The 54,695-nt window shown below is 61.3% G+C and carries 41 protein-coding genes and 1 tRNA gene; 28 read left to right on the top strand and 14 right to left on the bottom strand.

The annotated features are described in order from the left end of the window. Positions 1-248: 248 nt before the first annotated feature. On the bottom strand, positions 249-434 hold the full coding sequence (locus tag AAAX31_RS07065) for a 4Fe-4S binding protein (protein WP_006235216.1): 186 nt from the start codon (positions 432-434) through the stop codon (positions 249-251). A 595-nt stretch (positions 435-1,029) separates the two neighbouring features. On the opposite strand from AAAX31_RS07065, the gene dnaK reads away from it, so the two are divergent. From dnaK to AAAX31_RS07040, 5 genes are all read left to right on the top strand, one after another. Continuing rightward, on the top strand, positions 1,030-2,922 hold the full coding sequence (dnaK, locus tag AAAX31_RS07060) for a molecular chaperone DnaK (RefSeq protein ID WP_006235214.1): 1,893 nt from the start codon (positions 1,030-1,032) through the stop codon (positions 2,920-2,922). 2 nt (positions 2,923-2,924) lie between these two features. Continuing rightward, positions 2,925-3,767 carry a nucleotide exchange factor GrpE gene (locus AAAX31_RS07055; RefSeq protein WP_349076664.1) on the top strand — a complete coding sequence of 281 codons (843 nt, stop codon included), beginning with the start codon at positions 2,925-2,927 and terminating at the stop codon, positions 3,765-3,767. Positions 3,768-3,874: 107 nt separating this feature from the next. Further along, positions 3,875-4,840: a DnaJ C-terminal domain-containing protein gene (locus tag AAAX31_RS07050; protein WP_349076662.1), complete on the top strand. Its 966-nt coding sequence runs from the start codon at positions 3,875-3,877 to the stop codon at positions 4,838-4,840. Positions 4,841-4,912: 72 nt separating this feature from the next. Then, positions 4,913-5,329 (top strand): helix-turn-helix transcriptional regulator, encoded by a 417-nt coding sequence (locus tag AAAX31_RS07045; protein WP_089573643.1) that lies wholly within the window; start codon positions 4,913-4,915, stop codon positions 5,327-5,329. Positions 5,330-5,616: 287 nt separating this feature from the next. Then, the gene (locus tag AAAX31_RS07040) at positions 5,617-7,917 is read left to right on the top strand and encodes a hydratase (protein ID WP_349076660.1); all 2,301 of its coding nucleotides are present in this window, start codon (positions 5,617-5,619) and stop codon (positions 7,915-7,917) included. Between the two features lie 273 nt (positions 7,918-8,190). On the opposite strand, the gene AAAX31_RS07035 is transcribed toward AAAX31_RS07040, so the two are convergent. After that, entirely contained in the window at positions 8,191-8,859 is a 669-nt protein-coding gene (locus AAAX31_RS07035; RefSeq protein ID WP_117583635.1) for a hypothetical protein, read from the bottom strand. Positions 8,860-9,093: 234 nt separating this feature from the next. On the opposite strand from AAAX31_RS07035, the gene AAAX31_RS07030 reads away from it, so the two are divergent. Continuing rightward, on the top strand, positions 9,094-9,765 hold the full coding sequence (locus tag AAAX31_RS07030) for a hypothetical protein (protein WP_147329350.1): 672 nt from the start codon (positions 9,094-9,096) through the stop codon (positions 9,763-9,765). Between the two features lie 446 nt (positions 9,766-10,211). Continuing rightward, positions 10,212-12,836, top strand: coding sequence for an ATP-dependent chaperone ClpB (gene clpB / locus AAAX31_RS07025; RefSeq protein WP_349076658.1), 2,625 nt, complete (start codon positions 10,212-10,214; stop codon positions 12,834-12,836). A gap of 74 nt (positions 12,837-12,910) precedes the next feature. Here the strand turns inward: clpB and AAAX31_RS07020 are convergent, their stop codons facing one another. Beyond that, a complete protein-coding gene (locus AAAX31_RS07020; RefSeq protein ID WP_158558612.1) occupies positions 12,911-13,699 on the bottom strand; it encodes a DeoR/GlpR family DNA-binding transcription regulator in 789 nt (262 codons plus the stop codon). Between the two features lie 249 nt (positions 13,700-13,948). Between AAAX31_RS07020 and AAAX31_RS07015 the strand changes: the two genes are divergently transcribed. From AAAX31_RS07015 to AAAX31_RS06985, 7 genes are all read left to right on the top strand, one after another. Then, positions 13,949-14,836 (top strand): class II fructose-bisphosphate aldolase, encoded by an 888-nt coding sequence (locus tag AAAX31_RS07015; protein ID WP_117839964.1) that lies wholly within the window; start codon positions 13,949-13,951, stop codon positions 14,834-14,836. A gap of 10 nt (positions 14,837-14,846) precedes the next feature. Then, on the top strand, positions 14,847-15,269 hold the full coding sequence (locus AAAX31_RS07010; RefSeq protein WP_349076655.1) for a hypothetical protein: 423 nt from the start codon (positions 14,847-14,849) through the stop codon (positions 15,267-15,269). Between the two features lie 47 nt (positions 15,270-15,316). Then, on the top strand, positions 15,317-15,814 hold the full coding sequence (locus AAAX31_RS07005; protein WP_117839966.1) for a PTS sugar transporter subunit IIB: 498 nt from the start codon (positions 15,317-15,319) through the stop codon (positions 15,812-15,814). Positions 15,815-15,826: 12 nt separating this feature from the next. After that, positions 15,827-16,654, top strand: coding sequence for a PTS sugar transporter subunit IIC (locus tag AAAX31_RS07000; protein WP_118345060.1), 828 nt, complete (start codon positions 15,827-15,829; stop codon positions 16,652-16,654). Next, entirely contained in the window at positions 16,651-17,511 is an 861-nt protein-coding gene (locus AAAX31_RS06995) for a PTS system mannose/fructose/sorbose family transporter subunit IID (RefSeq protein ID WP_117839968.1), read from the top strand. Before AAAX31_RS07000 ends, AAAX31_RS06995 begins: the two co-directional genes overlap by 4 nt. A 232-nt stretch (positions 17,512-17,743) precedes the next feature. After that, the gene (locus AAAX31_RS06990; protein WP_164473271.1) at positions 17,744-17,911 is read left to right on the top strand and encodes a hypothetical protein; all 168 of its coding nucleotides are present in this window, start codon (positions 17,744-17,746) and stop codon (positions 17,909-17,911) included. A 207-nt stretch (positions 17,912-18,118) separates the two neighbouring features. Next, on the top strand, positions 18,119-19,471 hold the full coding sequence (locus AAAX31_RS06985) for an ATP-binding protein (RefSeq protein ID WP_117655936.1): 1,353 nt from the start codon (positions 18,119-18,121) through the stop codon (positions 19,469-19,471). 73 nt (positions 19,472-19,544) lie between these two features. On the opposite strand, the gene AAAX31_RS06980 is transcribed toward AAAX31_RS06985, so the two are convergent. The 3 genes from AAAX31_RS06980 to AAAX31_RS06970 form a co-directional block, all read right to left on the bottom strand. Then, complete coding sequence (locus tag AAAX31_RS06980) at positions 19,545-21,041, bottom strand: hypothetical protein (RefSeq protein WP_349076654.1); 1,497 nt, start codon at positions 21,039-21,041, stop codon at positions 19,545-19,547. A gap of 233 nt (positions 21,042-21,274) precedes the next feature. After that, complete coding sequence (locus AAAX31_RS06975) at positions 21,275-22,282, bottom strand: DUF5692 family protein (RefSeq protein ID WP_117770274.1); 1,008 nt, start codon at positions 22,280-22,282, stop codon at positions 21,275-21,277. 63 nt (positions 22,283-22,345) lie between these two features. After that, on the bottom strand, positions 22,346-23,008 hold the full coding sequence (locus AAAX31_RS06970) for a TetR/AcrR family transcriptional regulator (protein ID WP_117770275.1): 663 nt from the start codon (positions 23,006-23,008) through the stop codon (positions 22,346-22,348). A 189-nt stretch (positions 23,009-23,197) separates the two neighbouring features. Between AAAX31_RS06970 and AAAX31_RS06965 the strand changes: the two genes are divergently transcribed. From AAAX31_RS06965 to AAAX31_RS06935, 7 genes are all read left to right on the top strand, one after another. Next, positions 23,198-25,975 carry an FAD-dependent oxidoreductase gene (locus tag AAAX31_RS06965; RefSeq protein WP_349076652.1) on the top strand — a complete coding sequence of 926 codons (2,778 nt, stop codon included), beginning with the start codon at positions 23,198-23,200 and terminating at the stop codon, positions 25,973-25,975. 190 nt (positions 25,976-26,165) lie between these two features. Beyond that, entirely contained in the window at positions 26,166-26,594 is a 429-nt protein-coding gene (locus AAAX31_RS06960; protein WP_117583629.1) for a hydrogenase maturation nickel metallochaperone HypA, read from the top strand. Between the two features lie 374 nt (positions 26,595-26,968). Continuing rightward, positions 26,969-27,958, top strand: a complete 990-nt coding sequence (locus tag AAAX31_RS06955) for a PTS sugar transporter subunit IIB (protein WP_089573275.1) — start codon at positions 26,969-26,971, stop codon at positions 27,956-27,958. Positions 27,959-27,976: 18 nt separating this feature from the next. Then, on the top strand, positions 27,977-28,795 hold the full coding sequence (locus AAAX31_RS06950; protein WP_117564943.1) for a PTS mannose/fructose/sorbose transporter subunit IIC: 819 nt from the start codon (positions 27,977-27,979) through the stop codon (positions 28,793-28,795). 16 nt (positions 28,796-28,811) lie between these two features. Further along, complete coding sequence (locus tag AAAX31_RS06945; RefSeq protein ID WP_117564942.1) at positions 28,812-29,732, top strand: PTS system mannose/fructose/sorbose family transporter subunit IID; 921 nt, start codon at positions 28,812-28,814, stop codon at positions 29,730-29,732. A gap of 120 nt (positions 29,733-29,852) precedes the next feature. Then, positions 29,853-30,251, top strand: coding sequence for a DUF956 family protein (locus AAAX31_RS06940; protein ID WP_117564941.1), 399 nt, complete (start codon positions 29,853-29,855; stop codon positions 30,249-30,251). Positions 30,252-30,555: 304 nt separating this feature from the next. Then, positions 30,556-30,631 (top strand) — tRNA-Arg (locus tag AAAX31_RS06935). Between the two features lie 411 nt (positions 30,632-31,042). Here AAAX31_RS06935 and pknB read toward each other — a convergent pair. The 7 genes from pknB to AAAX31_RS06900 all read right to left on the bottom strand — a co-directional run bounded on the left by pknB (position 31,043) and on the right by AAAX31_RS06900 (position 42,209). Next, positions 31,043-33,004, bottom strand: a complete 1,962-nt coding sequence (gene pknB / locus AAAX31_RS06930; RefSeq protein ID WP_349076651.1) for a Stk1 family PASTA domain-containing Ser/Thr kinase — start codon at positions 33,002-33,004, stop codon at positions 31,043-31,045. 132 nt (positions 33,005-33,136) lie between these two features. Then, the gene (locus tag AAAX31_RS06925; protein ID WP_349076648.1) at positions 33,137-36,007 is read right to left on the bottom strand and encodes an FtsW/RodA/SpoVE family cell cycle protein; all 2,871 of its coding nucleotides are present in this window, start codon (positions 36,005-36,007) and stop codon (positions 33,137-33,139) included. A 16-nt stretch (positions 36,008-36,023) separates the two neighbouring features. Continuing rightward, a complete protein-coding gene (locus AAAX31_RS06920; RefSeq protein ID WP_349076646.1) occupies positions 36,024-37,823 on the bottom strand; it encodes a Stp1/IreP family PP2C-type Ser/Thr phosphatase in 1,800 nt (599 codons plus the stop codon). Further along, positions 37,820-38,236 carry an FHA domain-containing protein gene (locus AAAX31_RS06915; protein WP_006235180.1) on the bottom strand — a complete coding sequence of 139 codons (417 nt, stop codon included), beginning with the start codon at positions 38,234-38,236 and terminating at the stop codon, positions 37,820-37,822. The genes AAAX31_RS06920 and AAAX31_RS06915 overlap by 4 nt, the downstream gene beginning before the upstream one ends. A gap of 6 nt (positions 38,237-38,242) precedes the next feature. Beyond that, positions 38,243-39,256: an FhaA domain-containing protein gene (locus AAAX31_RS06910; protein ID WP_035136732.1), complete on the bottom strand. Its 1,014-nt coding sequence runs from the start codon at positions 39,254-39,256 to the stop codon at positions 38,243-38,245. Further along, positions 39,253-41,106 (bottom strand): serine/threonine-protein kinase, encoded by a 1,854-nt coding sequence (locus tag AAAX31_RS06905; RefSeq protein ID WP_349076643.1) that lies wholly within the window; start codon positions 41,104-41,106, stop codon positions 39,253-39,255. The genes AAAX31_RS06910 and AAAX31_RS06905 overlap by 4 nt, the downstream gene beginning before the upstream one ends. A 386-nt stretch (positions 41,107-41,492) precedes the next feature. Then, positions 41,493-42,209 (bottom strand): hypothetical protein, encoded by a 717-nt coding sequence (locus AAAX31_RS06900; RefSeq protein ID WP_118934731.1) that lies wholly within the window; start codon positions 42,207-42,209, stop codon positions 41,493-41,495. A 116-nt stretch (positions 42,210-42,325) separates the two neighbouring features. Between AAAX31_RS06900 and dnaX the strand changes: the two genes are divergently transcribed. Continuing rightward, positions 42,326-44,806, top strand: coding sequence for a DNA polymerase III subunit gamma/tau (dnaX, locus tag AAAX31_RS06895; RefSeq protein WP_158551940.1), 2,481 nt, complete (start codon positions 42,326-42,328; stop codon positions 44,804-44,806). A 21-nt stretch (positions 44,807-44,827) separates the two neighbouring features. On the opposite strand, the gene AAAX31_RS06890 is transcribed toward dnaX, so the two are convergent. Further along, positions 44,828-45,301: a hypothetical protein gene (locus AAAX31_RS06890; protein WP_349076641.1), complete on the bottom strand. Its 474-nt coding sequence runs from the start codon at positions 45,299-45,301 to the stop codon at positions 44,828-44,830. Positions 45,302-45,640: 339 nt separating this feature from the next. Between AAAX31_RS06890 and AAAX31_RS06885 the strand changes: the two genes are divergently transcribed. From AAAX31_RS06885 to nifJ, 6 genes are all read left to right on the top strand, one after another. Next, positions 45,641-45,961, top strand: a complete 321-nt coding sequence (locus AAAX31_RS06885) for a YbaB/EbfC family nucleoid-associated protein (protein WP_006235174.1) — start codon at positions 45,641-45,643, stop codon at positions 45,959-45,961. A 13-nt stretch (positions 45,962-45,974) separates the two neighbouring features. Continuing rightward, positions 45,975-46,571 carry a recombination mediator RecR gene (recR, locus tag AAAX31_RS06880; protein ID WP_089573257.1) on the top strand — a complete coding sequence of 199 codons (597 nt, stop codon included), beginning with the start codon at positions 45,975-45,977 and terminating at the stop codon, positions 46,569-46,571. A gap of 245 nt (positions 46,572-46,816) precedes the next feature. Continuing rightward, entirely contained in the window at positions 46,817-47,722 is a 906-nt protein-coding gene (locus AAAX31_RS06875; RefSeq protein ID WP_349076640.1) for a hypothetical protein, read from the top strand. Continuing rightward, positions 47,719-49,563 (top strand): hypothetical protein, encoded by a 1,845-nt coding sequence (locus AAAX31_RS06870; RefSeq protein WP_117770641.1) that lies wholly within the window; start codon positions 47,719-47,721, stop codon positions 49,561-49,563. The genes AAAX31_RS06875 and AAAX31_RS06870 overlap by 4 nt, the downstream gene beginning before the upstream one ends. A gap of 3 nt (positions 49,564-49,566) precedes the next feature. After that, positions 49,567-50,505 carry an FHA domain-containing protein gene (locus tag AAAX31_RS06865; protein ID WP_117770642.1) on the top strand — a complete coding sequence of 313 codons (939 nt, stop codon included), beginning with the start codon at positions 49,567-49,569 and terminating at the stop codon, positions 50,503-50,505. Between the two features lie 451 nt (positions 50,506-50,956). Continuing rightward, positions 50,957-54,496 (top strand): pyruvate:ferredoxin (flavodoxin) oxidoreductase, encoded by a 3,540-nt coding sequence (gene nifJ / locus AAAX31_RS06860; RefSeq protein WP_117776362.1) that lies wholly within the window; start codon positions 50,957-50,959, stop codon positions 54,494-54,496. The last annotated feature ends 199 nt before the right edge of the window (positions 54,497-54,695 follow it).

Genomic DNA, 54,695 nt, shown 5'->3' with positions numbered 1-54,695 from the left:
CTCCCAACCTCGTTGCGGCGCGGCTGCGCCTCTGGCACTTCAACAACATTGTCGCAGCCCCGACCCGCGGTCACGAGCGGGGGCTCCTGTCGTTTCCGTGCCCCTGGATTGGGTCATAGTGTCTGACGTGGGCTCAACCTGCGACGGTGCCAAATTAGTTATCCGCACAAAAAGGAGGCCTCCGCGGCGATGCGGAGGCCTCCTTTTTTGTGCACGGTGTACTTTTGAGTGTGCAAGTGGGGGAGTTGTTACTCCTCGACGATCTCGGTGATCGCGCCAGCGGGGCAAGCGTCCTGGCAAGCGCCACAGGCGACGCAGGAGTCCTCGTCAGCGACGGTAGCGACGTCCTGGAGCTCCAGAACGCCAGCGGGGCAGGAGTCGACGCAAACGCCACAAGCGATGCACTCGTCGGCATCAATTACGGGATGAGCCATGGTAGTTTCCTCTCTGTTGACCGACGCTACAGGCGATGCGCGCCGGTTTGATTCGGGCAAAAACATACCACGGGAGCGACCGTTTGCAATACCCTCTGACCGGCATCTTCATACCGTTCGCCGAGTATGCCAAGGTTTACTAAAAAATGCGCAGGTGGGGCCGTTGAGCTGCGCAAATGTTAGCTAAAGGTGACTTGAAATATCGAGCTATTGAGCGCGCCTGCGGAAAGGGCATCCCGTTATTTGGCCGAAAACCGGGTCGTAGTTTCCGGTTGGGCCCGCTAGCGGAAACTGCGACCCGGTATCAGCTCTCAAAACGGGACGAGCTTTCCGCAAGGCAGCCCCAGGCACCCTCGGACCCAAGCCTCAGCCATCTCTACATAGATCTCGATAGATTTGCCGAGAACTCAATCAGCGCATCTACCTGCACATTTAAGAACCTAAACTCTCAGCAATAAGAAATCTTATATGAATTGACTTAGATTTTGTATATTCCGGCCCATAAGGGGATACACTACATCCTGAAAGACAAGCCGAAACACCGCTCGGCAGACCGCCGAGTCGGTGCAAACGCACAAGAGAGAGGGAATTTCTAATGGGCAAGATTCTTGGTATCGACCTTGGTACTACCAACTCCGCTATGGCCGTCCTCGAGGGCGGTTCTCCGACCATCATCGTGAACGCCGAGGGCGACCGCACCACCCCGTCTGTCGTGGGCTTCCGTGCCGACGGCGACCGCGTCGTGGGCAAGGCCGCTAAGAACCAGGCTGTCACCAACCCCAAGAACACCGTGTTCTCCATCAAGCGCTTCATGGGCCGCAAGTATTCCGAGTGCACCTCCGAGATCAAGACCGTGCCGTATGAGGTCAAGGAGGGCCAGGGTGGCCGTGCCGTCGTCGACATCGAGGGCAAGGATTACACCGCCGAGCAGGTGAGCGCCATGACGCTCGCCAAGATGAAGGCCGACGCCGAGAAGTATCTGGGCGAGACCGTCACCGACGCCGTCATCACCGTCCCGGCCTACTTCAACGACGCCCAGCGTCAGGCCACCAAGGACGCCGGTAAGATCGCCGGCCTCAACGTCAAGCGTATCGTCAACGAGCCGACCGCTGCTGCTCTGGCCTATGGCCTGGACAAGCAGGGCACCGACCAGCGCATCCTGGTCTTTGACCTGGGCGGCGGTACCTTCGACGTCTCCATCCTCGACCTCGCCGACGGCGTGTTTGAGGTTCTGTCCACCTCGGGCGACAACCACCTGGGCGGCGACGACTGGGATCAGCGCGTCATCGATTGGATGGCCGATAAGTTCCAGCAGGAGAACGGTGTCGACCTGCGTCAGGACCCCATGGCCCTGCAGCGTCTGAAGGAGGCCGCCGAGAACGCCAAGAAGGAGCTCTCCGCCGCCCAGCAGACCACCATCAACCTGCCGTTCATTACCATGAACCAGTCCGGCCCGCTGCACCTCAACTACACGCTGACCCGCGCCGAGTTCGAGAAGATCACCCGCGACCTGCTCGAGCGCTGCAAGCAGCCTGTCACCAACGCCCTGCGCGACGCCAAGCTTAAGCTCTCCGATCTGACCGAGGTCATCCTCGTCGGCGGCTCCACCCGTATGCCCGCCGTCCAGGAGCTCGTCAAGACTATGACCGGCAAGCAGCCCAACATGTCCGTGAACCCCGACGAGGTCGTTGCCGACGGCGCCGCCGTCCAGGGCGGCGTGCTCACCGGCGACGTCGAGGGCATCCTGCTGCTCGACGTTACCCCGCTGTCGCTGGGTGTCGAGACCATGGGCGGCATCATGACCAAGATGATCGACCGCAACACCACGATCCCGACCTCCAAGACCGAGGTCTACTCCACCGCTGCCGACAACCAGACCAGCGTCGAGATCAACGTGCTCCAGGGCGAGCGTGAGCTTGCCCGCGACAACAAGTCGCTCGGTAAGTTCCAGCTGACCGGTATCCCGGCTGCCCGCCGCGGCGTGCCGCAGATCGAGGTCACCTTCGACATCGACGCCAACGGTATCGTCAAGGTCTCCGCTAAGGACAAGGGCACCGGCAAGGAGCAGCAGATCACCATTTCCGGTTCCACCGCGCTTTCCGACGACGAAGTCGATCGTATGGTCAAGGACGCCGAGGCTCATGCCGAGGAGGACAAGAAGCAGAAGGAAGAGGTCGAGGTCCGCAACCAGACCGACAGCCTGTGCTACTCCACCGAGCAGACCCTCAACGAGCTGGGCGACAAGGTTTCCGCTGACGTGAAGTCCAAGGCCGAGGCCGCTATCGCCGACGCCAAGAAGGCGCTCGAGGGCTCTGACGTCGAGGCCATCAAGGCCGCCGGCGAGTCCCTGCAGTCCGTGGCCTACGAGCTGGCCCAGGTTGTCTACGCCGACGCTCAGCAGCAGACCGACGGTGCCGCCGGTGCCCAGCCTGCCGACGATGACGTTGTCGACGCCGACTACGAGGTCGTGGACGACGAGGACAAGTAATCATGTCCGCCCGTAAAGCTCGCACGGAGGCGGCCGCCACTGGCGCCGCCCCCGTTGACTCTGAGGAGAAGGACGTGAAGATTCCCGTAGAGGCCGTCGACGATACCGAGGCCAACGAGGCCCCGGCCGCCGAGGCTGCCGAGAACCAGGTAGAGGATTCCAACAAGGAGGCGACGATGACCGAGGACGAGATGGTGGAAGCCGCTATCCGCGCCGGTGAGGAAGCCGCCGACAACGACTTTAAGCTCAAGTTCGAGCAGGCCCAAAAGGAGCTTACCGACGTGCGCAGCGAGCTCGATGCTGCGGCAGAGGCTCAGAAGGCCGCCGAGGACAAGGCAAAGGACGCCACCGAGCGCACTGCCCGTCTACAGGCCGACTGGGAGAACTTCCGTCGCCGCACCGCCAACGAGCGCATCGCTGAGCGCGAGCGCGCGACCGAGAAGCTTGTCACCGCGCTGCTGCCGGTGATTGACGATATCGAGCGCGCGATCGACCATGCCCGTAGCCAGGAGCTTTCCGACGATTTTAAGCAGTTCGTCGATGGCGTCGACGCGGTGCATGCCAAGCTGCTCGATGTGTTTGCGCACGAGGGCGTTGAGCCCATCGACCCCAAGGGCGAGGCGTTCGATCCGCTCGAGCACCAGGCTGTGGGTCGCGTCGAGGACGCATCGCAGTACGACGAGACCGTCAACGACGTGTACCAGAAGGGCTACCGCATGGCGGATCGCATTCTGCGTTCCGCGATGGTGACGGTGACCTACGGTGGCGAGAAGCGCCCCGCACCGGAGCCCGAAGCGGCGCCCGAGGATGCTGCGGCCGATACGGCTGAGAGCACCGAGGAGTAATTGAGAAGGGCCCCGGGGCAACACCCGGGGCCCTTTCTGACCTAGTGCCATATGAAAGCATGAGCCGCCGTCCGCTGGACGGCGGATGAAACAGGAGAGGAGCTACGATGGCTGCAGGCAAAACCTTCTATGACATCCTGGGCGTATCCAAGAGCGCCTCCGACAAAGAGATCAAGAGCGCGTTTCGCAAGCTCGCGCAAAAATATCACCCCGATGCCGGCGGCGACGAGGCCAAGTTCAAGGAGATTAGCGAGGCTTACGAGACGCTTTCGGACGAGAAGAAGCGCAAAGAGTACGACCAGATGCTCATGTTCGGCGGCATGCCGGGCGCGGGCGGCGCGTATGGCGGCGGCTACGGTGCCGGCGCGGGCGCCAGCGGCTGGGGCGATATCTTCGACAGCATCTTTAGCGGCAACGGCGCTTGGGGCAGCGATTGGGGCTCGGGCTTTGCCGGGGCTGCGGGTAATGCCGGTGCCGGTGCGGGTCGCAGCCGTGCTCGCAAGGGCGGCGACCTGTCGCTGACTGTCGACGTGACGGCCGAGGACGCGTTTCGCGGCGTGACGCACAAGGTCACCTATCGCATTCCCTCGACGGGCGAGCAGCAAACCATTACGGTCTCGGTTCCCGCAGGTGCGGTCGACGGCGGCAAACTACGCTACAAGTGTCGCGGCGAGTATGGAGTTGCCGGCGGCGAGCGCGGCGACCTGGTCGTGACCACGCACGTGGAGGAGCACCCGCTGTTTAAGCGTAAAGGTGCCGACGTGACCATGGAGGTACCGGTCTCGGTCTATGAGGCGGCGCTCGGCTGCACGGTGGACGTGCCGACGCCCGGCGGTGCGACGGTTCGTCTGAAGGTGCCCGCGGGTACCCAGACGGGCAAGAAGTTCCGCTTTAAGGAGATGGGCGCGCCCGACGTTAAGCACCGTGGCCGTACGGGCGCGCTGCTCGTCGAGATCAAGGTGCAGGTTCCCACGAACCTGTCTGATGACGAGCGCGATGCCATGACCAAGCTGCGCGAGGCCGACACGCGCGACTATCGCGAGAAGGTCAATCGTTACAAGGCGACGTACTAGGGCGGTCGCGGCGCACGACCACGCCCGCGGGCTTATGATGGACGATAACGAGACGGAAAGGGGTCAGGTAGCATGGCCGAGGACAATAGGAACAAACCGCTGTACATGATCAGCGTGGCGGCCGAGCTGACCGGCATGCACCCGCAGACTCTGCGCGTCTACGAGTCCAAGGGCTTGGTGAACCCCCAGCGCTCGGGCGGCAACACGCGTCTGTATTCGCGTGCCGATATCGAGCGCCTGGAGCTCATCAACCAGCTGACTGACGAGGGCATCAACCTTGCCGGCGTGGTGCGCATCCTCGATATGAAGGAGCGTGCCGAGGAGCGCGAGCGCGAGAACGAAAAGCTCCGCGCCCGCGTGCGCCAGCTCGAGGACGAGCTGCACGAGTATAAGATGCAGAAGAAGATCACCGCCCTGGCCCCGCGCGACGGCTCGGTCAACCCCGAGCAAGTCATGCGCAAGCTGCTAGGTACGGGTAGCGACCTATAGCTCCGCTGACGCTGCCGGGCACTCATTGGGGACAGACTTAAATGAGTGCCCGCAGAATGAGAGTGGATAATCTCCCGTTTTTGGCCTGTTTGCAGGCTCAAAGTGGGAGATTATCCACTCTCGTCATTTCGGCGTCTAAGTCTGCCCCCGGCACCCAACTCGTTCTTTGCTTTACTGAGATAAAGTGAACGTGCAGATTCGTAACCCGCTGGCAACTGTTCTATGGCACGATATTGAACGAATGTATGCTATGCGCCCAAATCGTTTTGGGCAGAGTGGGAGACAGTATGGTCAAGCTGTACGAGGACGGCATCTACCTGCGCGGCGGCAGCGAGGTTGTGCCTGCGGCCGAGGCTGCCGAGCGCGGTATTACGCAGACGCCCGAGGATGCCAAGCGCGGCACCATCGCGTATTCGATCCTTCAGGCACACAATACGTCCGGCGACCCCGAGGCGCTCAAGATTCGCTTCGACGCCATGGCGAGCCATGACATCACCTTTGTCGGCATCATCCAGACGGCGCGCGCCTCGGGCATGGAGCAGTTCCCGCTGCCCTACGTGCTCACCAACTGCCACAACTCGCTGTGCGCCGTGGGCGGCACCATCAACGAGGACGACCACGTCTTTGGCCTTTCCGCAGCCAAGAAGTACGGCGGCATCTTCGTTCCGCCGCACATCGCCGTCATCCACTCCTTTATGCGCGAGAACTTCGCCGGTTGCGGCAAGATGATCCTGGGTTCCGACTCGCACACCCGCTATGGTGCCCTGGGTACCATAGCCGTGGGCGAGGGCGGCGGCGAGTTGGCAAAGCAGCTGCTGCGCGACACCTACGATGTCGCCTATCCCGGCGTCGTGGCCATCTACCTCACGGGCGCCCCGCGCCCCGGCGTCGGCCCGCACGACGTGGCGCTCGCCATCATTCGCGCCGTCTTTGCCAAGGGCTACGTCAAGAACAATGTCATGGAGTTTGTGGGCCCGGGCATCGCGAGCATGACGACCGACTACCGCAACGGCGTTGACGTCATGACCACCGAGACCACCTGCCTGTCGAGCATCTGGGCCACCGACGAGGACACGCACGCGTTTTTGACCATGCACAGCCGCGGCGACGACTATCGCGAGCTCAAGCCCGCCGATGTCGCCTACTACGACGGTTGCGTCGAGGTCGACCTGTCGAGCATCAAGCCCATGATCGCACTGCCGTTCCATCCTTCCAACGGCTTTGAGATCGACGAGCTCAACGAGAACCTCGAGGACATCCTGCACGAGGTGGAGCTCGAGGCCGCCAAGATCGGCGAGGGCAAGACGCACTTTAGCCTGCTCGACAAGATCGTCGACGGCAAGCTGCACGTGCAGCAGGGCGTTATCGCCGGCTGCTCGGGCGGCAACTATGACTCCGTGGTCCAGGCTGCCCGCGTGCTCAAGGGCGCCAATACCGGCTGCGGCGAGTTCTCGCTGTCGGTCTATCCCACGAGCCAGCCCGTGGCGCTCGAACTTACACGCCGCGGCTACATCTACGACCTCATGGAGGCCGGCGCAATCGTGCGCACGGCATTCTGCGGCCCGTGCTTCGGCGCCGGCGACACGCCCGCCAACAACGGCCTTTCGATCCGTCACACCACGCGCAACTTCCCCAACCGCGAGGGTTCCAAGCCGGGTAATGGCCAGCTGAGCGCCGTGGCCCTGATGGACGCCCGCTCCATTGCGGCAACGGCTGCCAACGGCGGCGTCCTGACGCCGGCGACCGACCTGCCCGAGGACACTTGGGACGAGGCCTGCGAGTACACCTTTGACGACGCGCCGTACAAGAAGCGCGTGTACTGGGGCTTTGGCAAGGCGGAGCCTGCCGACGAGCTGGTCGAAGGCCCCAACATCAAGCCGTGGCCCGCGATGGAGCCGCTCGGCGACGACATCCTGCTCAAGGTTTGCTCCAAGATCATGGACCCGGTCACCACGACCGACGAGCTCATTCCCTCGGGCGAGACGAGCTCCTTCCGCTCCAACCCGCTGGGCCTGGCTGAGTTTACGCTGAGCCGCCGCGACCCGGCCTACGTGGGTCGCTCCAAGGAGGTCGACGCTGTGGAGAAGCGTCGCGTTGCCGGTGAGTCCGCGGGCGACCTGGCGGCGCTCGATGCCGAGCTTGCTGGCGTGTTCAAGGCACTGGCCGGCGCGGGTGTTACGGCCGATGCCAAGGCGACCGAGTTTGGCTCCATGATCTATGCCAAAAAGCCCGGCGACGGTTCTGCCCGCGAGCAGGCCGCGAGCTGCCAGCGCGTCATTGGTGGCCTGGCCAACATCGTCCACGAGTACGCCACCAAGCGCTATCGCTCCAACGTGATGAACTGGGGCATGGTGCCCTTCCAGATGGAGGCGGAGCCCAACTTTGAGGTGGGCGATTACGTCTTTGTGCCGGGTATCCGTGCCGCGCTCGATGGCGACCTGAAGAACATCACCGCCTACGTGGTGCGCGCCGATGGTGCGGTCGAGCAGATTGAGCTCTACATTGCCGATATGACGGCAGAGGAGCGTGCCATCGTCAAGGCCGGCTGCCTCATCAACTACAACAAGTTCAAGGCCGCTGCCGAGTAACGCACTTAATTGTCCGCCCGGGGCTTACCCTTTCCCGCTCGCTCACGCGCTTCGCGAGGGTCGCGCTCGGGAAAGGGTAAGCCCCGGGCTACATTTCTGCGTTCTCGTTGGGTCTTGGGGGACGCTAATAAATAGACTTACTTGATGCCGCCCCTTTTTATTGGGGCGGCTTCTTTTTGTCGAAAACCACCACAAAGGGGGCAGGCACCTTTGTGGTGGTGGGGACGAGCTCGATGCTGTTGTGATCGTTGAGCGGCATGTTAATGGGCGGCTCTACAGAATTTCATCTGGGCTGGCGGGTTTGGTTGTTTTGGGGATGCCGAGTTTGGATGACGCGAAATCGTCAACATTGTCCTTAATTCCGTCTTTGGTGTAGACAGTGACCATATAGGTGCTGTGTCCGAATTCGCCCTTGTCGCGTGTTGCCCAGGCATCCCAGTAGGCGGCCCCGTTTCGCCCTTTGATTTTTCCGACACGGCGGAGTTCTGTTCGCTTTAATTTCTGGTTGCTATAGATGGTTCGACCGGCCTCCTCGGTGAGCCCGCACTGTCCAAGCATCTTGTCGAGGACTTGGTTCATGTGGCGCTCATCGGTGTTTGGTGCGTAGTCGTAGGCGAGGGTGATGAAGTCGAGTGGCTGGTCGTCGATTAGATAGTTTAGCGTCTGAGGTCCAAGGCAGAAATAGGGGGAGCATCCGTCGATCTGACCGAGCAGTGGCAACTTTGACTGCCAACTTCCGGTGGGAATTCCATCTTCGTAAAACACGCCGCGACAGATAAAGGAGAGCGAGGTGGCACGCGAGCCGGCGTCGACCATTCCGCATAAATCGAAGGGCGAGGTGATACCAAGGGAAAAGGGCGTGATGACGATAAGGAAGAGCATCACGATGGGTATGGCGAGAATGGCGATGACGTTGCGACCGGTGGAATGAGGCGGCTTCATATGCGCTCCTCGAGACAAAGATCTGTTGAGGATAGGCAGAAATGGATATGTTCAGAGAGCAATTCAAGTTTAATCTCATTGCGCGAGATGGTCGACCGTTAGCGTCGAAAACCACCACAAAGGTGCCTGTCCCCTTTGTGGTGGTGAGGAGCGCGCGGCTTCTTTTGGTAATAGTGTTAGCTGGCGGTATCATTAGTGCAGGTGGCGAAGGTTTGCATTGTGGGGTGTTTTGCCGTGAGCCGTTCTGCCCGTATTGGATTGATTGTCTTGGCGCTTGCGATCGCTGTGGTTGGCGCGGGCGCTGTCGGTATGGCATTTCTACCTGCTGCGGTGACGGAGCCGGTGGTCAAGCCTGTGACTCAATCTGTCGAACTTCTGACCGGCGACGACAAGCCCGAGACCATTACCGTTGATTTTGATGAGCAGCCGGCTGTGCTGGGTATTAGCAATTATCCGCGTATTCAGCTTGGGGCCATGCGCTATACCACGGATACAAGCCTGATCGATAGGGCGTCCGAGCTACTCAAGGGCAAAACATTTAAGCGTTGGTACGGATATGCGTCCTATCGGGCAAAAGCGAACGACATGGTTGGCGGATGCCACTCTTCCATCGAGCTGGACACTGCAAACGGCGCAAAGTTATGTGATGTCTCGTACGATCCGGGCTACGAGGGCAATGAGGGGCCGGGCATCTACATCATGGACGGCGATGTCGCCTATGTCATGGAGGGCGACCAGACCGAGCTCAACGATTTTATGGGTCAGTGTATCCAAGATGCCTATAAACAGACCTGCTTGCCTGACCCGCAGACTGCACGCGATAGTGGGTCTGCCCGTACATGGCTGTTCGAGGATGAGATGCCCTGGACCGTCGAATCGGGAAGTACGGGTTCGGCGAAGGAGTAGAGACCGCGACCACCACAAAGGTGCCTGTCCTCTTTGTGGTGGTTTTCGGTCTGTCTCGATCTGTAACATCTTGGCCGCTAAAAGTGGGCCCGGTGTTACAGATTTAGATTTTTGATCCGGGTGTTTTCTGTTCGTCTCGATTTGTAACAGATAGAGCTCTATTTGCTGACTAGATGTTACAGATTTAGATAAACGGGTGCGCTGGTCATTTCATCTCGATCTGTAACATCTAGAGCCATAAACAGCCGCTAGATGTTACAGATTGAGATAGTAAGGGGACGAGGCCGTAGCGGGTGAGCGCACCTGCTCCCTATCTTTCAATCACTCAGAAAATCTTATATATAGAGACTTAGATTTATGTATAAGATCGCGCAAAGCTGGCAACAATACTTCTCGAACAACGTGAAGCCGCCCCGTAGGGCGGCCGCCCCAAGAGAGGTGATTCCATGAGAATCGATAAGCTAGCAATGACGTCGCGCGAGGCGCTGCAGACCGCCATGAGCACGGCTGCCGACGCGCAGGCCGGCGCGGTGGAGCCGATTCACTTGCTGTCCGCCCTGCTCGGTGCCGGCGAGCGCAATATCTCCGTGATCATCGAGCGCATCGGTGCCGACCCGGCCCAGCTTGCACGCTCCACACAAGATGCCATCGACCATGCGCCCAAGGTGTCGGGCGAGGGTCAGCAGATGGGCCTGTCCAACGAGCTCGTCCGCGTCATCGAAAAGGCCGAGAAGAAGGCCACCAAGATGGGCGACAGCTTTGTGGTGACCGAGCATCTGCTGATGGCACTTGCCGAGGACAAGGGTGAGGCGGGTCGCGTGCTGCGCGACGCCGGCGTCACCAAGGAGCGCATCGAGCAAGTCTACGAGGAACTGCGCGGCGATGACCGCGTGACGTCTGCCGAGGACAAGACGCAGTTTGAGGCGCTGGAGCAGTACGGCCGCAATATCTGCGACCTTGCCCGTGCCGGCAAGCTCGACCCGGTCATCGGCCGTACCGACGAGATTCGCCGTACTATTCAGGTCCTGTCCCGTCGTACCAAGAACAACCCCGTGCTCATCGGCGAGCCGGGCGTCGGTAAAACTGCTATCGTCGAGGGCATCGCCCAGCGTATCGTGGCCGGCGACGTGCCGAGCACCCTGCGCGACCGCGACCTTATCGAGCTCGACATGAGCGCGCTGGTCGCCGGCGCCAAGTATCGCGGCGAGTTCGAGGACCGCTTGAAGGCCGTGCTCAAGGAAGTGCAAAAATCGGAAGGTAAGGTCATCCTGTTCATCGATGAGCTCCACACCATCGTGGGCGCGGGTGCCACCGAGGGCTCCATGGACGCCGGCAACATCCTCAAGCCTGCGCTCGCCCGTGGCGACCTGCATGCGATCGGCGCGACCACGCTCGACGAGTACCGTAAGTACATCGAGAAGGACGCGGCGCTCGCCCGTCGTTTCCAGACCGTTATGGTGAGCGAGCCTACCGTCGAGGACACCATCTCGATCCTGCGTGGCCTCAAGGAGAAGTACGAGATCTTCCACGGCGTGCACATCACCGATAGCGCACTCGTGGCCGCCGCCGATCTCTCCGATCGTTACATCGCCGATCGCTTCCTGCCCGACAAGGCCATCGACCTGGTCGATGAGGCGGCAAGCCGCCTGCGCATGGAGCTCGACAGCATGCCGGTCGAGATCGATGCCACCACGCGTCAGCTCACCCAGCTGCAGATCGAGGAGCAGGCGCTCATGAAGGAGACCGACGACGCCTCCAAGGAGCGTCTGGAGGCCCTGCGCCAAGAGATTGCCGAGGTCCAAGAAAAGCTCAACGTGCAAAAGGCCGGCTGGCTCAACCAAAAGAACGCCATCGACCACGTGCAGGAGCTCAAGGGACAGCTCGACGAGGCCAAGAGCGAAGAGGAACGTGCGACGCGCAACGGCGACCTGGGCCGTGCGTCCGAGCTGCGCTACTCCGTGATTCCGGGCCTGCAGCAGCAGATTCAGGATTCCGAGGCTGCGCTCGAGGCGCAAAAGCAGCAGGACGGCGAGGGCCTCAACGAGCAGGTGACCTCCGATGAGATCGCTGAGGTCGTGAGCGCTTGGACTGGCGTGCCCGTCTCCAAGATGATGCAGGGCGAGCTCGACAAGCTGAAGGGTCTGGAGGGCGAGCTGCACAAGCGCGTTATCGGCCAGGACGAGGCCGTGTCTGCCGTCGCCGCGGCCGTGCGCCGCAGCCGCGCGGGACTCTCCGATCCGGACAAGCCCATCGGCAGCTTCTTCTTCCTGGGCCCCACCGGCGTGGGCAAGACCGAGCTCGCCAAGGCGCTGGCCGAGTGCCTGTTCGATGACGAGCGCGCGCTCGTGCGTATCGACATGTCCGAGTACATGGAGAAGTTCAGCGTCCAGCGTTTGATCGGTGCGCCCCCGGGATACGTGGGTTACGACGAGGGTGGTCAGCTCACCGAGGCTGTGCGCCGTCGTCCGTACTCCGTGATTTTGCTCGACGAGATGGAGAAGGCTCATCCGGATGTCTTCAACGTGCTGCTGCAGGTGCTCGACGACGGTCGTCTGACCGACGGCCAGGGTCGTCAGGTGTCCTTCAAGAACACGATCATCATCATGACATCTAACGTGGGCTCCAAGGCTATCGCCGAGCTTTCCGGTAAGGACGAGGAGGAGATGCGCCATCAGGTTGACGCGGCCATGGCTCAGACCTTCCGCCCCGAGTTCCTCAACCGTATCGACGATATCGTGGTGTTCCATCCGCTCGGCATGGCGCAGATTGAGAAGATCGTCGATATCCAGCTCGCCGACGTCCGCGCACGTTTGGCCAAGGAGCGTATGACGCTTGCCATCACCCCGGCGGCCAAGCAGATGCTCGCCGTGGGCGGCCTGGACCCGGTCTTTGGCGCTCGTCCGCTCAAGCGTCTGGTCCAGCGCGAGGTCGTGGATGCCATCGCGGCCGCTATCATCGACGGCACGGTGCGCGAGGGCGATCAGGTGACGGTCGATGTCGACAAGGACGGCGGTTTTACCGTCGTGTGCGACAACACGCCGACGCCGATATACGAGGCGCCCGAGGAATAGCTGAGCTCAAGCAAAGGGGCGGCGGGATTTACCCGTCGCCCCTTTTTCATGCTGCGTCGAATGTGCCGGGCAGTCTAGGCGTAGATGATCTCCAAGTTGGGGGCAAGCTCGGCAAGTCGCTGCCTCGTGTCCGCATCGACGCCGGTGTCGGTGATCAGGCAGTTAATCTCATTGAGGTCAAGGGCGTGAACCAAGCCGATGACGCCGATTTTCGATGAGTCCATGAGGGTTATGCGTCGGTCGGCAGCGTTCGCGATGGCGCTCACCATGTTCGCCTGCTCCAATCGATGCGCCATAAATCCTTTTGAAAACGAGAAGGTATTGGTTCCCATGAAAGCAGTGGGAACAAAGTACTCGTTAAGCAGCCGGATAGTCTCGTTGCCCTGTGTGTAGTGATAGCCAAATCTCAGTTGTCCGCCCAGGAGAATGACCTCGCTGTCCACCAGCAATTCTTCGGCAAGTATCGCGTGAGATAGGTCGTTCGTGAGAACCGTGAGATTCTTGCGGCCCTTGAGAGCGCGTAGCATGCAGCCCGTTGTTGTTCCCGATTGAAGAAAGAACGTGTCGCCGTCGCGCACCATTTTCGCCGCAGCGTAACCGATGCGGCGTTTTTCGTCTTGGGCCGTCGAAGAAGCGTCTTCAAACGAAAGTTCGCGAGAATTGGGGTTCGGTAAGATCGCGCCGCCATGGGTTCGCCTGAGAAGTCCTCTGCCTTCGAGAGCCCGCATATCCTTTCGAATGGTCGCTTCCGAAACACCAAAGCGCTCGCTGAGGTCAACAATGCGAACAGTGCTGTTCGCATTGAGTAAGTCGAGTATTTCTTCCTGCCGTTCTTCCAGGTAATAGGGACGCGGTTCACTCATAAGAACTCCCAGGGCTTGTTGTGGGACAAGGCTTGTTACCTTCAGTTTTACCAGAACAACAATTCCTGAAATGAAATAAAACAACTCTAAACAAAACATATCGAACGTTCGGGGTAGGTTTTCGACCGTTCGCGGTAGCAGACGTCAATTCCGAAACAAAACAAAACAAAACGCAATATAATGAACTCGCAAAATGTTGCGTTTGGAGAAAGCCAAACAGCGATGGTCTGCCTGAGGAAAGGAGAACAGATGCTCGTCAGTATGAGAGATATCTGCAACATCGCCGAACAGAACAATATGGCGGTCGCTGCAGTAAATTCCGCGAGTCTTGAGGCCGTCCGCGCCGCTGTGGACGTGGCGGAGGAAACAGGTTATCCGATTATCATCCAGCATGCCGAGGTTCACGAGTCGCTGGTGCCGATTGACGTGGTGGCTCCGCTGGTTACAGCACTGGCTGAGCGCTCGAGTGCGCATATCTGCCTGAATCTGGATCATTGTGAGAATCTATCCTATGCTCGTCGTGCGTTGGAGCTCGGTTTCACGGGCGTCATGTTCGACGGTTCTGCACTTTCCTACGAACGTAATGTTGAGCTTTCCCAGTACGCTGCCCAGATGTGCGCCGACTTTGGTGCAGGCCTTGAGTGCGAACTTGGTTCTATGGGGTCGCGTGAGGGTGGCGATCCTGATGCTGGGTCCACGGCGGAAGAGGCGGGCGCCATCTATACCGATCCTGACCAGGCGCGTGACTTCGTTGAGTCCACGGGGCTCGATATCCTGGCCTGCTCGTTCGGAACGGTGCACGGCCTGTATAAGGGCGAGCCCCATTTGAACATTGACGTTCTGACCGACATTCGCAGCTGTGTGAACGTGCCACTTGTCATGCACGGTGGCTCCGGTGTTTCCGACGAGGATTACGCTCGTGCCATCAATGCCGGCATCCGCAAGATTAACTACTACACGTATGGCGTTAAATATGCCGGCGATGCCGTGCGCGCCATGGTTGATGAAAAGACTGAGGGGCATCCGGATGCTCCGATCTATTGGCACGATATGACGGCAGTCGCGTTCGAGAGCCTGCGCAGCACATTCGAGCATGTCGTGCGAGTATTCGCCAATGGCGCGGCTCCTTTGGCTTAAGGGGTGTGCTATGAAGAAAATTTTAGTTGCAACCCACGGACGCCTAGCAAGTGGCGTCAAAAGTGTGGCTGAGGTGCTGCTTCATGAGGATAGCGCCATAACCGTCGTTGATTGCTATGTGGACGAATCGGATCCCAATGAGCAGATCGCAGCGTTTATCGATGGCGTGAGGCCAGAGGACGATGCGTTGATCGTTACCGATCTTTTGGGCGGGAGCGTCTGCAACATGGTTACGGCCATGCAGCCGGAAAAGCACGGCATCGTACATGTGACCGGTTTCAACATCGCGTTAATTCTCGAATGCCTGATTACGGGCGAGGCGTTCACGCCCGAGTATATCGACAACGTAATCGCGCAGGCATCGACCTCCATGCGGCGTGTGGTCCTGCGGGCAGGCGGGGCGACAGATACCGATGACGATTTCTTTGGATAGGAAGTGGTCCGCTTTGGCGGGCGGAGCGAAGACGAAAGGAGAACGAAATGATCGTTCAGCTGCGAGTGGATGACCGCCTGGTTCACGGACAGGTCACGCTCATGTGGGGAAAGGAGCTGAGCACCAAGGGTATTTTAGTCGCGAATGACGCTGCGGCCCAAAATGAAACCCAGTCGTCGACGCTCAAGATGGCTTGCCCGAGTGGGCAGAAGCTTCTCATCCGTACAATAGACGACGCTATCAAGATTGCTAACGATCCGCGTGCGGGCGAGATGCGCATCTTCGCCCTTACTGGGAACATCGCCGATGCACTCAAACTAGTGAAAGGGGCTCCCGGTAGGATCGGCAGCGTGAACGTTGCGAATGTCGGCCGCTTCGATCGAAGCGACGATGCAGCCAAGGTGCTGCTGACAACGGGTGTAACGCTCAATCCAGACGAGGTGGCTGCAGCGCGCGAGCTGTGTGAGCAAGATCTGCCGGTGTTTCATCAGGTCGGCGTTACAGACGGTAAGGTCAAGGTTTCCGACCTGCTGGCAAAGCTCTAAGGAGGGATTGATATGCTGACGACTGCGCTCTTGGCATATTTGGCAGCTTTTATCTGCTATTTCGTCCAATGGACGTTTGGACAGCCCATGATTGACCAGCCCCTGGGCGTGGGTCTTGTGGCGGGCATTATCTTTGGCGATGTTACCGCAGGCATTATCATCGGTGCTGCGCTCCAGGCTATTTTCATCGGAAGCGTCAACGTGGGCGGTGCGACTTCGGCTGATACGGTGGCAGGAACGGTGCTCGCTGTGTGCTTCGTGGTCGTGTCTGGCATGGAGCAGGGCGTAGCGATTCCGCTCGCGGTGGCTGCGGCTATTTTTGCGAACATCATCTACTCGCTCGTTCTCAACGTGCTCATGTCTTTCTGGGCTCCTGTTATTGATTGGGCCGCGAACTCGGGTGACAGTAAGAAGCTCTTCATCTGCCATTTTGGCGGCGCCGTAGTCATGAACGGTCTATTCGCCATCCCGACGTTTTTGGCGGTGTGGGTCGGTGCCGAGCCGGCATCGCAGCTTATGAATATGGTGCCGCAGGCGGTCCTGAACGGGTTCAATGCTGCATCCGGCCTGCTTCCCGCCGTGGGCATGGCGCTACTTCTGCGCATGCTCTGGGATAACAAGATTGCAATTTATTTCCTGCTCGGCTTCGTGCTCTTCCAATATCTCAACATGCCCATGGTCGCAATTGCCGCCGTCGGTGCAGTGATCTTGGTCGTTACGGCCCTGCGTGACCTTGAAAATCTCGACCTGCGCAACCAGATTAAGGCCTTGCGCGAATCGGGCGTCGCAGCTGGTGCCCAGTCCGTCGCCGAGCTCGAAGAGGAGGATTTCTTCGCATGAGTACCACCGATACCGCAAGCGAGAAGATCAGCATCTCCACTAAGGATCTTTCCGCTGAAGACCGTAAGATGCTGCGCGGCATCTTCTTCCACTCGTTCAACGTCTTTGCCCATTACGGCGGCGGCGCTCGCGGAGGCGCTTCAGGCTTCATGTGGTCCATCTGGCCTGCCATCGAGCGTTTCTACCCGGATAAAGAACAGCGTCGCGATGCCCTGGTACGCCATTCGACCTGGTATAACATCACGTCAAATGTCGGTACGTTCTGCATGGGCCTTGTTGCCTCGATGGAGAAGGAGAACGCGGCCGAGCCTGATTTCGATACGCATTCGATCGACTCGGTCAAAGCTTCGCTCATGGGTCCCATGTCGGGCATCGGCGATGCAATCTTCTGGGGCGTTATCCGTGTTATCGCGGCCTCGGTCGGTATGGCGCTGTGCTCTCAGAACGGATCGCTTCTGGGTCCGATCGCGTTTCTGCTCATTTACAACATTCCGTCGTGGATTACGCGTTGGGTGCTGACGGTTCTTGGGTATCGCGTCGGTTCGAGCTTCATCACCAAGATCTACGAGAGCGGCTTGATGGGTATTGTAACCAAACTCTCAAGCACGCTCGGCCTGCTGATGATCGGCGCCATGGCTGCCTCGTTCGTTAAGTTCAACTGCGCGATCTCAATTCCGATGCCCGAGGGCGATCCGGTCATGATCCAGACGTATCTCGATACGATCTTCATCGGCCTGATTCCGCTGCTGTACACCCTGGGTTGTTTCAAGCTGCTCAAGAAGAACACCAACGTGAACTGGATCATTATCGGCACCATGATCATTGGCCTGGTGCTTGGCCTGACGGGGATTTGCTAGTTGCTGCAAGTTTCAAGACGATGTTTACCCGCCCGAGTGTGCCTAAGGTGCGCTCGGGCGGGCTTGCGTTGGGTTTAAAGCAATGTATACACTGTCTGCGCCGATACGCGTAGACGATTCGTAAGCACGTGTGCGCTCTGGATACCGCATCCCGCGGTATCCATGCATTACGATGGCCGTAATCAGTCATAGTGTAAGAATGGAATTCAAGCCACACGGAAAGGTGCATGCCATGGATAGCAAGGACGAGTGCAAGCAGCCCCTGCGCGAGAAGAGGGAGACGAAAAAGCCCACCGATCCCTACATTCGTGCCGAGAACGAGGATGACGACGGCTACGATCCTTATAGCGATCGTCGCCCCGAGCGCGAGCCCCTCTTCGAAGCCGACCCCTGGCGTTAAGTAGCTGATTTGGGACGGGGCTTTTTTAGCTACTTTGTTTTCGGCTAGAGGCGTTCATGCCTGCCCCCTCGGCCGCTCGATATCCTCCGGGAGGGGCCACTAATAGAAAACTTGCTTATCCATTAATCAAGATACGCATAATCTTGCTCTCCTGCTAATCAAGAATCGTTATAATCTTGATTAGCAGGAGAGCAAGATTGGAGAATTATGGCATTCAACGACTTGGTGGCTCAAAAAATAAAGGACTTTGAGCAACAGGGGATTCCGCAGGTCTTTGAGCGCGACCTTGATCTGGGCAACCCGCAGGAGCCAAAGCGCGACAACATCGTATATGTGATTGTGGGCGCCCGTCGTTGTGGAAAGACGTATCGCCTGTATCAGGAGATACGGCGGCTTCAGGGCCAAGGCGTCGAGCTTGACCGGATGCTATATTTCAATTTTGAGGATGAGCGCTTGCGTCCGTATGAGCCATCGCTACTAGCGGACGTGCTCGATACATTCTATGCACTATATCCTGCTGCTCGAGGCGAGGGCGCCTACCTTTTCTTTGACGAGATCCAGGAAATACCCGAATGGGGTGCGTTTCTGCGACGCGTGGTCGATACGGAGAAGGCGACCGTTTACGTGACGGGATCTTCTTCTAAGATGCTGTCCTCAGAACTTAAGAGCGAGTTCAGGGGCCGTTCTCTTGTGCGAGAGCTTTTTCCGTTGAGTTTTTCGGAATACGTCCGATATAAGACGGGGAGCGTTCCTGAGTCGAACGCGCCCTTCTCCTCAAGCGCTGCAGCGTTGCTCCGACACCATCTGGTCGGATATCTCGAGCGAGGGGGATTCATCGCGACACTTGAGCAGACGCCCGCAGACGCGATTCAGCTGCTACAGGAATATGCGTCGCGAACGGTCGCTATGGACGTTGTGGAGCGTTACGACGTCAAGAGCCCTCGTTTGGCCTCACTGTTTCTGACGCGGTGTATGGCATCTTCGGGACGAGAGCTGTCGGTGAACAAGGTGTACAACGAGTTCAAGAGCAGGCAGATACCCGTCAGTCGTAATTCGCTCAGCGACTTACTTGAGTATTACGAGGACGCCTACCTGCTGTTTTCTGTGCCGGAGTTTACGCGTTCACTTGCAAATAATACGCGGTCTGCGTCTAAAGTCTACGCTGTCGATCCTGCGATGTTTGGAGCATTCTCTCCCGCATCGGCATTGGACCAGGGCCAGAGGCTCGAGACTGCGGTGTTCAATGCGCTCAGAAGAAGGACTCCTGCGGTGCGGGTCGGTTCGGTCTGCCGCCTACTGGTCAAGGAGAAGAATAAAAGCCATGAGGTTGACTTTGTGGCTGGGGATGCACTTCTCATGCAGGCTTATAGCCTGACTCAGGTGAGTGTGGATATGGCAAGCGAGAAAACGCGCGAACGCGAAATTGCAGCCCTCGATGCCTCGATGGCCCAGTTTGATCTTGGCGAGTCGGTAATCGTTACTATGGATGAGCAGGCCGATATTCCATGTGAACACGGTGTGGTACACGCTGTGCCCGCATGGAAGTGGCTCCTTGCCTAATCATCTACGGATCTGTGGGGCCAGGACCTCCTGGCCCCTTCATCACGGTTGGGGAGTACCATGATGCGCCCGGCTAGTCCTGGGCCTTGATGCTCGGCAGCAGAATCTGGGCGATGTAGTCGCATTCGAGCTTGGTGGCAGCGTCGGCCTTGCCGTCTTTGCCGACCAGCACGCTCTTGATCTGGCTGTAGGTGTAGCGGTTGCCGGTCGTAAGCTCGACAAGCTCAATGGCTGTGTCCATGGGATAGGCCGACACGGGGTTCTGCGTGCGCCCGTTGATGGTCTGGGGCACCACGTACGGATAGACGGGGCCGCTGGCGTAGACGGTATAACCGTTGCCTAGATTGGCCGCACCCAAAACCGTATCGCCCTCATCGGGCGTAAAGCTCTCGCCCTCGCGCACCGCGACGAGCGTCACAATCGGCGTATCGCTGTCGCCGGCAAGATAGATGCATAGCGTGCTGCCATTTTGCCAAGTCTCGACCTTGCCGTACCATTCGACGGGGATATCGAGCTGGTAGAGGTCGGTTGCCTTGTGACGGGCGTCGGCATCACGGGCTGCCTGTGCCTTTTGCGCGCTCAGGGCATTGACGGCGGCGTCGCGCCGCGCGGTTGCCGCCTGCTGGAGCACCTTGGCGGTGGCGGCGGAGCTCGCGCCTCCCTCCTCGGCATATTTGGCGGCGGCATCGATCTGGTCGTCGGTTACCGTGTCGGCCGAAGGCACCTTGAGTTTAAAGGCAGCCTGGGCACTTAAATCCTGTCCATCGCTCTTAACGGTGACCTGCGTCTTGGTGGTCGGGACGGTATAGATGGTGCCGTCGGCCGCGATGGGGGAGGCAGCGATGGAGAGCGTGTAATCGCCGGGCAGCAGTTTGATGCCGCGGCCGTGCTCGTCAACGTAGAGCGTTTCGCTCACAGAAGAGCCGTCGGAGTCCTGGCCACTCACCTGCACGGGGATCTTTGAGCCGGTGGAGCAGTCGAGTCCCGCGGCATGTACGCCAATTTGCACCGACATCATGGTATGGGCGTTTGCGGCAACTACGGCGGCCTGCTCTTGCTGGTATCCGTTCCAAGCCGCATAGCCCGCGCCGCCGGCGACGAGCGCGACGGCCACGACACCGGCGACCATCAGATTGCGGCGCTTGGGCGACATCTTGCGATGGCGGACCTCGGCCTCGCGTGCCGAGGGAACGGACGGCAGGGGTATATCGCCCATGGCGATGGTCTCGTCCACGGCTGGTGCGGAACCCAGGCCAGGAAGCTCGCGAGTCAGCGAATCCTCGGCCGGCAAGCTGTCGAGCAAGACGGTTTCCTCGCCCGTGTCGGATTCGGGCTGGTTGCCGGCCTCGCTTTCGGTGCCTTCGTGATCTGCCTCATCCTCGGCAGGCTCAACGTCGCCTGCATCCTGATTATCGGATTGCGCCTCGGTTTCCGGCTCATCCTGCACATCAACGCCCGAATCGTCAAACGCAATCTCATCGAGTGAAATCCGGTCTAAGCTCTCCAAGGCCTCAGCGCAAGCTTCTGCATCTTGGGCCGCATCCTCTTGGCCCATCGTCTCATCATTCATACATCCCCCAAGCTCAATATCGGGACAACACTGTACCCAAAAATGGAGCCATATAAAGCGCGTGCGAAATATAAGATCCGATTTAACCTGAGCGCATCGTTCGGCCGCATCCTCGCGGCGGCAAAAGGCCCCCGGAACGCGAACGAATCACATTCCGGGGGCTCTACAATGCGTTGAGTTGCGCGGAGCCGGCTATGCTGCTTCGTGCTCAAGCGATGTCTGCGCCGGGCGCGTTACTCGGCGTGTGCGTAATCCACCTTGGCGCGGCGAGCGGTAGCCTTCTCCCAATCGCTGGTGCCCTCAAAGACATCCTGCTTGTAGGGATTGCGGCCGAGCTTCTTGGCGCGGTAGGCGATGTAGATGATCGCGGCGACGTTGGCGACCAGTGCGGCGATCGAGACCGCGGTAGCGGCGCCGGGGTCGAGCGTGGAGTGGGTCACAAAGATGGACTCCTCCTGGAAGTAGGGGAATACCTGGGCAAACATGCACCAAATAGCCAGCGTAAAGGCGCGGTTCTGGATCCAGCCGCCCTTGTTCCAGATAAAGGCGGCGACGGTGGGCGCCAGCAGCAGCGCAAAGCCGCAGAACCAGGAGTGGGTGGGCAGGCAGTTGTAGGTGTAGCAGAAGTTCCAGATATCGTAGGCGATGATGTAGACCCAGGTCATGTCGGGCCACAGCATATCGGTCTGATCCTCGGAGGCGTAGACGCTCCACCAACCGGTCATGCAGAAGATGTTGATGAGACCGGCGATGCCGTTGAACACGTTGTTCCAGCCGGCCAGCTGCGTAGCACCTTCGGAGGTGACCCAGGTGGACTCGCCCAGGACAAAGAAGTGATAGGCGCTCTCAAAGTCGGATACGACGGCGATCATGATGTTGATGGCGACGATCACAAACGGCCATGCGCGGAACCAATGCGCCTTGCCGATCTTTCCCCACTGGTACTTAATGGCAATGAAGCCCCAGCAACCGGCGAGCGCCGCGTATACCTTGGCGTAGTGGAACCAGCTGTTCTGGTACACATGGGTGGGGTTGGTGAGCGCCCACTCGGCGCCTTGCGAAACGCCCACGGCGATGGCGACGCAGTAGATGGTCATGGCCAGCGGAGCCACGCCAAAGATGATTGCCGCGCCCAGCTTGGTGCGGCGGCCGACTTCGTTGAGCACGATCAGGCCAATAAAGACCATGGCCCAGCCGGCCCAGTGGATAAGGGTATCGCTACCCCAAACATCGAACAGCATGCTGCTCTCCTTTCACACGCCCGCGGCCCCTCTTCTGATCGAGGGCAGTTTGGCCAAATGTCGTCAGTTCTGGGGCTTGCGCTCCGGATACTTGGCGGTATAGCCCTCGATGTGGAGTGTCGAGGCGATGATTTCCTTGACCGTTTCGTCGGGCACATCGGGGTGCGTGCGGATATACATCAAAAGGCCCATGATGAGGGTGTAGAACGTCTCGTAGACATGGTCGATGCGTAGCTCATGATGGGCGACAAAATCCACTACGGTGGTGTCGCAGATATACTGCGCCACGCGCTGGACCACGTTGTGCAAAAAGCCGCCGTAGAGCGCGCCGCTGCTCGAGGTAAGCGTGCTCGGCAGCTCGTGGCCGCTGGCGACCAGGCGCTTAAAGAGCGGGGCGACGGTGTCGAGCGCGCCCTCGATATCACCGACGGTGCGGTCGGCGTTCCACCGCTCGAGTTCGGAGATAAAGTCGTCGATCGCCTCGTCCATAACAGCGGTGACGGCGGCGTCCATGTCGGCGAAGTAGTGGTAGAACAATGAACGCGTGCAGCCGGCTCGCTTGGTCACGGCCGATACCGATAGGTGGGACACGCCCAGCTCGGAGCTTACGGTGCGCACGGCATCGAGGATCTCGCGACGGCGTTCGTCGCCCGTCAGGCGCTTTGCCGCGCTATCGGATGCGGGGACGGCATCGACCACAGAGGTACCTGCTGTGTTATTGCCCATGTTTTGCCGCCTTTCATCCTCTTTTGCCTGACCGTTCGCCTAACAGTCTTGAATATTGTTGACGGTTCGTCAATACTATTTTTGACACAATGTCAACAATGGCGGGTGAACGGCATGGGGGCATGTCCGGCCTGCAAAAAAAGAGGGGCGCTGCGGTCCCGCCGGGCTGCGGCAAGAGAAGGGACAACCATGATTCTCAACGGACCGGGGATTAGTTACACCGAGCCCGACATCGGTTCGGAGTTCGTGCCGCCGCTGCCGGAGCATCCGCGCGAGGCCATCGTCAAGCTGTGCGAGCACTGCACCAACCGCCTGCTGCATCGCGACGAGCTGCTGGGCTACGAGTACTGGTCGTTTGCCGAGGCCGCAACCGACGAGCAGGCCGAAGTGCTCTGCAAGATGAAGATGCGCCGTCCCTATACGCTGCCCGAGATGGTCAAGCTCACCGGCATGCCCGAAGCCGATATCGAGAAGATGCTCGACGACATGAGCTACACGGGTCTGCTCGAGTACAACTGGGAAAACCCCGAGCGCGCCAAGCAATGGGTGTTGCCCATGCTGGTGCCGGGTTCTGCCGAGTTCCTCAACATGCGCGTGAGCCAGCTCGAGGAGCACCCGGTCTATGCCAAGTTCTTTGAGCAGGCGTCCGAGGGACCGCTGTCCAAGGCCACGCCGATGGTGCCGCCCGGAGGCGCCGGCATCGGCATGCACGTCATTCCGGTCGAGAAGGCCATCGACGCCGCGAGCACCTCGGTGCCGATCGAGCATATCGAGCATTGGCTCGACAAATACGATGGCAAATATGCCGCCAGCACCTGCAGCTGCCGCGCGAGCCGTCGCGTGATGGGTGAGGGCTGCGCCGACGACCCGGCCGATTGGTGCATCGCCGTGGGCGATATGGCCGACTACGTGGTTGAGACCGATCGTGGCCATTACGTGACCCGCGACGAGGTTTACGACATCTTGCGCCAGGCCGAGGACAACGGCTTTGTGCACCAGATCACTAATATCGACGGCGAGAACAAGATCTTCGCCATCTGCAACTGCAACGTCAACGTGTGCTACGCCCTGCGCACCTCGCAGCTGTTCAACACGCCCAACCTGTCGCGCTCGGCCTATGTCGCTAAGGTCGAGAAGGACAAGTGCGTGGCCTGCGGTCGCTGCGTCGAGGTGTGTCCGGCCGGCGCCGCCAAGCTGGGCCAGAAGCTCTGCAGCAAAAAGGCCGGCGGACAGGTGCCCGAGTATCCGCGCCAGGAGCTGCCCGATGCCACCAAGTGGGACCACACCAAGTGGTCGCCCAACTACCGCAACGACAACCGCATCGAGACGCATGAGTCCGGCACCGCTCCCTGCAAGACGGCCTGCCCCGCGCACGTTGCCGTTCAGGGCTATTTGAAGCTCGCGGCTCAGGGTCGCTATGACGAGGCGCTGGCACTCATTAAGCGCGAGAACCCGCTGCCCGCTATCTGCGGCCGTGTGTGCAACCGCCGCTGCGAGGACGCCTGCACCCGCGGCCGTGTGGACGCCGCCGTGGCCATCGACGAGGTCAAGAAGTTCATCGCCCAGCGCGATCTGGATGCCGCGACCCGCTACGTCCCGCCCGTGGTGACGCCGACGCGCGCTGGCGGCTTTGATCAGAAGATCGCCATCATCGGCGCCGGTCCGGCCGGTCTGTCCTGCGCCTTCTATCTGGCCGAGAAGGGCTACAAGCCCGTCGTGTTCGAGAAAAACGAGCGCCCGGGCGGCATGCTCACCTACGGCATTCCCAGCTTTAAGCTGCAGAAGGACGTTATCGAGGCCGAGGTCGAGGTCATTCGCCTGATGGGCGCCGAGTTCCGCTATGGCGTGGAGGTCGGTCGCGATGTGACGCTCGACGAGCTTCGCGCGCAGGGCTTTAAAGCCTTTTACGTGGCCATTGGCTGCCAGGGTGGCCGCCTTGCCGGTATTCCGGGCGAGGATGCCGAGGACGTGACCGTGGCCGTCGACTTTTTGCGCGAGGTCAACAGCGGCAAGATCGACGCGCTGCCCGGGCGCACCATCGTGGTGGGCGGCGGCAACGTGGCCATCGATGTCGCGCGCAACGCCTGCCGTCTGGGTTCCGAGCACGTTGAGATGTTCTGCCCGGAGAGCGAGGTCAAGATGCCTGCCAGCGAGGAGGAGCGTCGCGAGGCCATTGAGGACGGCGCGCACATTAGCTGCGGCTGGGGCCCCAAGGAGATTCACCTGGACGAGGCCGGTCGTGTGTGCGGTATCACCTTTAAGCGCTGCACGCGTGTCTTTGACGACGAGGGCCGTTTTGCGCCCGAGTATGACGAGAACGACTTGCGCCGTGTCGATGCCGACCGTGTCGTCATGTCGATTGGCCAGTCCATTGTGTGGGGCGACCTGCTGGCTGGCTCCAAGGTGGAGCTCGGCCGCAGCCAGGGTGCCCTTGCCGATCCGCAGACGTACCAGACCGCCGAGCCCGACATCTTTGTGGGCGGCGACGTCTACACCGGTCCCAGCTTTGCTATCGACGCCATCGCCGCCGGTCACGAGGCCGCCGTGTCCATCCATCGCTTTGTGCAGCCGGGCTCCACGCTCACCATCGGCCGCAACCAGCGCCGCTACACCGCGCTTGACCGCGACGATGTTGTGATTGAGAGCTATGACAACGCAAGCCGCGAGGTGGCACGTGTCGACCGCGAGCGCGAGAAGGCTGCGCCCTTTAGCGAGTACGTCGAGACCTTTACCGAGGAGCAGGTGCGCGCCGAGACCGCTCGCTGCTTGGGCTGCGGTGCCTCGATCGTCGACCCCAACAAGTGCATCGGCTGCGGCCTGTGCACCACCAAGTGCGCGTTTGACGCCATCCATCTGGATCGCGACCGCCCCGAGTGCTCCACGATGGTCAAATACGAGCAAAAGCTCCCCAGCCTCGGCAAGTACGCTTTGAAGCGTGCGATCAAAATCAAATTTGGGAAGAAATAAAAAACGCAACAAACAAGAGAACGGCGTAGAGAACGGTTGGACAGCGAGCGAGTCCCAGGCGTGGCGAGGTGCCTTGAAAGAGGAGGGCATAGGGCTTTTGCCCATGCCCGACGATTGAAAGGCAGATCGTCCGTCTGGGGCTCGCGCAGCGTCAAGTCGACCGCCGTTCGTTAGAACGGCGGAAGAAAAAGTGCATGAATTAGGAATCGTCTATCACATCATTCGCGATGTCGAGAATGTGGCGCGCGCCAATGGCGTGAGTCGCGTTTCGAGCGTGACGCTGCTCCTGGGCGAGGTCTCGGGCGTCGTTCCCGATCTGCTGCTTGATGCTTGGCGCTGGGCGGCAGATAAAAAGCCTATCACGCAGGGCGCGGAGCTTATTGTGGAGCCTGTCGAGGCCGTGACGCATTGCGAGGCGTGCGGCTGCGACTACGCGACGGTCGAGCACGGCAAGACCTGCCCCCATTGCGGTAGCGGCGAGACCTATCTGCTGCAGGGCCAGGAGGTCATGATCAAGCAGATCGAGACCCCCGACGAGGACCCGACAGACGCTGCCCCCGACGGCCTATCCGATGCCCCCGATGCCGTCGACGCCGCCAACCCCCTCCACATCGCCTAACTTAGTCGTTGGGGACGTTCTTAAACGACTAGTCATTAAAGAACGTCCCTAACGACTACTTTGCTAGAGCATATTTCTTACCATTAGTCAAGCACCATCTGTTTAAACGAAATAGCCTCAACGCGAGCACATTTGTGTCTGTTTAAAACCGGCAATAATGAACAGCGTGCTCAATTCGGTCATGTAAATAGATCAGCTATCAATCCTCAGCAGCAAATCAGCCAAAATACTGGAATGTAATCAGCTTGTAACAAAACAAGACGTTTAAACAAATAATGCTACCTTTTGCAGTTTTTCAAACAATTCTGCTGTATTTGCAGCTATACTCCATAACTGTCGTGTAGGAATTACGTAGACAAAAAGGAGGTTATGTGATGGTAAGTATTGTTCTTGCTAGCCATGGTGACTTGGCGGCTGGAATCAAGCAGACGGGCTCGATGGTCTTTGGCGATCAGCCGTCTGTTGCCGTGGTCTCGCTCGAGCCGAGCATGGGCCCCGACGACTTCCGTGCCAAGGTCGAGGAGGCAATCGCTTCCTTCGAGGACCAGGAGCAGGTGCTCTTCCTCGTTGATCTGTGGGGCGGCACGCCGTTCAACCAGATCAGCGGGCTCATCGAGGGCCACGATTCCTGGGCTATCGTCACCGGTGTCAACCTGCCTATGCTCATCGAGGCATATTCGCAGCGCTTTGACGCAAAGAACACTGCACATGCGATCGCAAAACATCTCGTGACTGAGGCTAAGGCCGGCGTGCGCGTCAAGCCCGAGTCTCTGGAGCCCGAGGAGAAGAAGCCGGCTGCGGCCGCCGCTGCTCCTGCGGGTGCCATTCCTCCGGGAACGGTGATCGGCGACGGGCACATCAAGATCGCCCACGTCCGTATCGACACGCGCCTGCTGCATGGTCAGGTGGCCACCACGTGGACCAAGCAGATCAACCCCAACCGCATCATCGTGGTCTCCGACGGCGTTGCTCACGACGAGCTCCGCAAGACCATGATCGAGCAGGCTGCCCCTCCGGGAGTCCACGCCAACGTCGTGCCTATCAAGAAGATGGCCGAGGTCGTCAAGGACACGCGCTTTGGCGACACCAAGGCGATGCTGCTGTTCGAGAACCCGCAGGATCTGCTCAGGGCCATCGAGGCCGGCGTCGACATCAAGGAAGCCAACATCGGTTCCATGGCCCACTCCAAGGGCAAGGTCGTCGTCACTAACGCTGTCGCTATGGGCGATGACGATGTCAAGACCATCGAGGCTCTCAAGGCCAAGGGCGTCAAGTTCGAGGTCCGCAAGGTTCCTTCGGATTCCTCCGAGGATCTCGACGCCATGTTGAAGAAAGCTAAGGCCGAACTGGCCGCTCAAGCATAGTAAAGGAGGGTCCGATACATGTCTGCAATCACTATTCTGCTTGTTGCGATTGTCGCGTTGCTTGCCGGTATGGAAGGCATTCTGGATGAGTTCCAGTTCCATCAGCCGCTCGTGGCATGCACGCTTATCGGTCTCGTAACCGGTCACCTTCAGGAGGGCATCCTCCTGGGCGGTTCGCTCCAGATGATGGCCCTTGGCTGGGCTAACGTCGGCGCCGCCGTCGCGCCTGACGCCGCTCTGGCCTCGGTCGCTTCTTCGATCATCATGGTGCTCGCCCTCAACGGTGGCGCCACCGATTCGGCCAAGGCCGTTACCGCCGCCATCGCCGTCGCCGTCCCGCTGTCGGTCGCTGGTCTGTTCCTGACCATGATCTGCCGTACCCTGGCTACCGCTATGGTTCACGCCATGGACGCCTGCGCCGAGAAGGGCGACTTCGCCGGCATCGAGCGTTGGCAGTACGCCGGCATCCTCATGCAGGGTGTTCGTATCGCCATCCCGGCAGTACTTCTGTGCATCATCCCGGCCGAGGCCGTTACCAACGCGCTTAACGCTATGCCCGATTGGCTGTCCGGCGGCATGGCTGTCGGCGGCGGCATGGTCGCTTCCGTCGGTTACGCCATGGTCATCAACATGATGGCCACCAAGGAGACCTGGCCGTTCTTCATCCTCGGCTTTGTCCTTGCTGCCATCCCTCAGCTCACGCTGATCGCCCTTGGCCTCATCGGCATCTCCCTTGCCCTCATCTACCTTGGCCTTAAGGATCTGGCCAAGCAGGGTGGCGGCATGGGCGGTGGCTCCGGTGACCCGCTCGGCGACATTCTGAACGATTACGAGTAGGAGGGGAGTGATACATATGGCAGAGAACAAGATTCAGCTCACCAAGGCTGACCGTAAGAAGGTTTGCTTCCGTCATCAGTTCCTTCAGGGCTCGTGGAACTACGAGCGTATGCAGAACGGCGGCTGGTGCTTCGCAATGATCCCTGCGATCAAGAAGCTCTACACCAGCAAGGATGACCAGATTGCCGCTCTTAAGCGCCACCTGGAGTTCTATAACACCCACCCCTATGTTTCCGCCCCCGTCATTGGCGTTACCCTCGCCCTCGAGGAGGAGCGCGCCAACGGTGCTCCGATTGACGACGTCGCCATTCAGGGCGTCAAGGTCGGTATGATGGGCCCGCTCGCCGGCGTCGGCGACCCCGCCTTCTGGTTCACCCTTCGCCCGATTCTGGGTGCACTGGGCGCTTCCCTGGCCCTGTCCGGCAGCATCGCCGGTCCGCTGCTGTTCTTCTTCGCGTGGAACATCATCCGTTACGCCTTCCTGTGGTACACGCAGGAGTTTGGCTACAAGGTCGGCTCCTCCATCGCCAAGGACCTCTCCGGCGGTCTGATGGGCAAGGTCACCGAGGGTGCTTCCATCCTGGGTATGTTCATCATCGGCGCCCTGGTCGAGCGCTGGGTGTCCATCTCCTTCACCCCGGTCGTCTCCAAGGTCACGCAGTCCGCTGGCGCCTATATCGACTGGGCCAACCTGCCCGCCGGTTCTGAGGGCATCAAGCAGGCATTGACGATGTACAGCTCTGTCGGTGCCAACGCACTCGACCCGGTGAAGGTCACCACGCTTCAGGCCAACCTCGATCAGCTCATCCCCGGCCTTGCCGCCGTGTGCCTGACCCTTCTGGTCTGCAAGCTCCTCAAGAAGAAGGTCAGCCCGATCGTCATCATCCTGGCTCTCTTCGCCGTCGGCATCATCGGTCGCGTCTGCGGCTTCATGTAAGCACGCTTCGGCTTAAGACCGAGAGTTGCTAGGCAAGGGCTTTTGAGCCATTGAAACGGACCGCACCCGGTGGGTACACTGGATGCGGTCCGATTGTTATTATTGGAGGGCGAGGCGCGTATGGCGCAATCTCAGAACAGCACGGTCGATCTGGCAACGCCGGCAACCTGCCTGATGGGGCTTACCAGTCACGGTAACGTGATGGTGGGCAATAAGGCGTTTGAGTACTATAACGAGCGCAATCCCGAGGATTATATCCAAATCCCGTGGGACGAGGTCGACTATATTGCCGCCGAGGTTTTGCGCGGCACCAAGAAGATTACGCGTTTTGCCATCTTTACCAAAGAGAATGGCCACTTTACGTTTTCGACGCGCAATGACAAGGAAACGCTTCGCGCGGTGCGTAAGTACATTGACGAGGACAAGCTCGTTCGTTCGCCCGACTTTATCGATGTGACGGCCAAGGGCGCCAAGAGCATCCCCTCCGTCATCAAGAACCTTTTCCACAAAGGCAACTAGCCATTAAAGAGCGCCCCCCTAAAGTGGGGCGCAGTCTCCCATGTGGCTCGATCGGGAAAGTGCATCCCAGTTCGAGCGTCGATTCCGGGGTGTAGTTTCCGGAACGGGGTCGTTTGGGAAACCGTGTCCCGTTTCGAGCCGAAATTCTGGGACACAGTTTCCCAGCGAGGTCCCATGGGGAAAGTCTGACCCAGAATTTGCCTGGATAGTGGGACGCACTTTCCGGAGGGCTGTTCCACCGCAACTTCGAAGAGTGGCTACACGCTGCATCACAACGTGTAAATCTGCTACACTAGTACAACATGCCTCCGTAGCTCAGGGGATAGAGCACCGCTCTCCTAAAGCGGGTGTCGACGGTTCGAATCCGCCCGGGGGCACCAGAAGATTATAACGGCGTCGCGAGAGCGGCGCCGTTTCTGGTTTGTGGGAGCTGCCGACGGATTAGGACCGTCGACACCCGCGTCACCAATTTCCCCGCGGGGGGAGTTTTCGAATCCGCCCGGGGGCACCAGAGATTTGCCGAGCCCGGTACCGCTACGGTGCCGGGCTCTTCTGGTCTAAGGGCAGGGTTCGAGCCGTCGACACCCGCGTCACCATTTTCCCCGCGGGGGGAGTTTTCGAATCCGCCCGGGGACACCAGAGATTGATCGAGCCCGGTACACCGTCACGGTACCGGGCTCTTCTGGTTCATGTCATGTCAAAAACGAAGCGCCCGCTTGCTGGGGAAGCAAGCGGGCGCCTGTGAGCGAATATGTTTGCGGCGAGAGCCGTGATGAGCGGTGGGGTGGCGACTAGTTGGTCGTACCGGAATCGTCGCCCGTGCCCGAGCCAGAGCCCGAACCCGAACCAGAAAGTGCGACCGTCAGCGTAATCGTGCTGTCGGTGGACTGCTTGCCGGTGGGGGAGACGCCCGTAACGGTGGCGTTTTCGTTGCCGCTCACGGGGTTGCCGTTCTGGTCGCAGAACGCGATGTTGTAGAACCCGGCGTTGTTGAGCGCGGTGACGGCGGCGGAGATGCTCTTGCCGTACAGGTTACCCGGAACGCTGGCCTTGCCGGACTTCTTGGCAATGACGACGGTAATCGTGGCGCCGGGCTTCTGCTTACCGCTGGGGTTCCAGCTGATCACGGTGCCCTCGGTAACCGAGTCGTTCTCCTGGTAGCTCACGTCGACGCCAAAGCCTGCCATATCGAGGGCGTTGCGCGCCTGGGCCTCGGTCATGTCGGTCAGGTCGGGGACGGACGTGGTATCCGGGCCGCTCGAGACCTTGTACGAGATGGTCGTGCCCTTCTCGACTTCCTTACCGGCGTCGGTGCCCTGCTCAAAGACCTGGCCCTCATCGGCCTCGTTGGCCTCCTCGGTGGCGTTGCCCTTTAGGCCAACGCTTGCCAGTGCCGCCTCTGCCTGGTCCTTGGTTAGACCGACAAGCTGGGGAACCTCAACCTTCTCGGAGGGCTTGGGGCCCTTGGAGATCACCAGGTTCACCTTGGTGCCCTTGGCCTTCTTGGTGTGGCCGTTGGGCGTCTGCTCGGCGACCTTGCCCTCGTCGACATCGTCGTTGTAGCTTTGGTCGATGGTGCCGACCTCGAGGCCGGCTTCCTTGATCAGCTCGACGGCAGTCTGCTGGTCCTTGCCCAGCACGTCGGGCACGGGGACCTGCTCGCCGCCAAAGAGTCCTGTGGCAAAGGCCACCACGATGCCGATGACGGCAACAGCTGCCACCACGGCGGCGATGATCTTGTTCTTGTTGGATTTGGGCTTTTCGACCTCGTAGGAGCCGGTGGAGCCCGAAACCGAGCTACGGGCGGTATTCTGGCCGCTCACGCCCGAGACGGGACGCACCATGGCGCGCGTCTGATCGGAAAGCTCGCGAGTCTTGGTGGCGCCCAGCTCACCGGGGGCACCGATGATGCGCGTGGGCTCCGAGATGTTGACGGCACGGCCCGACAGGTAGCTGTTGAGCACCTGACGCAGCTCGTCGGCGGTCTGGAAGCGGTTTGCCGGGTCCTTCTCCATGCACTTGAGGATGATGCGCTCAAGGTCGGCGTCGACACCGGAGTTGATCTGGCTTGGCGGAATAGGCAGCTCGTTGACCTGCTTGAGTGCGACCGAGATAGCGTCGTCACCGTCAAAGGGAACGCGGCCGGTGGCGCACTCGTACATCACGACGCCCAGCGAGTAGATATCCGAGGTGGGGCCGAGGTCCTGACCACGGGTCTGCTCGGGGCTGACGTAGTGGGCGGTTCCCAGCACGTTGTTGTCTTGCGTGAGGTGGCTGTTCTTGGCGCGCGCGATGCCAAAGTCCATCACCTTGATGTTGCCGTCGGGCAGCACCATGATGTTCTGCGGCTTGATGTCGCGGTGGATGATCTCGTGCTTGTGGGCGACCGAAAGCGCGGAGCTGATCTGCGAGCCGATCTGGGCGACCTTCTTGGGGTCGAGGGCGCCGTGGCTCTTGATGCCGCTCTTAAGGTCGGTGCCGCGCAGGTACTCCATGACGATGTAATATGTGTCGCCGTCCTTGCCCCAATCGTAGACGCCCACGATATAGGGGGAGGAGAGACCGGCTGCTGCCTGGGCCTCCTGCTTAAAGCGTGCGGCGAAGGTTGCGTCGCCAGCATACTGCGGCAGCATGATCTTGACGGCAACCGTGCGGTCGAGGACCTGGTCCTGTGCACGGTAGACGGTCGCCATGCCGCCTGTCCCCACCTTATCCTTGAGGAGGTATCTTCCCCCGAGGACCCTCTGTTCCATTCCTGCTCCTAACATAACTATTCGCTCAACGATGTGTGTAGTACCTACGATGTGGCCGCTGGGGCCGTGTGGCGCGTTGCCGCTAACTCTTCGGCCGCGGCGCGCCTCGGGTGTCCGATTCGATCATGGGCATCACGCTCCCTGTGCAGCAAGCGCCGCGGTCAGGACGATGCCGGCGATCTTGGCGGCCTTGACGTCATGCTTGTCGTAATCCTCCAAGGCCACCGAGATGGCGACTGTGGGTGAATCGTAAGGTGCAAAGCCAACGAACATCGAGTTGACGTTGGTGCCGCCAGTCTCGGCCGAGCCGGTCTTGCCGGCGACCTTGACGCCGGGGACCTGGGCATCGGTGCCGGTGCCGGACTGGACGACGGCAAGCATGGCCTGCTTGACCTGGTCGGCCGTGGCGGAGCTGACGGCCTGACCAAGCGAGCGGGACTGCGTGGTCTTGACCACGGTTCCGTCCGGGGCGAGTACCTGGGCTACAAAGTACGGGTCCATGACCACGCCGCTGTTAGCGATGGCGGCGGCAATCACGGCGTTTTGCATGACGGTGGTCTGCGGGCCGGGCGTGTGGTCCATGCCGACAGGCTGGCCGGCGCCGGCCCAGGCGGTCTCCCACTCGGTCATGAGCGACGGGTCGGCCATGATGGAGGCCGCGGAGGTCAGGTCCTGGCCGAGCTTTTGGCCGTAGCCGAAGGCGTTGGCAAACTGCACGAGCGTGTTTGCGCCAACTTCGTTTGCCACCTGGCCAAAGACGACGTTGGAGGACACGGCAAAGGCCTGCTGCAGGCTGATGGTACCGTAGCTCTCGTTGGCATAGTTGGTGACCGGTGCGTTGCCGATGTCCATGGAGCCGGGCGCCTGGTAGGTGCTGGTAAGGCTGGCGGTACCGGTCTCGAGTGCCGCGGAAAGCGTAACGACCTTAAACGTTGAGCCCGGCGTGTACAGCGCGTCCATGGCGCGATTGTACATGGAGCCGTCCTCGCCGCCGCCCGTCTGCAGCAGGGCATCGATGTTGGTGTTGTCGTAGGTGGGCGAGCTGGCACATGCGAGCACCGCGCCGGTACGCGGGTCGATGACCACTACAGCGCCCTTAAAGCCCTTGAGCGCCTGCTCGGCAGCCGTCTGGATGCGCGAGTCGATGGTGAGCTTGGCGGTGTTGCCCGGCTGGGTCTGGCCCGCGAGCGACGCGATGGCGTTGTTCCAGCTGGAGTAGTCCTTAGAACCGGTGAGCGTGTCGTTCATGACGCTCTCGATGGCGGTGGTGCCATACTGCTGGCTCACGTAGCCAACCACGTGCGCTGCCAGGTTACCGTTGGGGTAGGAGCGTACGTAGGTGCCGTCCTCCTGCTGCAGCGACTCGGCCAGCGTCACGCCGTCGGACGTGATGATGGAACCGCGCTGGATGTACTTGGAGCGGGCGATGGTGTGGTTGTTGGTCGGCATGTCCTGATAGTCCTTGGCCTTGATGACCTGGACATAGGTGAGGTTGCCGATAAGGATGGCGAATAGCGCCGTAAAGGCGAGCACCGCACGGGTTAGACGGTTGGCGAGCGCAACGCGGCCGAGCACACCGGATTCAGGCGTGTCGAGCAGGCGACGGCGCATGCGCGAGCCGACGGAATGGCTGCCGCTGCCGTAGGAAGACGAGGTGGCAAAGCGCGTGCCCGTCGGGGCGGCGGCAGATGCGACCTGATCATCGGTGATGGCGGCCATAGTGCCGGTGCCGGTAAGCTCGGCCTCGCGTCCGGTCGCTTCGTCACCGGCGCGCAGCAGGAGCGCGACGATGATAAAGCTTGCCAGCAGAGAGGAGCCGCCCTGGCTCATAAAGGGTAGGGTGACGCCGGTCAGCGGGATCAGGCGGGTAACGCCGCCCACGATTAAAAAGGCCTGGAAGCTGATGGCGGCCGTAAGGCCCGTGGCGCTAAAGGCGGCGAGGTCGGATTTAGCGCGGGCAGCCGTGGTGAGGCCACGCACGGCAAAGAGCATAAACAGGATGAGCACGGCGCCGCCGCCCAAAAGGCCCATCTCCTCGCCGATGGCCGAGAAGATAAAGTCGGACTCGACGACAGGGATGTTGTTGGCCATGCCGTTGCCGATACCAACACCGACCAGACCGCCATCGGCAAGCGAGAAGAGCGACTGGACGATCTGGTAGCCCTGGCCCTGGGCGTCCTTAAACGGATCGACCCAAACCTGGAAACGCACCTGAACGTGAGACAGGAACTTGTAGGCGCCCACGGCTCCAACGGCTAAGAGCGCAAGGCCGATAACGACATACGAAAAGCGCCCCGTGGCAACGTAGAGCATCAGCAAGAAGATGGTGTAGAACAGCACGGCCGAACCCAGGTCGCGTTCGAAGACGACGACGAGCAGGCACACACCCCACACGGCAAACAGCGGCAGCAGCAGTCGCAGGCGAGGGATCTTAAGACCTAAGATCTTGCGGTTGGAGATGGAGAGCAGCTCGCGGTTCTCGGCCAGGTACCCGGCCAGGAACAGCACGATAAAGACCTTGGCGAACTCGCCGGGCTGGATGGTAAAGCCCGCGATGCGAATCCACAGCTTGGAGCCCGAGATCGTGGTGCCGATAAAGATAGGCAGCATCAACAGAATGATGCCGATAATGCCAAAGGTGTACTTGTAGCGCATGACTACGTCGAGGTTCTTAACCAACGCGAGCGTTCCCACCATCAGGGCCACCGAGACAAACAGGATGATGAGCTGTGAGATGGCGAGAGCGGGGGCGAGACGCGTCACGAACGTGATGCCGATGCCCGAAAGCACAAAGACAATGGGCAGGATGGCGGGGTCGGCACCGGGCGCCAAGATGCGCACGGCAATGTGGGCCGCGGCAAAGGCGGCAAAGAGGCCGATCGGTACGGCGAGCGTCTCAAAGGAGATGGCAGCGCCCGCGGTGAGGACGTACATCGCATACAGCAGGATGACGGGGAACGCCGAGGCGATGAGCAAGAGCAGCTCGGTGTTGCGGCGACTCATAAGCGGCACTCCCTTTCTAGTTCTTTTCGGAGGCTTCGGCCTCGGCGGACTGTTCGGCGGTTTTCTCGGAATCTGATTCGGAGGTCGATCCCTGGTCGGTGTTGTCGCGAATCGTTTGCGCGTCGATCACCTGGCGGGTCTGCTCCTCGTCGATCTGGTGGCGGTACTTGGATATCGTGTCCTGCGCATCGTCGACACTTGTTTGCGGAATGCCCGCCTTGAGGCGGTTTTGCGTGTCTTCGGGCAGGTCGGACAGCTTGATACTGGTTTCGCTTTCGAGCCAGTGGAGCTTGAGTCCGAGCGGCTTGCCGGGCAGGCCGCGCCAGACGGCGACATTGCCCTGGTAGGTACCCAGGTAGTACGAGCCGGTGACACCCGTGTAGGCCCAGATGGCAGCCGCCAGCACCAAGACGAGGGCCAGGATGGCGGCGATAGTAACGTTGCGGCGACGCACGCGTTGCGCCTCGCGCATGACGCCATCGTCAACCAGGTCAACGACTACTACGGTCACGTTGTCGTGGCCGCCGGCGGCAAGCGCCGCGTCCACTAGGTTGTCGACGCAGATTTGCGCGGTTGAGGACTGCGTGGCGATGTTCTCGATATCGCTATCGGGAATCATGCTCGAAAGGCCGTCGGAGCACAGGATCAGGCGGTCGCCTTCCTCGATATGCAGAGTGAAGTGGTCGGCATACATGGCGGGGTCCGAGCCCAGTGCGCGGGTGATGACCGAACGGTTGGGGTGGACGCGAGCCTCGTCTGCCGTGATCTCGCCGGCGTCCACGAGCTCCTCCACGTAGGAGTGGTCGCGGGTCACGCGGATGAGCGTGCCCTCGTGGAGCAGGTAGGCGCGCGAGTCGCCCACGTGGGCGATGGCGAGCGTATCGTTTTCGATATAGGCGCAAGTGGCTGTGCAGCCCATGCCGGGCTTGCCCAGGCCATTCAAGGCGGCCTCGATTACGGCGGCGTTAGCGGCCTCGACGGCTGCCGCCAGGCGTGCGGCGTCGGCGGACTGCGGGGCCGTCTTGGCAATAGTCTCAACGGCGATGGAAGAGGCTACCTCGCCGGCAGCGTGACCACCCATGCCGTCGCATACGCAAAAGAGCGGCGACTGCACCAGGTAGGAATCCTCATTGTGCGGGCGTACGCAGCCAACGTCGGAGCGGGCGCCCCACATGAGTTGCGTGGTGGTGCCGGCATCATAGGTCGAGTCGGTCTCGATGCGCTCCTCGGTCAGGGGCTCAAAGCTCATGGTCGAGCCGGGGTCTTTGAGCTTGGCCTCAACGGCGGCAACGTCGATCTCGGCTGTGTCACCGGGAGAGACGGTGTCGGTCTCGGCGTTTGATTCGGAATCGCCGGTGTCCGGGGAGCCGGGCTCCTCGGACACGCGGGCGGTCGACTCGTCGTCTTGTGGGCTGACGTCTATAGGATCGGGCGCCGGCGTAGACGCGGGCGCAACCTCGGATGCCGGGGCTATGGGAAACGCCGGCGCGGCGGGCTCGGGTGCCGCAAACACCGCAGCGCTCTCGTTGATTGCCGCGGCGACGGGCTCTGCAAAGTGAGCCGGCGCCGGGGTTGCTTCGGGCGCTGTGGGCTGTTCCGCAGCATGTGCGCCGATGGGCGCCGCTACGGCATCCTCTTCGTCCTCGTTATCGGCGAGATCCGAAATATCATGCGTTACATGCGAAAGAGGCAGGGAGAACACGGTGTCCTCGGGCTCCACGGGTGCGGAGCCCGCCGGAGCGGCGTGGGCCGGCGCAGCTGTGGCGGCAGCCGGTGCCTCGGTCATAGTCGCGGACTTGTTCTCCTCGTCGATCATCGACGGTTCACCTTCATGACCACATCGCCGATCTGGACTTCGTCGCCCTCGCGCAGCGTTGCGGGCTCCACAAGCTGGCGGCCGTTGACGAGCGTGCCGTTAAGCGAGTTGAGGTCCTCGATGATGAGCGCCGGGCCCTGCAGCGAAAAGCGCGCATGCGAGGCCGAGACGAACGGTTCGTTGATGCAGATGTCCGAAGATGGCGAGCGACCGACGATGACGGGGCCGAGCATGTCTACGTGGATGCCGCGGATACCGCGCGGGCCCTTGTCCACATCGATCGTCCAGATAGCCGAGTCGCGGCGCTGCCCGCGCACAAGTCCCACGCCGGTCTTCATGACGGCGAACAGGAAGATGTAGAGCAGGGCGACCAGGACGATGCGGCCTGCAAAAAGGACGATATCGATGTTCATAAGCGACTATCCCCTAAATTCAAAGGTGCTCAGGCCAAACGTCAGCAGATCGCCGTTGCGCAGCGGGCAGCGCGTAATGCGGCGGTTGTTGACGAGCGTGCCGTTGGTGGAATTGAGGTCCTCGATCGACCAATCCGAGCCCGTAAAGGTGAGCTGGGCGTGGCGGCGCGACACGTTGGGGTCGCGCAGGGCAATATCGGAAACCGAGCGCTCGCGACCGATAGTCACCTGTGCGGAGGTGATGCTATGGCTCTCGCCGCTCACGACGTCGACGAGCTGGGCGAGCGGGCGCTGCGGGGCGCGAGTGCTCGCCATGTTGGAGGCGATGCCGGCTGCGGCGCCTAGGCCCACGGCGGCACCGGTCGCGGCGGCTCCGCCCATGCCGGCAAGCGCGTCGCGCGAGACGGTCTGCGGCACCGGGATGGGTGCTGCGGCGGGGTCGGGGACGCTAGGCGCGAAGGGGTCTGCCACGGCAAGCGGGTCGGGAGCGGCGGCGCGAGGCGTCGGCTGCTGCTGGGGCATGGCGGCGGGGCGCTGCTGCTGCGGGGCAGCAAACTGCTGCTGGCCGGCGCGCGGGGCGCTGGCGGCACGGCTTGCCGCGGAGTTGTTTTGGCCCAGACCGTTTTGATAGGCGCGCTCTTCTTCGTACAGGCGGCCGAGCGTGGGGGCATCGACGTTCTCGGCAAAGACCGAGAACTTGCCGGCGCGCAGCTGCGGATCGATCATAAAGCGCACGAGGGGCTCGCCGACAAAGACATAGCGGCGCTTTTCGGCCTGCGCCTTCACAAACTCGCGGACCTCGCGCGAAAGCTCGGGGTAGAACGGGGCGAGCATGGGATCGTCGTCGGCGGCGATCAGGATGGTATAGAGTGCCGGCGCCGTGTTGACGCCGTTGATCACCAGAGTCTGATCCTCCATGTCGCGAGCGGCCTGCTTGGCAAGCTTCTTAAAGGAGAACGGGGCACGGGTGGCACCGAAGATGCCGGCCACGTGGTCCTCGAAGATGTTCAGGAAGTTCACGAAAGATCACTCTCCGTATAGGTTCTTTGGTATCCGAGCAAATATAGGCATATCCCAACGATTATAGAGGATAGGGTTCCCGCAACCGCCGCCTTGGCGACGACCGCGGCTGCAAGGCTGGCAATTTCCATATGGTGTGCAAGACAGGACGCCGCTGCGCAGCCGATGCCGGCGACAGCGATGGCGGCGATTACGGCAAGGTTTGAGCCCTGATCGGCACGCTTGGCATGGGCGTTGAGCAGCGCAGATGACGCCGCGGCAGTTGTCGCGACCAGCGCAAAGGCAGCCCAAAGGAGCGGGTCTTCCAGCGCTGCGGCAACGTTGCCGAGCCCCAGCACGCCTCCGGCTGAAAGCGCGACCGTGGCCAGACGGGCAAAAAGCGCGCCCATGCCCGTTGCCGCGGCGGCGCTTGCCGGGCCGAGCCAAAATGACGCGACGCCGGCGGCGACCCCAGCTGCCAGGAAGGTATTGCCGGTCAGACAGCCAAGCGCGAGTGCACAGGTGAGTGCGGCGCTCGCGGCAGCCTCGGTGCGACCCCAGGCGATCCACCAACCGGACATGGCGGCGGCAAAGATCACCGCGACGGGCAACATCGACAGGACGCCCTGTGCCTGCATGGTGGCGTTTGCCATGAGCACCAAAAAGCCCACAGCCGAGATGGCCGAGCCAATCTGGGGGGCCAGGCCGGCCGCCGCTCCGATCGCGATAGCCGCAATGACCAGGCCGGGAAGCGCCGCGACGCCGGCCGTCTGCATCAGCAAAAAGCTAAAGGCGCCGCACGTTAGCGCCGAGATGGCGTGCATGGCGTAGTCGCGCGCATGGCTCCAGCGCGTGCCTGCCCAGCCGAGTGCGGGGTCGACTTCGATGGTGTCGTCCTCGTAGTGCGACGGCTCGATATCGTCGAGCTCCTGCTCGTCATCCGAAAGTTCGCCAACCATTTGCTCCAGGCTGCGACGGCCTTCGCGCACGCTGCCCAGACCGGCAAGGAGCTGGTCGCAAAATGCCTCGATGCTGTTGGGGCGGTCCTGCGGCATGGGGGAGAGCGCGCTCATGAGCGCGGTCTCGGCTCCCGGGGGAAAGTGTGGTATCAGCTCGCTGGGATAGGTGGCGCCGCCGATGATGCGGCCGAGCGAGTCGGCGGGCGTGGCCGCCATAAAAGGAGCGCTGCCGCACAGGCCCTCGTAGATCACACAGGCGAGGGCAAAGACATCGGCGCGCTCGTCGACCGTGCCGGTCTCGATATCGAGCTGCTCGGGCGGCATGTAGCCGATGGTGCCGCCGCGTGAGCCGCCAAAGCCACCGGCGGACGACAGCCGCGCCATGCCAAAGTCGGTGAGCTTTACATTGCCCGAGTGGTCGATGAGCACGTTGGCGGGCTTAATGTCCAGGTGGAGTACGCCATTACTGTGGGCGAAGGTGAGCGCCTGGCCCAGGGCATCGGCAATGGCCGCGGCCTCGTCAAAGGTAAGTGAGTGGCCGTCCACGCGGTGCAAAAACTCGGCCAGCGACATGCCATCGACATACTCCATGACTAGGTAGGCATAGGCTGTGTCGTGCGTAAAGTCGATGACCTGCACGATATTGGGATGTTGAAGCATGGCGGCGGTGTGCGCCTCGCGCAGGACATCCATGATGTCGCTGGCGGGCATGCCGGCACCGTTGATAAGGGGGATACGCTTAATGGCGACGCGGCGGCGCAGGTGCGTGTCGCGGCAGATCTCGATGGAGCCAAAACCGCCGGTCGCAAGTGTCTCGAGCGGCTGGTACCGCTTGAGCAGCTCGCGAGAGCTGGTGCCCTCCAAAGGAACGTCCGGCGAGAACCGGGCGGTATGTTGCGAGAAAAGCGGCATGGCCAACCCTCGTGCGTTTAAAGTTCGTTTGCGAGCGGCGGGCGCCGAGCCGAGCCGTTCGCGGTGGCATAGATGCTGCTAGTGTAGCACGCTCGGGTGCATGGGGAGGATAGCGGGATGCGAGGTTGCCTGTCTGGCTTGGCTCTGTTTTGGCTCGCTCGGAAAGCGCACCCCACTTTGCGACCAAATTAAGGGATGCACTTTCCGAATGGGGTGGTCTGCGGAAACTGCGTCCCAGAATATTGGCGTAGAGCGGGATGCGCTTTCCGGATGGGCGCTCAAAAGGAAACCGCATCCCACTTTGGAGCGCCAAAACGGGATGCGGTTTCCGCTGTCAATCTAAGTTACGCCTAAGCAGGCGGCCGGAGTTTGGACCCCGGCTCGGGTTAGCGCTTCTTCTTGTTCTTCTTCTGCTTGCGCTGCTTGCCCTTGGTCTCCTGGGGCTTGTCGCCCTGTTTTGCTTCGGCAGCGGCCTTTTCTGCCTTCATCTTCTTGCGTTTGGTCTCGATGCGGAGTTTTTTGTTGATGCGCGCCTTAAGGAAGGGACCGAACTGCTCGGCATCGCCGCGGACAAAGGTGTCCTTAGGGATCGTCACGCCCTGGTCGGCGAACATGGCCACAAAGATGCGCTCGCCGTCGAGCACGTGGTCGAGCTTTTCAAACGGGAAGAACTGCGACTTGCCGCTCGTGCCCCAAACCATCAGGCCGTCCTCGTTGGCGGCGACGCGGCGATAGCGGCCACCCATGGACTCGTCGGCCTCAACGGCGTCGATAAAGTCGCGGGCGAGGGTGTGGTGCAGGTTTTTGCTCCACCAGGCCAAAAAGGCGCCGAATACGATCAAGACGACGCCAAACTTGATCCAGTTGCCGCCGGCCACCAGCATGCCGATGCCGATGAGCGCGGCAATTGCCGCGGCGACATACAGCGAGCCGCGACGCCTGGGCGAGGCGACCAGGCGGGCGAAGTCGGTGACGAGGTCGTTTTCGTATTGGTACTCGTTGAGGTACAGGATGCCGTCGTCGGCTGCGGCCTGCTCCTCGAGCGCGACCTCGACCTGGTCGGCTGCTTCGGAGGGAACGAGGTTGCTCTCTGCGTCTGCCATGCTCTTTGGACTCCTATCGCGGCGGGCTCGCCGTACGGGTTATTATGGAATGCAGTATGCCGTGCGACCGCATGGCCGCCGCGGCAACAAGACTCAGTATACCCGGGGGAGCACCCATGGAATCGTTGTACCGAAAGTATCGCCCGCTCACCTTTGACTCCGTGGTGGGCCAGCAGCATATCGTCTCGACGCTCGAGCACGCCATCACCGAGGGGCGCCTGTCCCACGCCTACCTGTTCTGCGGACCGCGCGGCACGGGCAAGACCACCATGGCGCGCATTCTGGCCAAGGCGCTGCTGTGCCGCAATGCCGAGGCGGCGCGCGCCGAGGGTGCAAGCGGCTGCATGCCCGACGGTACTTGCGAGGAGTGCGAGCTCATTGCCGAGGGTAACCACCCCGATGTCTACGAGCTCGATGCCGCCTCCCGCACGGGCGTGGACAATGTGCGCGAGGAAATCATCAACTCCGTCAACTTTGCCCCGGTGCGCGGCAAGTACAAGATCTATATCATCGACGAGGTCCACATGCTCACGACGGCGGCGTTCAACGCGCTGCTCAAGACGCTCGAGGAGCCGCCGGCACACGTGATCTTTGTGCTGTGCACCACCGACCCGCAAAAGATTCTGGAGACCATCCTCTCGCGCTGCCAGCGTTTCGATTTCCATCGCATCGGCAACGAGGATATCGAGCGTCGCCTGGCATACGTGTGCGAGCAGGAGGGCTTCGATTACGACGATGAGGCGCTGGCTATCGTGGCGCGCCATGCCAAGGGCGGTATGCGCGACGCGTTGTCCACGCTGGAGCAGCTGAGCGTCTTTGGCAACGGTTCTGTGCATGCGGACGACGCCCGCTCGCTTTTAGGCGAGGTTTCGGACCAGATTCTGGGCGAGTTTTCCCGCGCCATTGCCGATCGCGATGTTGCCGAGCTCTATGGACTGATCCGTGCGCAGGTCGAGGAAGGAAACGACCTGCTGGAGCTGACGCGCGACCTGGTGGCGCATGTGCGTGACGTGTACGTTGCCTGCGTTGCCGGTGCCCGTGCCGAGCTGTTTGAGGGCGGCTCCGAGCAGGCCGAGGCGCTTGCTGCCGAGGCCGCTGCCTTTGGCGAGCATCCTGCCGACCGCCTGGCCCGTGTGCTGACGGTGCTCGACGATGCCGCACTGGAGATGAGGGGCGCGAGCGACGTGCGCCTGGTGCTCGAGATCGCCTGCACGCGCCTGGCACGTCCCGAGGCCGATTTAACGATTGAGGCATTGGCCGAGCGCGTGGCCCGCTTGGAGGCCATGGTTGCCAACGGCGCCGTGCCGGCGAGCGTGGCTGCTGCTCAGGCCGCCGCGCCTGCAGCATCCGTACCCGCTGCTGCCCAACAGCCGACGCTAATTTCGGGCGCTCGTGCTGCCGCTCCGGCGGCATCCGCTGCCCCCGCTGCTACGTCCGCGCGCCAGGGCGGTATGCCTTGGGACCGTGGTGCTGCTGTTCCGGCTGCCCAGCCTGCGTCCCGTTCTGCGTCCGTGTCAGCTTCCAAGCCTGCAGCGCCTGCACCTCAGCCTGCGCCGACTCCGACGCCTCAGCCCGTTGCGGCTCCCGCGCCTGCCACCGCTCCGGCACCTAAGCCCCAGTCCAACAATGCCGCCCAGGTTGCCGCCGCCGGTACTGCCGAGACGCCCGCGGTCGAGGATGCCGGAGAGCTGCAGCGCAAATGGGCCGAGGTTGTCGAGCGTGTCAAGGCGCGTCAGGCTTCCTACGCGGGGCTTTTGCTCAATGCCCGCGCCACGGCTGACGACGGCTCCAGGCTCACGGTCTCGTTCCCCGCGGGCTCGACCTTTGCCATCAAGATGCTTGGACGCGCCGACACGCAGTCGGTGGTCCTGCCGACAGTCAGTGCGGTCTTCGGTCGTCGTACCGTCGACTATGTCCTGGATGGGGGTGGCACGCCGGCTCCTCAACATGAGGAGCATTCTCCATCTGCACGGGCTGCGGTATCTGCGGACCCGCAACCCGTGTCCTCGGCGGCCCCTGCATCCTCGAGCGCCAGCGCGACGCAGCCAAAAGCAGCACCGATAGCGGCGCCGACCCCGTCGGCGCCTAAGCCCGTCATGGCCAAACCGGCTGCTCCGACACCCGCGCCCAAGCCTGCCTCGCCCGCGCCCAAGTCGTCTGACCTGGGCAAAGCCCCCTGGCTGCGCTCCGACAACCCCGCCGGCGCTCCTGCCACGGGCAAGCTCCCGACCGAGCCCGCGCCCCGAGCGCCCGAGCGCGCGTCCGCTCCCAAGGCTCAGCCCGCCGCGCCGTCTGCGCCATGGGAATCCGAGCAGGTTCCCTACGACGATGCCATGGTTGGCGGTTTTGTTGCCGATGCTGGTGGGGACGATCTGCCTCCGTTCGACGTGCCGGGTGCGGCGTCCGCGCCCAAGTCCGCTGCAACTGCCCCCAAAGAGGAGGACGCTCCTGCAGCTCCCTGGGAGTCCAACTCCGGTGCGGGCGGCCCCTTCGGCCATCAGGGTGCAGCCCCGAGCATCCCGCAGACCGAGGACGAGGCCAAAGCCCTCATCCGCAGCGTCTTCGGCCAGTCCACCATCTTCAAGCCGGTGGAGTAGCTGCGCAGGCGGGTATACTGCTCAAGAAGAGGGCTCAATGTCCGGGCGCATTTGAATTTCGGACATGTGTAGCGTGGTGCCGCGTGTCTCGCATTCGAACAGGCAGATGCGTGACGGTCGGCCTAGGGTGCTGAGGTCGACACGATACGTCGCGCGGCTGTCCGTGTACTCGACTTGCTCGGCGTCGAGGGTTGCTCCGATTGTCAAGAAAGCGCCTGGTTCGGCACCGACAATCTTGGAGTCCTTTATCTTGACCTTGAACTCTTGGTAGAGGGACGGGCTATTGTAGTAAATGGTTCGGGTTCCATCGGTGCACTCATCGGTCGCTTCCCATTTGACGGTGGGCTGGTCCGAGCTGGTTATCAGCAGTTCTGCTCCAAAGGCTATAGCATGGGTGATGACAACCAGCAATGCCCAGCCGACAAAGAGATAGAGAACCACATATGCAACGGGGTGTTTTGAGCGGATGTTTTGGAGCGCGTCGGGGGCATTCATGGGGCACCTCCAAATTGCTATCTATGACAATCAAATTATACCCTGCCGCCATGTGCTCCGCCTCGAGCAGCGGTTCGGCATTTAGCTATTTAGTGGCACACATGAAATGCCGGATTCGGCTCTACTAGATTGAGTATGCGATATTATGCAACCTTGCATAATTCGACCTTGCATAATCTTTGCGCGTGGTTTGTATTGGAGGACATGTATATCGACTGAGGTAGCGTGTCCGCCCCGCTCGCTGGCCTCGCGCCGTGGTACGATTTTTGAGTTTGAAAGTCCCGCCGTGCTCCGGCTGCCCTTGCAGCTCGGCGTGCGGCCGCACGTAAAGGAGCCATCATGGCCGGTATGAACATGCAGCAGATGATGAAGCAGGCTCGCAAGATGCAGGAGCAGCTTGCCGCCGCGCAGGAGAACCTCAAGTCCCAGACCGTCGACGCCTCTGCCGGCGGCGGTATGGTCAAGGTGACCGTTAACGGCGAGATGGAGCTCGTCAACCTCACCATCGATCCCGATGCCCTCGATCCCGAGGACGTCGATATGCTGCAGGACATGATCATGGCTGCCGTCAACGAGGCCGTCCGCGGCGTCAACGAGCTCGCCAACAAGCAGATGGGCGCCATCACCGGCGGCCTCAACATCCCGGGCATGCCGTTCTAAGACACGCATATATATGAGTGCGAATCACAGTCTGCAAAAACTGCTCGATGAGCTGGGCCGTCTGCCGGGCATTGGCCCCAAGTCGGCCCAGCGCATCGCCTATTACCTGCTCGAGGCCGATGCCGAGGAGGCCCGCCGCCTGGCCGAGGCCATCCTGGAGGTTAAGCAGGAGGTTCACTTTTGCAGCCGCTGCTTTAACTACGCCACGGCCGACGAGTGCTCCATCTGCCAGGATTCGATGCGCGACACCACTCGCATTTGCGTGGTGGGCGAGCCGCGCGACGTCCAGGCGATCGAGCGCACGGGCAGCTACCACGGTCTCTACCACGTATTGGGCGGCGTGATCAGCCCCATGGACAAGATTGGCCCCGAGCAGCTGCACATTCGCGAGCTGCTGGCACGCTTGGGTCACGAGGACATCCACGAGGTCATCATCGCCACCAACCCCAATATTGAGGGCGAGACCACGGCGAGCTACCTGGCCCGCACTATCAAGCCGCTGGGCGTCGAGGTGTCGCGTCTGGCGAGCGGTCTGCCCGTGGGCGGCGACCTGGAGTATGCCGACGAGCTTACGCTCGGGCGCGCCATCGAGGCCCGTCGCACGATTTAGGTGGCGAGCCTGCTCCTGCCGTATGTTTTCCTCGCGACGCACGGGGTGGTCATAATTTCCCCGTGCGACTGTAAGTTTGTTGTACAACAAAGATGCTTTGTATCCGCTTATCGCATGGATGCTTCCACTCGCATCCTTAATTTGCCCATTCGTTGCGCAACCTTTTGGGTTCGCTGATACACTCAAATATAGATTCGAATGAATGCGCCGCTCCCGAGCGGCGTGTTTTTGTTGGAGGAGAACGCATGCGGCCCGGTGGCACTCAGACAAAGCGCGGCGCCGCGATGCGCATGCGACGCCGACTGGGCTTGGCGCCGCGGGCGTACGCACTGCTGTCTTGCTCGCTGGTACTGGTCATAGCTGGCGTTTCTGTCTATGGCATGACCGTGCCGTCCATGATGCAGGCGCATGCCGCACGCGAACCGCGCGTGGGGCATGAAGTCAAAAGTGATCTGGGCACCACGACTGGATATGCTTGGGCAAGTGTGGTCGCGCATATTGTGTTTGGCACTGACGACGCGGACGGCGCCGAGGCCCCGGACAACGAAGTCACGCTTGCCAATGGCAAAACCATCGTGCTCACCAACACCAAGATCATCGATCGATTGTCCAACAATAGCGTGGCGGCAACGGTGAATAAGGTCGAGCAGCAAAAGGAGCAGGACGCCCAGCAGTCCGGAAAGCCCGGTAGCTCGGATACTTCTGGCTCCGGCTCGGATTCATCGAGTTCGGGCGGCGGCTCTGGGTCGGGTTCCTCTACCGGAGGGCCTGGAAACGGCGGCTCGACGGGCGGCAACACTGACAACGATGCAAACTCCGGCGGCCTTTCCGCTGCTGAGGAAGAGAGCATTCACAGTTGGCTTGTGGCCAAGTACAACATGCTCGACGGCTATGTTTCTCGTGCCAATGACGTGGTCTCGACCTATAACTCTACGGGAGATCCCAGGCCGTGCGACAGCCTGGTCGGGGAGATGTTTGTCATTCGAGCCGAGTTCGGTCGTCAGACATTCTCGCCCCGGTCAAGGTGGTATCAGCAGTATGCCAATCTGTGGGGCTGTTACACCAACCTATGTCAATGGGTCGGCCATTACGGCGATGATGACGTCGCGCTCGGTAACTTCAACAATAACGTGGCGGCGCTTGCCCTATGATGACCGATCTTGCATCCACCACACCACAATCGCTCGGTCGCGATCCCATGGTCGGCCTGCGCCTGGCGCGTGTCGACGGGTTTGAGCCGGCCATTGCGCTCGGTCAGGACGAACTGCCTGCCTATCTGCGTCGTTTTACGATACTGTTTGCCGACGATGCCACCATGCGCCGTGGCGGTATCGGCCGCGTGACGCGTGCTGTCAACGCCCAAGGCGAGGACGTAGCACTCAAACAGCTCATCTTGCCGACGCGCGATGAGTTTGACGACGATGCCGCCCATGAGTCGCTGGTCGCCAAGTTCAAAGCGGCATTTCGCGAGGAATATGAATGCCATCGCGCCCTTTCGGGCCTTAAGGGCTTTCCCCGCCTCTATGGCTGGGGCGAGGTTGATGGTGTGCCTGCAATTGTCATGGAATGGGTCGAGGGCGAGACGCTCGCCCGCTTGCGTTCGCGACTCGCCGTGGACGATGCCGGACGCCTGTCGCCGCTTGTGGCGGCGCGTCTGGGTCGCGACCTGTTCGATCTGCTCTGCCGTATGAGCCTGGTGGGTGAGGGCTTTGTCCATCGCGATATCTCGCCCGCTAATATTATGGTGCGCACGGCGCGTCTACCGCTTGACCGGCAGCTTGCCGAGGGCACCTTTGACCTGTGCCTGATCGACTTTGGCTCGTCGCTGGCGCTTGAGCCTGCGTCGGCCGTGGCCGGTACCGGCGGCAAGGCATCCTTTACCGAGCGCTATGCCACGCTGCGTCGCGCGACGGTTGCCTATGCCCCGCCCGAGATGCTCACCGACGATATTCCCGATCTGCGCGCTTTGCGTATGTCGCCGGCGATCGACGTCTATGCCGCGGCAAGCACGGTTTACGAGCTCATTGCCGGCGTCGCGCCATACGAAGCCGCGCCGAGCACTTCGGGCACCTCGGGTTCGCGCAAAAAGACGCGCGACATCGCGAGCCCCTACCGTCTCAAGATGGACACGCGGCCCGACTATCCCATTGGTGCCCATGCGCCCGGTTGTGATTTGACTCAGCTGCTTCGTCGTGAGCCCGATGTGGCGCTCGCCGCGGCCGAGCAGGCCCAGCAGCTAGGGCTTGAGCCGGATTCCGAAGAGCTACGCGATGCGCTGGCGTTTGTCGATGCCCAGCTGTTCGACGTGGTGATGGCCTGTCTGTCCAGCCATCAAAAAGATCGTCCCGAGCCGGCGGCGGTCGAGGCGGCGCTCTCAGCGTTTTGTGACCACTATGCGCAAAATGTCGGCCGTTCGCTCCGCGGCGAGCCGCTCACGCCGTGCCCCATGGATGCGTCTGGCCGCGCGGTTCGTCGCGCGCTGATGGTCGGCGCGACGGTCGTCTGTGGCGTGGTTTGGGCTGTGATCGTGGTTTCGGCCGCGCTGCTGGCGTCGGGCGCTCGCGTGACGGCGACTTTGGGATCGCTCGTGTGGTCTGGGTCGCTACCGGGTATTATTGCCGCACTGGCGTTGGCGCTGCCAGGCATAGCCGGCGTTGCCGCGGGGGCGCTTGCGCGCGATCGGCGCTCGGGCTTCCTGCAGGGTGTGCTTGCGCTTTCTGCCTGCGAGGTTCCGGTGCTGGTTGTGGCTGCATGTAGCGTATTTTCCCAACGCGCCGTGATGGGCGGCCTTGTTGCCGCTCTGGTTGCAACCTATACGCTTACGTGGTTTTTGCTTGCGATGGGCTTTGCCTTTGAACTTCCCGTTTCGGCACCACGACGCACAAAAGCCCAGATGGCGACTCCGCTTGCCGGTGGAGCCGCAGCTGCCCGTACTTTTGGCGGACCTGTCGAAGTATCGTCCGATTCTATTTCTACGACTAAGGAGGCCTAGGTCATGACATCTCAAGTTGAGCTCACCCCATGCGGGGCCATGTTTGACATCTTTAAGCGCGCGGCGCATCTGAGCCATATCGAGCTGTGCGGCTTGGTGCTTTCGTCCCGTCCGCTCGCCGACGGCCGCAGCCCACAGAGCCGAGCCGCCGATCGCTCTTGGGTTTCCCGCTTTATCGTTCGCGCGCCGGTCGGCACGCTTCAGCATCGCTACTTTGCCGAATACGGTACCTCGGCTGCGCGTATTATGTCGCAACTGGCCCTGCGCCAGCGCAATCCCATGGACTCCACGGCTGTGATCAATATGGTGTGCGGTCCTGCAGGTGAACCGATGGTACGCGCGCTCGAAGAGTGCCACCAGGACACGAATCTCTATCGCAACGCGCTCGATCGCCTGTCCCAGGCGGCGGAACTCATGCCCGCCGAGCGCGCCGAGGCCGTGCTGGTGCTGTTTGTCGCCGTCGGCTGTTCGGCGGATGTGCGGTCCTCGGTGAACTATGCCATCGACTACGCGCACGCGACCTGTGGCGGAGGCACATCCACGCCGCGTTCGCTTGGCATGTCGATGACCGCGGGCGAACGCGAACCCGCCCCGGCGCACCCCTTGGGCTTGCTGCGCGTACAAAACAGTTTTGTCGTGAGCGCCCCGCGCTGGATTCAGCCGAGTGAGCAGGGTGTTGAGATTGGCGCGCTGGCCACTGGCGAGGGCGATATTACCGACGTCGGCGACGATGTCTCGGCCCGCCATGCCCATATCTGGTGCGATGCTCAAAATATCTGGCACGTCGAGGACTTGTCGTCCACCAACGGAACCGTGGTGGTAAACGGGGCCACGCGCGTCTGCATTCAGGTCGAACCCGGCCGTTCCGCCCAACTCAATCCCGGCGACGAGCTCAAGCTCGGCGAATCCACTACCTACGCCATTCTCTTCGGTGCCCTCTAGCCGGCAGATAGGGACGTTCCTTTTCTGCCGGCACTTGGGGACACTCCTTGGCGCACCAGAGCCGGTCGCCCAGGGATGGAGGGGCCATTTTGGCCCTTGGCAGTCACCCAAGGTAAACCTTTACCGCCCGCCTATATTTGCCGAAATTACACTTGACGGCGGGGTACAATAAACCCGCATGCGGATTTCCGTTGCGGGCGCTTCCCATCGCCGGGGCGTGCCCGGGAGCATCCGGCATGCGGCCTTTGCGGCGCTCGGTCATGTGCAAGACGGGTAGCTGGGCTTGTGGAGCGCGTGCAGCCCTCCTCGCCTCGGCATGCCTTCTCTCCACGCCATGTACCTGCTGCTGAGCCTGCCTGCCAGATGATTGGAAGCAACAGCGAAAATCCCATCACGCCAACATCCCGGCGATCGCCGGGGCCTGTATACCTATATGAGAGGAGAGGGGTATATGGCGCGTAAGTTTAAGTCTATGGACGGCAACGAGGCGGCCGCATATGTTTCGTATGCGTACACCGAGGTAGCGGGAATCTATCCCATTACGCCGTCCAGCCCGATGGCCGACCATGTCGACCAGTGGGCGGCCCAGGGTCGCAAGAATATCTTCGGCACCCCGGTCAAGGTCGTCGAGATGGAGTCCGAGGCAGGTGCAGCCGGTACCGTTCACGGTTCGCTGGGCGCCGGTGCTCTGACCACCACCTACACGGCTTCTCAGGGTCTGCTCCTGATGATCCCGAACATGTACAAGATCGCGGGCGAGCAGCTCCCGGGCGTCTTCCACGTCTCCGCGCGTTGCGTCGCTTCCCACGCCCTGAACATCTTTGGCGATCACTCCGACGTCATGGCCTGCCGCCAGACCGGTTTCGCCATGCTCGCCGAGGGCAACGTCCAGGAGGTCATGGACCTCTCGCCGGTGGCTCACCTTGCCGCCATCGAGGGTAAGACCCCGTTCCTTAACTTCTTCGACGGCTTCCGCACCAGCCACGAGATCCAGAAGGTCGCCATGTGGGACTACAAGGATCTGGCCGAGATGTGCGACATGGACGCCGTCCAGGCTTTCCGCGACCACGCGCTCAACCCTGAGCACCCGCACACCCGCGGCAGCCACGAGAACGGCGATATCTTCTTCCAGAACCGTGAGGCCTGCAACAAGGTCTACGACGAGCTTCCCGCCGTCGTCGAGGGCTACATGAAGAAGATCAACGAGAAGCTCGGCACCGATTACGGCCTGTTCAACTACTACGGCGCTCCCGATGCCGACCGCGTCGTCGTGTGCATGGGCTCCTTCTGCGACGTGCTCGAGGAAGTCATCGACTACCTCAACGCCCACGGCGAGAAGGTCGGCCTGGTCAAGGTCCGTCTGTTCCGTCCGTTCTCCATCAAGCACTTCGTCGACGTTCTCCCCGAGACCGTCCAGAAGATCGCCGTTATGGACCGTACCAAGGAGCCGGGTTCCATCGGCGAGCCGCTCTACCAGGACGTCGTCTCCGCTCTCTACGAGGCCGGCAAGACGGGCATCAAGGTCGTCGGCGGCCGTTATGGCCTGGGCAGCAAGGACACGCCTCCCGCGTCCGCGTTCGCTGTCTTCGAGGAGCTCAAGAAGGACGAGCCCAAGCGCGAGTTCACCATCGGCATTGTCGATGACGTGACCAACCTGAGCCTGCCCGAGGCCGAGGATGCGCCCAACACCGCAGCCCCCGGCACCATCGAGTGCAAGTTCTGGGGTCTGGGTGGCGACGGTACCGTCGGCGCCAACAAGAACTCGATCAAGATCATCGGCGACCACACCGACAAGTACGTCCAGGCCTACTTCCAGTACGACTCCAAGAAGACCGGCGGCGTCACCGTCTCGCACCTGCGCTTTGGTGATTCCCCGATCCGTTCGCCGTACTACGTGACCAAGGCCGACTTTGTCGCCTGCCATAACCCCAGCTACATCGTTAAGGGCTTCAAGATGGTCCGCGACGTCAAGCCGGGCGGCACCTTCCTGGTCAACTGCCAGTGGAGCGACGAGGAGTTCGCCGAGCACATGCCCGCCGTGGCCAAGCGCTACATCGCGAACAACAACGTCAACGTCTACCTGATCGACGCTATCGACCTGGCCGCTAAGGTCGGCATGGGCAAGCGCACCAACACGGTGCTCCAGTCCGCCTTCTTCGCGCTGGCCAAGGTCCTGCCCGCCGAGGACGCCCTGCAGTACATGAAGGACGCGGCTACCAAGTCCTACATGAAGAAGGGCCAGGCTATCGTCGACGCCAACCACAAGGCCATCGATGCCGGCGCTACCGCCTTCCGTAAGTTCGAGGTTCCGGCCGACTGGGCAACTGCCGAGGATGCCGCTCCCGTCGAGCTCTCCGAGGAGACCAAGTCCGCTATCGCCCAGCAGGTCAAGAACCTGCTCGAGCCCATCGATCGCATGGACGGCGACAGCCTGCCTGTTTCCGCCTTCGTCGATTGCGCCGACGGCCAGTTTGAGCTGGGCGCCTCCGCATACGAGAAGCGCGGCGTCGCCGTGGTCGTTCCCCACTGGGACGAGACCAAGTGCATCCAGTGCAACCAGTGCGCCTATGTGTGTCCGCATGCCACCATCCGTCCGTTCGCGATGACCGAGGACGAGGCTGCCGCCGCGCCCGAGGCTACCCGCACGCTTGACGCCATGGGCCCCAAGGCCAAGGGCATGAAGTTCACCATGGCCGTGTCCCCGCTCGACTGCATGGGCTGCACCAACTGCGTCAAGGTTTGCCCCAAGGGCGCCCTCGAGATGGTTCCCACCGAGCAGGAGATGGACCAGCAGCCCGTTTGGGACTACATGGTCGAGAACGTCTCCGAGAAGAAGGAGCTCATCGCGGCCAACGTCAAGGGCAGCCAGTTTAAGCAGCCCTACCTGGAGTTCTCCGGCTCCTGCGCCGGCTGCGCCGAGACCGCCTATGCACGTCTGGTGACCCAGGTCGCCGGCGACCGCATGTTCATTTCCAACGCCACCGGCTGCTCCTCCATTTGGGGCAACCCCGCTGCCACCGCTCCTTACTGCAAGGACAAGGACGGTCACGGCCCGGCGTGGAACAACTCCCTGTTCGAGGACAATGCCGAGCACGGTCTGGGCATGGCCGTTGGCTACGAGGCCGTTCAGAAGAAGCTGATCGCTGCTACGCAGGAGATCATCGCCGCTGACGGTCCGTCCGACGAGCTCAAGGCCGCCGGTCAGGCTTGGATCGACTCCGTCAACGACGCCGAGGCCTCTAAGACCGCTGCCGCCGCCTACGTTGCCGAGCTCGAGAAGTGCGGCTGCGACGCCTCCAAGGCGATCCTCGCCGACAAGGCTTACCTCACCAAGAAGTCCTTCTGGATCTTCGGCGGCGACGGTTGGGCCTACGACATCGGCTTCGGTGGCCTGGACCACGTCCTGGCTTCCGGCCACAACGTCAACGTCTTCGTCTTCGACACTGAGGTCTACTCCAACACCGGCGGTCAGGCCTCCAAGGCCTCGAACCTGGGCCAGGTCGCTCAGTTCGCCGCTGCCGGTAAGGTGACCAAGAAGAAGTCCCTGGCCGAGATCGCTATGAGCTATGGCTACGTCTACGTGGCGCAGGTCGCCATGGGCGCCAACCCGGCTCAGACCCTCAAGGCCATCCATGAGGCCGAGGCCTACGACGGCCCGTCCCTCATCATCGGCTACAGCCCCTGCGAGATGCACTCCATCAAGAAGGGCGGCATGCAGAACTGCCAGGCCGAGATGAAGAAGGCTGTCGAGTGCGGTTACTGGAACCTCTTCCGCTTCAACCCCGAGGCTGCTGCCGGTAAGAAGTTCTCGCTCGATTCCAAGGAGCCCGCGGGCGGCTATCAGGAGTTCCTGATGAACGAGGCCCGTTACGCTTCGCTGACGCGTTCCTTCCCCGAGCGCGCCGAGGAGCTCTTCAAGGAGAACGAGCAGGCCGCTATGGACCGCTACGCTCACCTGCTGAAGCTCAAGACGGTGTACAACGAGGCCTAGGTCTCCCACCGCAGGATCTGAGGGCTGACCTTCGCGGACGCCCTCGGACATGAAAGAACCCCCGCTGCGCACTGAACTGCCTCCCATTTCTTGGACACAAGAAATGGGAGGCCTTTTTATGGCTGGAAACGCTTTGTACGACGTCGGAATGAGACTGCGAGCGGCAGAGCTGCACGACGAGGGGCACGGCCGCGCGGCG

Origin of the sequence: Collinsella sp. CLA-ER-H5 (assembly GCF_040092375.1) — a bacterium.
Classification (GTDB): Bacteria; Actinomycetota; Coriobacteriia; order Coriobacteriales; family Coriobacteriaceae; genus Collinsella.
This window is presented reverse-complemented; position numbering and strand designations above follow the sequence as displayed.

Bases quoted from the DNA above. Each gene is read 5' to 3' on its own strand.
- recR (WP_089573257.1), top strand. From the start codon at position 45,975: ATGAGTGCGAATCACAGTCTGCAAAAACTGCTCGATGAGCTGGGCCGT.
- AAAX31_RS06945 (WP_117564942.1), top strand. From the start codon at position 28,812: ATGGCAGAGAACAAGATTCAGCTCACCAAGGCTGACCGTAAGAAGGTT.
- AAAX31_RS06950 (WP_117564943.1), top strand. From the start codon at position 27,977: ATGTCTGCAATCACTATTCTGCTTGTTGCGATTGTCGCGTTGCTTGCC.
- AAAX31_RS07000 (WP_118345060.1), top strand. From the start codon at position 15,827: ATGCTGACGACTGCGCTCTTGGCATATTTGGCAGCTTTTATCTGCTAT.
- AAAX31_RS07035 (WP_117583635.1), bottom strand. From the start codon at position 8,859: ATGAAGCCGCCTCATTCCACCGGTCGCAACGTCATCGCCATTCTCGCC.
- AAAX31_RS07055 (WP_349076664.1), top strand. From the start codon at position 2,925: ATGTCCGCCCGTAAAGCTCGCACGGAGGCGGCCGCCACTGGCGCCGCC.
- AAAX31_RS07065 (WP_006235216.1), bottom strand. From the start codon at position 434: ATGGCTCATCCCGTAATTGATGCCGACGAGTGCATCGCTTGTGGCGTT.
- AAAX31_RS06920 (WP_349076646.1), bottom strand. From the start codon at position 37,823: ATGATCGACGAGGAGAACAAGTCCGCGACTATGACCGAGGCACCGGCT.
- nifJ (WP_117776362.1), top strand. From the start codon at position 50,957: ATGGCGCGTAAGTTTAAGTCTATGGACGGCAACGAGGCGGCCGCATAT.
- AAAX31_RS06885 (WP_006235174.1), top strand. From the start codon at position 45,641: ATGGCCGGTATGAACATGCAGCAGATGATGAAGCAGGCTCGCAAGATG.
- AAAX31_RS06940 (WP_117564941.1), top strand. From the start codon at position 29,853: ATGGCGCAATCTCAGAACAGCACGGTCGATCTGGCAACGCCGGCAACC.
- AAAX31_RS07040 (WP_349076660.1), top strand. From the start codon at position 5,617: ATGGTCAAGCTGTACGAGGACGGCATCTACCTGCGCGGCGGCAGCGAG.
- AAAX31_RS06975 (WP_117770274.1), bottom strand. From the start codon at position 22,282: ATGCTGTTCGATGTTTGGGGTAGCGATACCCTTATCCACTGGGCCGGC.
- AAAX31_RS06990 (WP_164473271.1), top strand. From the start codon at position 17,744: ATGGATAGCAAGGACGAGTGCAAGCAGCCCCTGCGCGAGAAGAGGGAG.
- AAAX31_RS06980 (WP_349076654.1), bottom strand. From the start codon at position 21,041: ATGAATGATGAGACGATGGGCCAAGAGGATGCGGCCCAAGATGCAGAA.
- AAAX31_RS06870 (WP_117770641.1), top strand. From the start codon at position 47,719: ATGATGACCGATCTTGCATCCACCACACCACAATCGCTCGGTCGCGAT.
- AAAX31_RS06970 (WP_117770275.1), bottom strand. From the start codon at position 23,008: ATGGGCAATAACACAGCAGGTACCTCTGTGGTCGATGCCGTCCCCGCA.
- AAAX31_RS07015 (WP_117839964.1), top strand. From the start codon at position 13,949: ATGCTCGTCAGTATGAGAGATATCTGCAACATCGCCGAACAGAACAAT.
- AAAX31_RS06865 (WP_117770642.1), top strand. From the start codon at position 49,567: ATGACATCTCAAGTTGAGCTCACCCCATGCGGGGCCATGTTTGACATC.
- AAAX31_RS06925 (WP_349076648.1), bottom strand. From the start codon at position 36,007: ATGAGTCGCCGCAACACCGAGCTGCTCTTGCTCATCGCCTCGGCGTTC.
- clpB (WP_349076658.1), top strand. From the start codon at position 10,212: ATGAGAATCGATAAGCTAGCAATGACGTCGCGCGAGGCGCTGCAGACC.
- AAAX31_RS07020 (WP_158558612.1), bottom strand. From the start codon at position 13,699: ATGAGTGAACCGCGTCCCTATTACCTGGAAGAACGGCAGGAAGAAATA.
- AAAX31_RS07005 (WP_117839966.1), top strand. From the start codon at position 15,317: ATGATCGTTCAGCTGCGAGTGGATGACCGCCTGGTTCACGGACAGGTC.
- AAAX31_RS06915 (WP_006235180.1), bottom strand. From the start codon at position 38,236: ATGAACATCGATATCGTCCTTTTTGCAGGCCGCATCGTCCTGGTCGCC.
- AAAX31_RS06890 (WP_349076641.1), bottom strand. From the start codon at position 45,301: ATGAATGCCCCCGACGCGCTCCAAAACATCCGCTCAAAACACCCCGTT.
- AAAX31_RS07010 (WP_349076655.1), top strand. From the start codon at position 14,847: ATGAAGAAAATTTTAGTTGCAACCCACGGACGCCTAGCAAGTGGCGTC.
- AAAX31_RS06900 (WP_118934731.1), bottom strand. From the start codon at position 42,209: ATGGCAGACGCAGAGAGCAACCTCGTTCCCTCCGAAGCAGCCGACCAG.
- AAAX31_RS06905 (WP_349076643.1), bottom strand. From the start codon at position 41,106: ATGCCGCTTTTCTCGCAACATACCGCCCGGTTCTCGCCGGACGTTCCT.
- AAAX31_RS07050 (WP_349076662.1), top strand. From the start codon at position 3,875: ATGGCTGCAGGCAAAACCTTCTATGACATCCTGGGCGTATCCAAGAGC.
- dnaX (WP_158551940.1), top strand. From the start codon at position 42,326: ATGGAATCGTTGTACCGAAAGTATCGCCCGCTCACCTTTGACTCCGTG.
- AAAX31_RS06875 (WP_349076640.1), top strand. From the start codon at position 46,817: ATGCGGCCCGGTGGCACTCAGACAAAGCGCGGCGCCGCGATGCGCATG.
- pknB (WP_349076651.1), bottom strand. From the start codon at position 33,004: ATGGAACAGAGGGTCCTCGGGGGAAGATACCTCCTCAAGGATAAGGTG.
- AAAX31_RS06985 (WP_117655936.1), top strand. From the start codon at position 18,119: ATGGCATTCAACGACTTGGTGGCTCAAAAAATAAAGGACTTTGAGCAA.
- AAAX31_RS06995 (WP_117839968.1), top strand. From the start codon at position 16,651: ATGAGTACCACCGATACCGCAAGCGAGAAGATCAGCATCTCCACTAAG.
- AAAX31_RS06955 (WP_089573275.1), top strand. From the start codon at position 26,969: ATGGTAAGTATTGTTCTTGCTAGCCATGGTGACTTGGCGGCTGGAATC.
- dnaK (WP_006235214.1), top strand. From the start codon at position 1,030: ATGGGCAAGATTCTTGGTATCGACCTTGGTACTACCAACTCCGCTATG.
- AAAX31_RS06965 (WP_349076652.1), top strand. From the start codon at position 23,198: ATGATTCTCAACGGACCGGGGATTAGTTACACCGAGCCCGACATCGGT.
- AAAX31_RS07045 (WP_089573643.1), top strand. From the start codon at position 4,913: ATGGCCGAGGACAATAGGAACAAACCGCTGTACATGATCAGCGTGGCG.